Annotated in this window: 51 protein-coding genes and 1 pseudogene; 24 read left to right on the top strand and 28 right to left on the bottom strand. The window is 69.2% G+C overall.

Translation table 11 applies throughout. The features are described from left to right. Positions 1 to 69: 69 nt before the first annotated feature. The 6 genes from ON19_RS22090 to ON19_RS22065 all read left to right on the top strand — a co-directional run bounded on the left by ON19_RS22090 (position 70) and on the right by ON19_RS22065 (position 5054). Complete coding sequence (locus ON19_RS22090) at positions 70 to 1317, top strand: cytochrome P450 (RefSeq protein ID WP_043696082.1); 1248 nt, start codon at positions 70 to 72, stop codon at positions 1315 to 1317. A gap of 98 nt (positions 1318 to 1415) precedes the next feature. Then, positions 1416 to 2360: a metal ABC transporter substrate-binding protein gene (locus tag ON19_RS22085; protein WP_083899544.1), complete on the top strand. Its 945-nt coding sequence runs from the start codon at positions 1416 to 1418 to the stop codon at positions 2358 to 2360. Further along, entirely contained in the window at positions 2357 to 3091 is a 735-nt protein-coding gene (locus tag ON19_RS22080) for a metal ABC transporter ATP-binding protein (RefSeq protein ID WP_043696080.1), read from the top strand. The genes ON19_RS22085 and ON19_RS22080 overlap by 4 nt, the downstream gene beginning before the upstream one ends. Positions 3092 to 3117: 26 nt before the next feature. Beyond that, entirely contained in the window at positions 3118 to 4002 is an 885-nt protein-coding gene (locus tag ON19_RS22075; protein WP_043696077.1) for a metal ABC transporter permease, read from the top strand. Positions 4003 to 4185: 183 nt separating this feature from the next. After that, positions 4186 to 4746 carry an RNA polymerase sigma factor gene (locus tag ON19_RS22070; RefSeq protein WP_043696074.1) on the top strand — a complete coding sequence of 187 codons (561 nt, stop codon included), beginning with the start codon at positions 4186 to 4188 and terminating at the stop codon, positions 4744 to 4746. After that, positions 4743 to 5054: a hypothetical protein gene (locus ON19_RS22065; protein WP_051169165.1), complete on the top strand. Its 312-nt coding sequence runs from the start codon at positions 4743 to 4745 to the stop codon at positions 5052 to 5054. Before ON19_RS22070 ends, ON19_RS22065 begins: the two co-directional genes overlap by 4 nt. Before the next feature lie 75 nt (positions 5055 to 5129). Here the strand turns inward: ON19_RS22065 and ON19_RS22060 are convergent, their stop codons facing one another. Next, the gene (locus tag ON19_RS22060) at positions 5130 to 5780 is read right to left on the bottom strand and encodes a TetR/AcrR family transcriptional regulator (protein WP_043696071.1); all 651 of its coding nucleotides are present in this window, start codon (positions 5778 to 5780) and stop codon (positions 5130 to 5132) included. A 124-nt stretch (positions 5781 to 5904) separates the two neighbouring features. Here ON19_RS22060 and ON19_RS22055 point away from each other — a divergent pair, with 124 nt between their 5' ends. Continuing rightward, entirely contained in the window at positions 5905 to 6972 is a 1068-nt protein-coding gene (locus tag ON19_RS22055) for an ADP-ribosylglycohydrolase family protein (protein ID WP_051169191.1), read from the top strand. 2 nt (positions 6973 to 6974) lie between these two features. Here ON19_RS22055 and ON19_RS22050 read toward each other — a convergent pair whose 3' ends face one another. Then, the gene (locus ON19_RS22050) at positions 6975 to 7874 is read right to left on the bottom strand and encodes a LysR family transcriptional regulator (protein WP_043696383.1); all 900 of its coding nucleotides are present in this window, start codon (positions 7872 to 7874) and stop codon (positions 6975 to 6977) included. 112 nt (positions 7875 to 7986) lie between these two features. Between ON19_RS22050 and ON19_RS22045 the strand changes: the two genes are divergently transcribed. Then, complete coding sequence (locus ON19_RS22045) at positions 7987 to 9483, top strand: MFS transporter (protein ID WP_083899543.1); 1497 nt, start codon at positions 7987 to 7989, stop codon at positions 9481 to 9483. On the opposite strand, the gene ON19_RS22040 is transcribed toward ON19_RS22045, so the two are convergent. Next, positions 9468 to 10088: a TetR/AcrR family transcriptional regulator gene (locus ON19_RS22040; RefSeq protein ID WP_083899542.1), complete on the bottom strand. Its 621-nt coding sequence runs from the start codon at positions 10086 to 10088 to the stop codon at positions 9468 to 9470. The genes ON19_RS22045 and ON19_RS22040 overlap by 16 nt on opposite strands. Before the next feature lie 78 nt (positions 10089 to 10166). On the opposite strand from ON19_RS22040, the gene ON19_RS22035 reads away from it, so the two are divergent. Then, entirely contained in the window at positions 10167 to 11591 is a 1425-nt protein-coding gene (locus tag ON19_RS22035) for an MFS transporter (protein ID WP_051169164.1), read from the top strand. Between the two features lie 14 nt (positions 11592 to 11605). Here the strand turns inward: ON19_RS22035 and ON19_RS22030 are convergent, their stop codons facing one another. The 6 genes from ON19_RS22030 to ON19_RS22005 form a co-directional block, all read right to left on the bottom strand. Further along, on the bottom strand, positions 11606 to 12559 hold the full coding sequence (locus ON19_RS22030; protein WP_227954653.1) for an alpha/beta hydrolase: 954 nt from the start codon (positions 12557 to 12559) through the stop codon (positions 11606 to 11608). Between the two features lie 159 nt (positions 12560 to 12718). Beyond that, on the bottom strand, positions 12719 to 13045 hold the full coding sequence (locus ON19_RS22025) for a DUF6463 family protein (RefSeq protein ID WP_063709477.1): 327 nt from the start codon (positions 13043 to 13045) through the stop codon (positions 12719 to 12721). Continuing rightward, a complete protein-coding gene (locus ON19_RS22020) occupies positions 13045 to 13335 on the bottom strand; it encodes a hypothetical protein (protein ID WP_051169162.1) in 291 nt (96 codons plus the stop codon). The genes ON19_RS22025 and ON19_RS22020 overlap by 1 nt, the downstream gene beginning before the upstream one ends. Before the next feature lie 56 nt (positions 13336 to 13391). After that, positions 13392 to 13934 (bottom strand): DoxX family protein, encoded by a 543-nt coding sequence (locus ON19_RS22015; protein WP_174377718.1) that lies wholly within the window; start codon positions 13932 to 13934, stop codon positions 13392 to 13394. Further along, complete coding sequence (locus tag ON19_RS22010) at positions 13931 to 14377, bottom strand: ABA4-like family protein (protein ID WP_043696063.1); 447 nt, start codon at positions 14375 to 14377, stop codon at positions 13931 to 13933. The genes ON19_RS22015 and ON19_RS22010 overlap by 4 nt, the downstream gene beginning before the upstream one ends. After that, the gene (locus ON19_RS22005) at positions 14374 to 15336 is read right to left on the bottom strand and encodes a hypothetical protein (protein ID WP_083899541.1); all 963 of its coding nucleotides are present in this window, start codon (positions 15334 to 15336) and stop codon (positions 14374 to 14376) included. Before ON19_RS22005 ends, ON19_RS22010 begins: the two co-directional genes overlap by 4 nt. Positions 15337 to 15444: 108 nt before the next feature. On the opposite strand from ON19_RS22005, the gene ON19_RS22000 reads away from it, so the two are divergent. Together ON19_RS22000 and ON19_RS21995 are read left to right on the top strand one after the other, a co-directional pair. Continuing rightward, complete coding sequence (locus ON19_RS22000; protein WP_043696060.1) at positions 15445 to 16104, top strand: MerR family transcriptional regulator; 660 nt, start codon at positions 15445 to 15447, stop codon at positions 16102 to 16104. A gap of 60 nt (positions 16105 to 16164) precedes the next feature. Further along, positions 16165 to 16731 (top strand): type 1 glutamine amidotransferase domain-containing protein, encoded by a 567-nt coding sequence (locus ON19_RS21995; protein ID WP_043696057.1) that lies wholly within the window; start codon positions 16165 to 16167, stop codon positions 16729 to 16731. A 23-nt stretch (positions 16732 to 16754) separates the two neighbouring features. On the opposite strand, the gene ON19_RS21990 is transcribed toward ON19_RS21995, so the two are convergent. Next, the gene (locus ON19_RS21990; RefSeq protein WP_043696364.1) at positions 16755 to 17426 is read right to left on the bottom strand and encodes a TetR/AcrR family transcriptional regulator; all 672 of its coding nucleotides are present in this window, start codon (positions 17424 to 17426) and stop codon (positions 16755 to 16757) included. A gap of 113 nt (positions 17427 to 17539) precedes the next feature. Between ON19_RS21990 and ON19_RS21985 the strand changes: the two genes are divergently transcribed. From ON19_RS21985 to ON19_RS21975, 3 genes are all read left to right on the top strand, one after another. Next, positions 17540 to 18685, top strand: a complete 1146-nt coding sequence (locus ON19_RS21985) for an acyl-CoA dehydrogenase family protein (protein WP_043696053.1) — start codon at positions 17540 to 17542, stop codon at positions 18683 to 18685. Between the two features lie 145 nt (positions 18686 to 18830). Next, a complete protein-coding gene (locus ON19_RS21980) occupies positions 18831 to 19295 on the top strand; it encodes a YiiD C-terminal domain-containing protein (protein WP_043696050.1) in 465 nt (154 codons plus the stop codon). 692 nt (positions 19296 to 19987) lie between these two features. Next, entirely contained in the window at positions 19988 to 20317 is a 330-nt protein-coding gene (locus ON19_RS21975) for a transglycosylase family protein (protein WP_043696047.1), read from the top strand. Between the two features lie 207 nt (positions 20318 to 20524). On the opposite strand, the gene ON19_RS21970 is transcribed toward ON19_RS21975, so the two are convergent. The 8 genes from ON19_RS21970 to ON19_RS39090 form a co-directional block, all read right to left on the bottom strand. Further along, positions 20525 to 21265: an SDR family NAD(P)-dependent oxidoreductase gene (locus ON19_RS21970; RefSeq protein ID WP_043696044.1), complete on the bottom strand. Its 741-nt coding sequence runs from the start codon at positions 21263 to 21265 to the stop codon at positions 20525 to 20527. Further along, the gene (locus tag ON19_RS21965; protein ID WP_043696041.1) at positions 21262 to 22431 is read right to left on the bottom strand and encodes a thiolase family protein; all 1170 of its coding nucleotides are present in this window, start codon (positions 22429 to 22431) and stop codon (positions 21262 to 21264) included. The genes ON19_RS21970 and ON19_RS21965 overlap by 4 nt, the downstream gene beginning before the upstream one ends. A gap of 84 nt (positions 22432 to 22515) precedes the next feature. Further along, entirely contained in the window at positions 22516 to 23565 is a 1050-nt protein-coding gene (locus ON19_RS21960; protein ID WP_043696038.1) for an ABC transporter ATP-binding protein, read from the bottom strand. Beyond that, on the bottom strand, positions 23562 to 24374 hold the full coding sequence (gene modB, locus ON19_RS21955; protein ID WP_083899540.1) for a molybdate ABC transporter permease subunit: 813 nt from the start codon (positions 24372 to 24374) through the stop codon (positions 23562 to 23564). Before modB ends, ON19_RS21960 begins: the two co-directional genes overlap by 4 nt. Beyond that, on the bottom strand, positions 24371 to 25147 hold the full coding sequence (modA, locus tag ON19_RS21950; RefSeq protein WP_043696034.1) for a molybdate ABC transporter substrate-binding protein: 777 nt from the start codon (positions 25145 to 25147) through the stop codon (positions 24371 to 24373). The genes modB and modA overlap by 4 nt, the downstream gene beginning before the upstream one ends. Positions 25148 to 25153: 6 nt before the next feature. Next, positions 25154 to 25552, bottom strand: coding sequence for a TOBE domain-containing protein (locus ON19_RS21945; protein WP_043696031.1), 399 nt, complete (start codon positions 25550 to 25552; stop codon positions 25154 to 25156). 72 nt (positions 25553 to 25624) lie between these two features. Beyond that, positions 25625 to 26323: a class I SAM-dependent methyltransferase gene (locus ON19_RS21940; protein WP_043696028.1), complete on the bottom strand. Its 699-nt coding sequence runs from the start codon at positions 26321 to 26323 to the stop codon at positions 25625 to 25627. A 25-nt stretch (positions 26324 to 26348) separates the two neighbouring features. Further along, positions 26349 to 27611, bottom strand: coding sequence for a PucR family transcriptional regulator (locus ON19_RS39090; RefSeq protein ID WP_051169160.1), 1263 nt, complete (start codon positions 27609 to 27611; stop codon positions 26349 to 26351). A 274-nt stretch (positions 27612 to 27885) separates the two neighbouring features. Between ON19_RS39090 and ON19_RS21930 the strand changes: the two genes are divergently transcribed. The 7 genes from ON19_RS21930 (at position 27886) to ON19_RS21900 (ending at position 36644) form a co-directional block, all read left to right on the top strand. After that, entirely contained in the window at positions 27886 to 29025 is a 1140-nt protein-coding gene (locus ON19_RS21930) for an esterase/lipase family protein (protein ID WP_043696355.1), read from the top strand. Between the two features lie 166 nt (positions 29026 to 29191). After that, positions 29192 to 30574 carry a lipase family protein gene (locus ON19_RS21925; RefSeq protein WP_083899539.1) on the top strand — a complete coding sequence of 461 codons (1383 nt, stop codon included), beginning with the start codon at positions 29192 to 29194 and terminating at the stop codon, positions 30572 to 30574. Positions 30575 to 30703: 129 nt separating this feature from the next. Then, the gene (locus ON19_RS21920) at positions 30704 to 32068 is read left to right on the top strand and encodes a glutamine synthetase family protein (RefSeq protein ID WP_083899538.1); all 1365 of its coding nucleotides are present in this window, start codon (positions 30704 to 30706) and stop codon (positions 32066 to 32068) included. Next, positions 32049 to 32795 carry a gamma-glutamyl-gamma-aminobutyrate hydrolase family protein gene (locus ON19_RS21915; RefSeq protein ID WP_043696021.1) on the top strand — a complete coding sequence of 249 codons (747 nt, stop codon included), beginning with the start codon at positions 32049 to 32051 and terminating at the stop codon, positions 32793 to 32795. Before ON19_RS21920 ends, ON19_RS21915 begins: the two co-directional genes overlap by 20 nt. After that, positions 32792 to 34153 (top strand): aldehyde dehydrogenase family protein, encoded by a 1362-nt coding sequence (locus tag ON19_RS21910; protein ID WP_043696018.1) that lies wholly within the window; start codon positions 32792 to 32794, stop codon positions 34151 to 34153. Before ON19_RS21915 ends, ON19_RS21910 begins: the two co-directional genes overlap by 4 nt. Next, a complete protein-coding gene (locus ON19_RS21905; protein ID WP_372478680.1) occupies positions 34150 to 34944 on the top strand; it encodes a 3-oxoacyl-ACP reductase in 795 nt (264 codons plus the stop codon). Before ON19_RS21910 ends, ON19_RS21905 begins: the two co-directional genes overlap by 4 nt. A gap of 422 nt (positions 34945 to 35366) precedes the next feature. Continuing rightward, positions 35367 to 36644: an MFS transporter gene (locus ON19_RS21900; RefSeq protein WP_051169188.1), complete on the top strand. Its 1278-nt coding sequence runs from the start codon at positions 35367 to 35369 to the stop codon at positions 36642 to 36644. 63 nt (positions 36645 to 36707) lie between these two features. Here the strand turns inward: ON19_RS21900 and ON19_RS21895 are convergent, their stop codons facing one another. The 3 genes from ON19_RS21895 to ON19_RS21885 all read right to left on the bottom strand — a co-directional run bounded on the left by ON19_RS21895 (position 36708) and on the right by ON19_RS21885 (position 40400). Continuing rightward, a complete protein-coding gene (locus tag ON19_RS21895) occupies positions 36708 to 39230 on the bottom strand; it encodes a tetratricopeptide repeat protein (RefSeq protein ID WP_043696009.1) in 2523 nt (840 codons plus the stop codon). 143 nt (positions 39231 to 39373) lie between these two features. Further along, the gene (locus ON19_RS21890) at positions 39374 to 39745 is read right to left on the bottom strand and encodes an SUKH-4 family immunity protein (RefSeq protein WP_043696006.1); all 372 of its coding nucleotides are present in this window, start codon (positions 39743 to 39745) and stop codon (positions 39374 to 39376) included. 85 nt (positions 39746 to 39830) lie between these two features. After that, positions 39831 to 40400: a TetR/AcrR family transcriptional regulator gene (locus ON19_RS21885; RefSeq protein WP_043696003.1), complete on the bottom strand. Its 570-nt coding sequence runs from the start codon at positions 40398 to 40400 to the stop codon at positions 39831 to 39833. Positions 40401 to 40499: 99 nt separating this feature from the next. Here ON19_RS21885 and ON19_RS21880 point away from each other — a divergent pair, with 99 nt between their 5' ends. After that, entirely contained in the window at positions 40500 to 40937 is a 438-nt protein-coding gene (locus ON19_RS21880; RefSeq protein ID WP_043696000.1) for a DoxX family protein, read from the top strand. Positions 40938 to 40998: 61 nt separating this feature from the next. Here the strand turns inward: ON19_RS21880 and ON19_RS21875 are convergent, their stop codons facing one another. The 6 genes from ON19_RS21875 to ON19_RS21850 are packed head-to-tail and all read right to left on the bottom strand — an operon-like array spanning position 40999 to position 53809. After that, positions 40999 to 41802: an SDR family oxidoreductase gene (locus ON19_RS21875; RefSeq protein ID WP_051169159.1), complete on the bottom strand. Its 804-nt coding sequence runs from the start codon at positions 41800 to 41802 to the stop codon at positions 40999 to 41001. A gap of 11 nt (positions 41803 to 41813) precedes the next feature. Then, positions 41814 to 42842, bottom strand: coding sequence for a DUF1702 family protein (locus ON19_RS21870; RefSeq protein WP_051169158.1), 1029 nt, complete (start codon positions 42840 to 42842; stop codon positions 41814 to 41816). Next, the gene (locus tag ON19_RS21865) at positions 42839 to 44056 is read right to left on the bottom strand and encodes an RnfABCDGE type electron transport complex subunit D (protein WP_174377717.1); all 1218 of its coding nucleotides are present in this window, start codon (positions 44054 to 44056) and stop codon (positions 42839 to 42841) included. The genes ON19_RS21870 and ON19_RS21865 overlap by 4 nt, the downstream gene beginning before the upstream one ends. Continuing rightward, the gene (locus ON19_RS21860; RefSeq protein ID WP_218006462.1) at positions 44053 to 46065 is read right to left on the bottom strand and encodes a CRTAC1 family protein; all 2013 of its coding nucleotides are present in this window, start codon (positions 46063 to 46065) and stop codon (positions 44053 to 44055) included. Before ON19_RS21860 ends, ON19_RS21865 begins: the two co-directional genes overlap by 4 nt. After that, positions 46062 to 47489: an aminotransferase class I/II-fold pyridoxal phosphate-dependent enzyme gene (locus tag ON19_RS21855; RefSeq protein ID WP_043695997.1), complete on the bottom strand. Its 1428-nt coding sequence runs from the start codon at positions 47487 to 47489 to the stop codon at positions 46062 to 46064. The genes ON19_RS21860 and ON19_RS21855 overlap by 4 nt, the downstream gene beginning before the upstream one ends. After that, the gene (locus tag ON19_RS21850) at positions 47486 to 53809 is read right to left on the bottom strand and encodes a type I polyketide synthase (protein ID WP_043695994.1); all 6324 of its coding nucleotides are present in this window, start codon (positions 53807 to 53809) and stop codon (positions 47486 to 47488) included. The genes ON19_RS21855 and ON19_RS21850 overlap by 4 nt, the downstream gene beginning before the upstream one ends. Before the next feature lie 452 nt (positions 53810 to 54261). Here ON19_RS21850 and ON19_RS39085 point away from each other — a divergent pair, with 452 nt between their 5' ends. Then, positions 54262 to 54816 (top strand): ester cyclase, encoded by a 555-nt coding sequence (locus ON19_RS39085; protein ID WP_051169157.1) that lies wholly within the window; start codon positions 54262 to 54264, stop codon positions 54814 to 54816. Positions 54817 to 54830: 14 nt separating this feature from the next. On the opposite strand, the gene ON19_RS21840 is transcribed toward ON19_RS39085, so the two are convergent. Continuing rightward, positions 54831 to 55556 (bottom strand): TetR/AcrR family transcriptional regulator, encoded by a 726-nt coding sequence (locus tag ON19_RS21840; RefSeq protein WP_169334203.1) that lies wholly within the window; start codon positions 55554 to 55556, stop codon positions 54831 to 54833. Between the two features lie 645 nt (positions 55557 to 56201). On the opposite strand from ON19_RS21840, the pseudogene ON19_RS21835 reads away from it, so the two are divergent. Beyond that, positions 56202 to 56544: pseudogene (locus ON19_RS21835) on the top strand (hypothetical protein); the annotation flags it as partial.

The following is a 56544-nucleotide window of genomic DNA, read 5'->3' as shown; positions in this document are numbered from 1 at the left end:
TCCGGTACGCGCGGCCGGCAAGCTGCCTAGGCTCACGAAGCTTGTTGCCGACTGCCTGGAGCTCCTCCGATGACGATGTCCCCGTCCTCCGCGCACAGCCGTGCACCGCATGGTTCGCCGATCGACACCGCCGGCCCGCGGATTCCGCTGTACTCAACGGAATTCGCGGCGGATCCGCACAGCGCCTATCGGCGGATGCGGGCCCGGTACGGATCGCTGGCGCCGGTGGAGCTGGCGCCGGGCGTACCGGCCACCCTGGTGATCGGCTACCACAACGCCGTGCGGATCGTGAACGATCCCGACCACTTTCCGGCCGACCCGCGCACATGGCAGCAGAACATCGCCGCCGACTGCCCGGTGCTGCCGATGATGCAGTGGCGGCCGAACGCGTTGCGGAATGCCGGAGCCGAGCATGCCCGCTATCGACAAGCCAACGTCGCGGGTCTGGAGAAGGTCGATCTCTACGGCCTGCGCGACACCGTCGCGCAGCTGGCGGTACCGCTGATCAACTCGTTCTGCGCGGACGGAACCGCGGATGTGGTGCGCCAGTACGCCTTTCCGCTCGCGTTCGCGGTGCTGAACGCCTTGCTGGGTTGTCCGGCCGAGATCGCGCAGCGCGCCGCGACCGGCATGGCCGCGATCTTCGAGGGTGTCGAGGCGGAACGCGGGAACAAGATGCTCATCGATTCGCTCGGGGAGCTGACGCTGCTGAAACGGGCCGAACCCGGCGACGACATCGCGAGTCGGATGCTCGCGCACCCGGCCGGGCTGAGCGACACCGAGATGGTGCATCAGCTCGGCACGCTGTACGGCGCGGGCATCGAGCCGCAGCAGAATCTGATCGTCAACACTCTGCTGCTGATTCTCACCGACGAGCGGTTCGGCGGCAGTGTGCTGGGCGGCAGCCTGTCGACCCGGGACGCGCTGGACGAGGTGCTGTTCAACGATCCGCCGATGGCGAACTTCTGCTTCAGCTTCCCGAAGCAGCCGATCCTGATCGACGACGTCTGGTTGCCCGCCCACCAGCCGGTGGTGATCAGCATCGCCGCGTGCAACACCGATCCCGCGATCAGCACCGACCAGTACGCGGGTAATCGTGCCCATCTCGCCTTCGGCGGCGGGCCGCACGTGTGCCCCGCGAATTCACTGGCCTACCTGATCGCCCAGGACGCCATCGACCAGCTGCTCGACGCGCTGCCGGAGCTGCGCCTCGCGGTACCGGCCGACGAGCTGGCTTGGCGCCCTGGTCCGTTTCACCGGGCGCTGACCGCCCTGCCGGTCGTCTTTCCGGAGTCGCCGCCGCTGCTGCTGCCGTAGTGCGCGGACGGTCGTTCCGGCGGCTGGAAGTAAAGGGCGGAGCCCACTTCAATGACTCGAACTTGAAAGTTCGGGTAGGCGAACATTAACCTCGGTATATGAAGGTTCGGCTCCACCGTTCGCTCGCCCTGTCTCCGCGCCGATGGGCGGCGGCAATCGCCGTGGCCGCGTTGGCATTCACGCTCACCGCCTGCGCAGGCAGCGGGGCCGGACCCAACGAACGGCCGGTGGTGCTCACCACGTTCACGGTGCTGGCGGACATCGCGAGGAACGTGGCCGGGGAGCATCTGACCGTGGAGTCGATCACCAAGGCGGGTGCGGAGATCCACGGCTACGAGCCCACGCCCGGCGACATCAAGAAAGCGTCCAAGGCCGACCTGATCGTGGACAACGGCTTGAACCTGGAGGCGTGGTTCGCCCAGTTCGTCTCCGACGTGCGGGTGCCACACGTCGTGGTCAGCGAGGGCGTGGCCCCGATGCCGATCCGCGAGGACGCCTACCAGGGCAAACCGAACCCGCACGCGTGGATGTCGCCGCAGAACGCGCAGATCTACGTCGACAACATGGTGCGCGCGTTCAGCGATCTCGCACCCGGCCACGCGGCCGACTTCCGTGCCAACGGGGAGCGGTACAAGACCGAACTGCGCCAGGTGCAGGACGAACTGACCCGCACGTTGAACGCGCTGCCGCCGAACGAGCGAGCCTTGGTGACCTGCGAGGGCGCCTTCTCCTACCTGGCACGCGACGCCGGTCTCACCGAGAAGTACATCTGGGCGGTCAATGCCGAGCAGCAGGCCACTCCCCAGCAGATCGCGTCGGCCATCGACTTCGTCCGCCAACAGCGGGTGCCCGCGGTGTTCTGCGAGTCCACGGTGTCGGACGCGCCGATGCGCCGGGTGGTCGAGGCCACCGGCGCGGCGTTCGGGGGCGTGCTGTACGTAGATTCGCTGTCGGAAGCCGACGGGCCGGTACCGACCTACCTGGCCCTGCTCCGGCACGACGCGCAGACCATCGGCACCGCGCTGACGGGTCGCAGGCCGTGAACGCGCCCGCGATCGAGGTGCGGGGGGTCACCGTCCACTACGGCGAGGCGCCCGCGCTCGAGGATGTCGATCTGACCGTGCACTCGGGCCGGGTCTGCGGTCTCATCGGGATGAACGGTTCCGGTAAGTCGACGCTGTTCAAGACGATTATGGGCCTCGTCGCGCCCGACCGGGGCACGGTCCGGATCAACGGCGGCGCACCCGTGGCGGCGCGCCGGGCGGGCATCCTCGGCTATGTCCCGCAGAGCGAGGACGTCGATTGGAGCTTCCCGCTCTCGGTGCGCGACGTGGTGATGACCGGCCGATACGGCCGGCTCGGCTTCACCCGCCGTGCCCGCAAGGCCGATCGCGACGCCGTCGCGCACGCCTTGGAACGCGTGGAACTGACCGACCTGGCCGACCGGCAGATCGGCCAGTTGTCCGGCGGCCAGAAGAAACGCGCTTTCCTCGCGCGCGGACTGGCACAGGGCGCGACCGTCCTGCTGCTCGACGAACCGTTCGCGGGCGTCGACAAACGGTCGGAGGCCACGATCACGGCGCTGCTGCGTGAACTCGCCGCCGACGGCGCCACGATCCTGGTGTCGACGCACGATCTGCAGGCCTTGCCCGGCCTGGCCGACGAGGCGGTGTTGCTGATGCGCACGGTGCTGGCCCACGGCGAACCCGACGTGGTCCTGCGGCCGGAGAACCTGGCCAGGGCGTTCGGCCTGGATGTGATGAACCGGGTGTGAACCCCGGCCGAGTGTGAGACAGGCGTATGAGCTTGACCGAAATCTTCGTCGACCCCCTGCGTTACGAGTTCATGGTGCGGGCGCTGGCCACCACCGTGACCGCGGCGCTGGTGTGCGCGGTGCTGTCGTGCTGGCTGGTGCTGATCGGGTGGTCGCTGATGGGGGACGCCGTCTCGCACGCCGTGCTGCCCGGTGTGGTGCTGGCCTACATCGTCGGGCTGCCGTTCGCGGTGGGCGCCATCGTGTTCGGGTTCCTGGCGGTGGCGCTGATCGGCCTGGTCCGCGACACCAGCCGGATCAAGGAGGACGCCGCCATCGGCATCGTCTTCACGACATTGTTCGCGTTCGGCCTGGTGCTGGTGTCCGTGACGCCCAGCCAGACCGACCTCAACCACATCGTGTTCGGCAACCTGCTCGGTGTCAGCCGTTCCGAATTGGTCCAGGTCGTGATCCTGGCCGCGATCACCCTCGCCGCGCTCGTTCTCAAACGCCGCGACTTCACCCTCTACGCCTTCGACCCCACTCACGCGCACGCGATCGGGCTCAGTCCTCGGCTGCTCGGCACGGCGCTGCTGGGCCTGCTGGCGCTCACCGCCGTGGTCGCTCTGCAAGCGGTCGGCGTCGTCCTCGTGGTGGCCATGTTGATCATCCCGGGTGCGACGGCCTACCTGCTCACCGACCGGTTCGGCCGGATGCTGATCATCGCCCCCGCGGTCTCGGTGACCTGCGCGGTGACGGGCCTGTACCTGAGCTATCACCTCGACACGGCTCCGGGCGGCATGGTCGTCGTCGTCCAAGGGCTGGTCTTCACGGCCGTGTACCTGTTCGCGCCCGGTCAAGGCGTGATCGGGCGGCGGATCGCCGCGGCACGCCGAGCGAAGAAGGCAGGCTCGGTGAGCGTTCGAGGGTGACGGCGCGGGTGTACCGGCAATCGGTGTGAATCCTTCGGGGATATCCGGCCCTCTCATAGTTGTGCCGGCAAACGGGTCGGCACAACTTCGAGGAGGTCGTCGTGATCATTGCCGCCATTGCCGTCGCCGCCGTGCTGGTCGGCTGGTGTAGCTTGACCCTGCTTCGCCGCTGGAGCCGCTCCCGTGACTGACCGAACCTGGCCTGACGAGAAGTTGGTCACCGCCGCCCGAGAAGGCGACGCGGCGGCGATCACCGCGCTGGTATCGGGCTCCTACCCGCATGTGCGCCGGTTCGCCCACACACTGTGCGCCTCCGCCGAAGACGCGGAGGACGCCGCACAGGAAGCGCTGATCGTGCTCTATCGCAAGATCGGGACGTTGCGAGCCTCCGGCGCGCTGGCCTCGTGGATGTTCCGCATCGTCCGCAACGAGTGCCTGCGGCAGTGGCGGACGATGACACGGCGACCCGAACCGAAGCCGGAGTCCGCCGTCGCGTCGGCCGAGGACGAGGCCGTGCAGCGGCTCGAAGCAGGCCGGGTGGCGGCGGTGATCGCCGCGCTGCCCGCCGACCAGCGGCGGGTGCTGATCATGCGCGACGTTCAGGGCTACAGCGGCCGGATGGTCGCGGGCACGCTCGGCCTCAGCGTCGCGGCGATGAAGTCACGGCTGCACCGCGCACGGGCGACGGTCCAGCACGAACTGCGGAACACACCGCACCCCACTCCGGAAAGGAGCGCACAGTGACCGACGATCGGAGCTTCGCCAGCGCTTCGGTGCCCCGGCACCTGGTACGCGGCGTCGTGGGATTCGGCGCGCTGATCGGCGCGATCGCGTTCATGCCGGTATTCGGGGCGTTCAGCTTGCTGCTCGCGCCCGCCGGCCTGCTCGCCCTGCGCGGGTGCCCGACGTGCTGGGCGATCGGACTGATGCAGACCGTCTCGCGGGGCCGGCTGCAGCGTTCGTGTGACGACGGGCAGTGCCGACTGACCGGTGCCGGAGACGTTCGATCCGCACACGGCGCCGGCCGATCGGGCGACCGGCTCGGCCGGTAGCCCGGCGGGGCCAGCCGTCGCGCACGCGTCGGCGGCTGGCCCGACCGGCTGTTTCAGGAGCGAGTGGCGATCGAGTCACACGTCGCCGACCAGGAGCCGGTACCGGCGCTCCAGCCCGTCGAGCAGCGATTCCAGGCCGACTTCGAAGGCATCCCGATCGATCCGTTGCTGCCGCTCGGCCAGCAGGTGCGCCTCGTTCAGGTGGGGATACGCGTCGGCGTACACCGCGACATCGGAGGGGAAGCCCGCGGCGAACGATCCCAGTGATGCTCCGGTGAGGAAATATCGCATGGTCGTGCCGACCGTGGTGGCTTCGCGGCGCGGCCAGCCCGCCGCGACGAGGCCGCCGAAGACCGCGTCGGCCATGCGCAATGCGTTGGGTCGATGACGGGGGCCGCCGGCCAGGGCGGGAACGATGTGCGGGTGCGCGGCCATCGCGGTCCGGTAGGAGCGTGCCCAATCACGCACCGATGAGCGCCAGTCCGGATTCTCGGCCGAGAGTTCGGCGAACATCGAGATGTCCACCTCACCCAGCACGGCGTCGACCACGGCATCGATGAGGTCGTCCTTGGTGCGCACGTGGTTGTACAGCGACGGTCCCTGCACGCCCAGCTCGGTGGCCAGTCGCCGCGTGGAGACGGCGGCCAGGCCCTCGGCGTCGACGAGGGCGAGCGCGGTCTCGATGATGCGGTCGCGGGTCAGTAGCGGCCGCCGCGGTCGGGCCATGGCGTCTCCTTCTCGGTCCCTCGCATTCTCGCAGCCCGCACCGGCCGTTCTCGATGCGCGATGTCGTGCTGCGCCTGTCGAGCATGTGCCGGATGGTCGATGATGTTGTCTCGTGGTGGATTACATGACGGTCTTCGACCGAGTCCGGGGGTCACTACTGGGTGGGGCGGTCGGTGACGCGCTCGGGTGGCCTATCGAATTCCTGCGGCTGGACCAGATTCGCGGGCGATATGGCGCCGACGGGGTGACGGGCTTCCTGCCTTCGCGTGACAAGGATGCGCCGCAGCAGATCACCGATGACACCCAGATGACGCTGTTCACCGCCGAAGCGCTGCTGCGTTCGGCGCCGGGCGCCGACCCGGTGCGGGCGGTGCACCGAGCGTATCTGCGCTGGTTGCACACTCAGCTGCAGGAAGAGCCCGCGGCCGAGGTCGACGGCTGGCTGGCGAGCCTGCCGTTTCTCTACGCGGTGCGTGCACCGGGAAACGCGTGCATGTCCGGACTGAAACGGCAAGCGCGGGAGTACCTCCCGCCGCGCCCGCTCGGGGCAGCCGGTCGGGTGAACCCCGAGTCGAAGGGATGCGGCACGGTCATGCGGTCCGCACCGTTCGGGCTGATCGGCGCGGGACCCGAGCGCGCGTTCACCATGTCCGCGCGGGCAGCGCAGTTGACCCACGGGCATCCCACCGGATACCTCGCCGCCGGTGCGTTCGCGGCGCTGGTCGATCGGGTGATCGGCGGAACCGAACTCTCGATCGCGGTGCGGGAGACGATCGCTCAACTCACCGATTTTGCCGCGAGTGCGGAAACCGTGGCGGCACTGACCCGAGCCGTCGAGCTGTCCGAGCAGGCGGTCTCCGCCGAACAGGTCGAGTCGGTCGGCGAAGGGTGGATCGCCGAGGAATGCCTGGCCATCGCGGTGTACTGCGCCCTGCACGCGGCCCGGACCGGCGACGTGCGCGCGGCGCTGCTGCTGTCGGTGAACCATTCCGGCGACTCGGACTCCACGGGTGCGGTGGCAGGCAATCTGATCGGCGCCGTCCACGGGGTCTCCGGATTGCCGCAGGAGTGGGCGGCCGCGGTCGAGGGGCGCGACGTGCTGGTTCAGGTCGCCGACGATCTGGTCATGAATTTCGGGCTCGGCGACCGTTCCGGGCTCGCCGCCCGCTATCCCGCCGACGAGGGTTTCTGAGGTCACTCCGGCGCTCGTCGGCACACGTCGAGTACACAGTTGCGCAGCCATCGGTGAGCCGGGTCCGCGTGGAGCCGGACGTGCCACAGCAACGACACCGTCACCTCGGGAGCGCGGAAGGGCAGGGCGAACGAGTGCATGCCCTGCCGCAGGCTCGTGGTGTGCCGCTGTGGGACCGTCGCGACCAGGTCCGAGGCCCGTGCCAGCGCTATGGCGGCGCCGAAGCCGTCCACGACCGTCACGACGTCGCGTCGGTGGCCGGTGGGGTGCAGAGCTTCATCGACCAGACCCTCGTCCAGACTCCGCCGTGAGATGTTCACATGCCGTGCGGAGGCATAGCGGGCCGTCGTGACCGCACCGGTGGTGAACGGATGCTCGCCGCGCACCACCCCGATGAACCGGTCGGTGAACAGCGGTGTGCTCGCGATGTCCGGGGGCAGCTCGCGCTCGATGACTCCGGTCTCCAGGTCGACACTGCCATCGCGCAGCGGCCCCGTGTCCTTCTTCGTCTTCTGCACGAACCGCAGTCGCACGCCGGGAGCGGCGCGGCCCACCTCGGCCACCAGTTCCGGGCCGAACCGCTCCACGAACCCGTCGCTGCTGCGCACGGTGAACGCCCGCGCCAGCCCGGCCAGGTCCAGCTTCTCGGCCGGTCGAAGCACCTCCTCGGCCTCTCGGACCAGGCCGCGCACGCGGTCGCGCAGTTCCACCGCGCGCGGTGTGGGCACCAGCCCGCGCCCGGCCCGCACGAGCAGCGGGTCACCGGTGGCCCGGCGCAGCCGCGCGAGTTGGCGGCTCATCGCCGACGGACTGAGCGCGAGCCGTTCGCTCGCCCGGGTCACGCTGCCCTCCTCGAGCAGCACATCCAAGGTGACCAGCAAGTTCAGATCGGGCCGCGCCATGCTCACACCCTCGCACAGAACCGTCGTGGCATGGCGTTCGGTGCACAAACAACTTTCCATTTGTGCGCCTTCCGCCATGTGAGAACCGGACCTACCGTCCACTACGACACCCATGACGGAAGAGGTCATCGTCTTGAAACCAGCGGAATTGCTCGTGCGGACATCACCCGCGCGCCGTCCACCCTCGTCCTGGAGCTTGCTCGCGGCGGCACTGTCGATGCTGCTGCCCTCGCTGAGCATCAGCATCGCCAACGTCGCGCTGCCGACCATGGCGGCGACGTTCGATGCGGCCTTCCACGAGGTCCAGTGGGTCGTGATCGCCTATCTGCTCACCACCACGACACTGATCGTCGGCGCGGGCCGGCTCGGTGACATCGCCGGTAGACGACGCTTACTGCTCGTCGGCATCAGCCTGTTCACGATCGCGACCCTGCTCTGTGGTCTCGCCCCGAATCTCGCCTTTCTCGTCGCCGCCCGCGGCCTGCAAGGAGCGGGCGCCGCGTGCATGATGGCGCTGACCATGGCCTTCGTCGGCGATATCGTCCCGAAGGAGCGCACCGGCAGCGCCATGGGCCTGCTCGGGACGATGTCGGCGGTCGGCACCGCGCTGGGGCCCTCGATCGGCGGAATCCTCATCACGGCCTTCGGCTGGCGGGCGATCTTCCTCGTCGTCGTGCCGCTCGGGCTGCTCACGCTCGCGCTCTCGGCCCGTGCGCTGCCCGCTTCCGCGCCCGAACCGAACGCTGCGCCACCGCGTTTCGATGTTCTCGGCACGTTGCTGCTGGCCGTCACCCTCGGCGCCTACGCGCTGGCCATGACGATCGAGGGGACATCGTTCGGCCCACTCGGCATCGGGTTGCTCGGTATTTCCGCGGCGTGCCTCGCGCTGTTCGTCATCGCGGAGCGTCGCGTCTCGTCCCCGCTGCTCACCCTCGCGATGTTTCGAGATCCCGTCCTGGCCGCGGGCCTGACCACGAGCGCACTGGTCTCGACCGTCGTGATGACCACCCTCGTCGTGGGCCCCTTCCACCTCTCCCGTGCTTTGCATCTCGATCCGGCCCTCGTCGGCCTGGTGATGTCGGCCGGTCCGGTCGTGTCCGCGCTCACCGGTGTGCCCGCGGGGCGCGCCGCCGATCGCTTCGGGGTCGGGACCATGGTCATCGTCGGGCTCGGCGGCGTCATCGGCGGCACCACTGCGCTCGCGGTGCTGCCCACGTCCGCAGGGGTCATCGGATACGTTCTACCGCTGGTGATCACGACTTCCGGCTACGCGCTGTTCCAAGCGGCCAACAACACGGCGGTCATGAAAGATGTCGCCCCGCGGCAACGCGGCTTGGTTTCCGGCATGCTGAACCTGTCGCGCAACTTGGGACTCATCACCGGCGCGTCGGTCATGGGAGCGGTCTTCGCTTTTGCCGCGGGCTCGGGCGATGTCACCACCGCCACACCGGAGCAGGTGGCGCGGGGGACGCACGGAACCTTCGCCGTCGCAGCGCTTCTCGTCGCCCTCGGACTGGCGACCGTCCTGGCGCCGCGGATGCGACGATCCCGCTTCCGGCCGCTTGCGGCGGAAACTCCTGCGGTTCCTCGCGATCACGGCAGTAGCTGACGAACCAGGGCGTCGACGGCCCAGTCCTCCCAATCCCGGCTGCTCCAGCCCCGGTGGTGGACGAGTAGGTGGTAGGTCTCGGGCGCGAGGACAACCAAGGCGATATCGGCGGCGCGGTCGGGGTCGATCCCTTCGCGCAGTGGGGTTTTGGCGGCGAGCGCCGTGCCGAGGCGGTGCTGCACGGTGTGCCGCTGGGCGATATTGGTCTGCCACAGTTCGGCCAGCTCCGCGTCGATCGCCGCGGCCGAGCGGACGGTCTCCAGCAGGGGAGTGACCCGGGCCAGGATCGTCCCCGCCGCTGCCACCTGGAGCCGGATCTGGTCGAGCGGAGGCGCGGCGACGGCCTCGGCGAACCACGGCCGGTCGAGCGTGGCGACGGGCTCGGTGTCGCCGGCGATTTCGACATCGAGCAGCTCCGCCAGGATGGCGCGCTTGGTGGCGAACGTGAAATACAAGGTTTGCACGGCCATCCCGGCTTCTTCGGCGATGGCCTTCATGGTGGTCGCGGTGTAGCCGCGGGTGGTGAACAGTTCCCGCGCCGCACCCAGCATGCGAGCCCGGTTGGCCGAGGTCCGGGCCGCGCGCACTCCGGTGTTCTTCGACATGGAGCACATGCTACTTGACTAAAGCGCAGCTCTAATGAAACCTTTCACTAGGCCAATGCTCTAGTGAAAGGTTGTCTGATGGGCGGTACAGGGCGATTGCGGCTGCTGTTGATCACCGTGGTGGAGTTGGTGATCTTCCTGGACACGACGGTGTTGAACGTCGCGCTCCCGGAGATCGGCAGACACTTCCACCTGGGTGAAGCCGGGCTGGGCTGGGTGACGAACGCCTATCTGCTCGCGTTCGGCGGATTCATGCTGTTGGGCGGGCGCGCGGCGGACCTGTACGGACCGCGCCGCATGTTCGGCGTGGGGTTGGCGGTGTTCACCGTCGCCTCCGCCGTGGCCGGATTCGCGGGCACGGCGTGGCTGCTGATCGCTGCGCGGGCCGTGCAGGGCATCGGTGCGGCCGTGGTGATTCCGGCGCAGCTGGCGCTGCTGACCACGGCGTTCACCGATCCGGCCGCGCGGCGCCGGGCGTTCGGAGTGTGGAGCGCGATGGGCGCCGCGGGTGCGGCGATCGGCACCGCGGTGGGCGGCCCGCTGACCGACGGTTTCGGTTGGCCGTCGATCTTCCTGATCAACCTGCCCGTCGGGCTGCTCGCGCTGGCGTTGCTGCGCGCACTGCCCGCGGACTCCACGAGCACGGGGGCGGCGGGAAGACTCGATGTGCCCGGCGCGCTCACCGGAACCGGCGCGCTGCTGATCATCGGATACTCGATCGGGGCGTGGGGCGATGCGGACACCCGGACGCTCGCCTCCGCGCTACTCGTCCTCGGTGCGGTCCTCTTCGCAGGCTTCCTGGTCATCGAGCTGCGCAGCCCGCACCCACTGATGCCGTTGCGGTTGTTCGCGATTCGTCAGGTGAGCGGTTCGTCGGCGGTGAACGCGCTCGTCGGCGCGGCGCACGTGCCCGCCTTCGCCCTGCTCGCGCTCTATCTGCAGAACACCCAGGGCTACAGTCCGACGGCGTCGGGGTTGGCGGTGCTGCCGGTGGCGGTGGTCAACATCGTCGTCTCTCGCACCTTCATCCCGTTCCTGCTCGCGAAGATCGGCCCCCGCGGTGTCCTGGCCACCGGAATGGCGCTGCAGACAGCGGCATTGACGTGGTTCGCCCGGTTGCCCGAACACACCTTCTACCTCGTCGACGTGCTGCCCGGAGCGATCGTTTTCGGCATCGGGTTACCGGCCGCGTTCGTGGGTGTCACTGTTCCGGCGGTCACGGCGGTGGACGAGGCGGATCGCGGCATCGCCGCAGGCGTCGTCAATACGGCGCAGCGGGTCGGCTCCGGGATCGGCGTCACGGCCGTGCTCCTGCTGGCGCAGACGGTGACCGAAAGGGCAGGCAGCACTTCGGTCGACGGAATCCGAGCGGGCTTCGCCGCCGCGGCCGCCTTGGCACTGCTCGGCTGCCTTCTCACGGTCCTGGTGCTACGCGTTCCGGCTACCGATGCAGGTGCCGAAGCCGAACCGCGCGCCGACGCCTTGGCCGAGGAGGCGAAGTGAGCGCAGACCTTCGATCACGCGCCGAGCGCGGCGGCCAGGTGCGGCCAGGAATCGTGCAGGTCGGTCTCGAATTGCCCCCACGTGTGCGAGCCCTCCGAGCGGTTGACGTGAATCGCCGGTAGTCCGAGCTGCTCGAGGCGATCGGCGAAGGCCGCCGTGCAGGAACTCGCGATCGCCTCGATCGGCGGGAAGGGCAGACCGCCTCGGTCGATCGGGCCCGGAGTGCCGGAAGCGGCCGACAGGTAGATGGTCTTCCCGGCCAGAGCGGCCGCGTTGGCGAAAGCGTCGTGCGCCCGCCAGATCGCGTCACCCGGTGATCCCCACATATTCGCCGGGTTGCCTCCGCCGCGGATGACCTGCGCGGAGACCATCGCCGCACCCGCGGCGTCCGCGGCCCAGGGGCACCCGCTGTAGGCCGCCACCGCGCCGTACACCTCGGGCGCCTGGATGGCGAGGTCGATCGCGGAGGCGGCGCTCATCGACACCCCGGCGATCGCGTTGCGCCCGGTCGTCCCGAGTTCGGTGTCGAGCGTGGCGGGCAGCTCGCGCGTGAGATAGGTCTGCCAGCGATTGCGCCCGACCGCCGGGTCGTCGGCGAGCCAGTCGGTGTACATGCTGTAGGCGCCGCCGACCGGCATCACGACGTTGACGCGTTTGTCGGCGAAGAACTCTCGGACATCGGTGTCGTCCCACCACGAGATCCCGTCGACCCCACCCCCGATCCCGGTGAGCAGATACAGCGTGGGGGCGGGGCCACCGCCCGCCGCCCGGATCACCCGATTGGTGACCACCCGGTCCATGGACGGCGAGTAGACATCGATCTGCGAGACCGAGCCGCCGAGCGGAACCTCCCCGACCACACGCGCACCCGCGGGTTCGGCTCCGGCAGGATGAACGAAAAGGGCGGACACCGCCACAGCGGTCGTCAGCGCGCTGACGAGCGCGCCCAAAAACTTAGAAGCACTCACTATTCCGTTGTACCCACCCCGGAGCGCCGTACGCCGCCCGCCGACGCGAATTCGGTTGCTGCGGGGGAATTCCGGGCGCTGCTCGACCTAGTCGAGCACGCCCGGCTGCACCGGACGGTATGCGGCGGCCAGTGCGACGGCACCGATGGCGAGCATCAATCAACCGCCGGTGATCGGGAAATAGATGAGGGTCAATGGGATTCCGATCGCGATCAAGCACCAGCCCACGTGGGCCGGGACGCGGCCGGTGGCGGCGAGCGCGTTGCGGGTGAGGGCGCCGATGGACAGCATCGCTATGCCGCACATCATGAACCACACGCTGGCATCGCGGGCGAAGTAGCTGGGATCGGTGGTGTCGGACGCGGTCGCCAGGAATCCTCCGGCCGCGATGCCGGACCAGTCGTTGGGCTGGATGAACGCGTACCCGAAATGGATTGCCGCCGCGGCGAAGATCAGGCGGGGGACCCAGGGGCCGAGCGCGGGCATCAGTTCTCCTTCCGGTTCGCCATCCGCAGCACCAAGGCGTAGATATCGGCAATGTCCTCGGCGGGCAGCGGAGGAACGACCTGTTGTGCGCCGACCTGAGCGAGGTAGAGCAGGCGCGCCAGTAGTCGGCTCTCGTCGTCGTTGTCGGCGATGTCGCGCAACAGTGACTCGAGATATTCGACCCGTCTGCGGTCCACGTGCTGCTGGATCCGATTGACCTGCGGGTCTTGCATCGCCCAGGCGCGCATGGCGATTTCCACCGCGTTGTCCGCGTCCTGACCTGCGAGCACAAGTTCGGTCAGCCGGGCCAGCCGGTCGGCCGCGGGGATGTCGCGCTGCTCTTCGGTCAGGCCGCTCGATGGCTCGGAGTGCTGCCCGCGTGACTGCTCAGGTCCCGGCCGCCTCGCCGTGGGAACCGCAGGACTCCGGCCGCCCACAGGGCGACGCCGATGTACAGCGCCTGTTCCGGGATGCGTGCCCACAGCGGTGTCGCGGGCGCGCCGTTGAACGGCACGTCGGAGACGGCCACGTAGATGTTGGCGGGCAGCATCACCACGAACAGGGCGGCGAGCCCGAGCCCTGCGGGCCGGCGCGTCCTAGCGAGGAACAGGCCCACCGCGCCGAGCAGTTCCAGGACGCCGGTCAGGTAGATCATCGGTCCGGGAAACGGGACGAACGGCGGCACCATCGGGAGGAAATCGGCGTGGGTCGGAGCGGGGGATCCGGCGAACGCCTCGGGAAGGAAATGCGTGGTGCCGGTCATGATCAGCATGACGCCGAGGGCGTAGGCGCCGCAGGTGGGCCAGGCATCGAACCGGCGCGCGCCGAGCGCGCCCGCCGTGCGCAGCAGCAACAGGGTGGTCAGCAGAACGACGAGGGTTTCCATCATGCCTCCGTGGCGAGGGTCCGGTCGGGCGCCGGTTTCGTGGTGAGTCGGACGAGCAGGTAGAGCAGGACGCCGATCGGCGCGAACAGGATGGTGAGCACGAGCAGCGGGCTGATCAGCAGAGGTGACCGGCCGCGCGCCCGGCTGTCCTGGAAGATCCAGCGTCCGAGGAACAGGTCGAAGGCCACGAAGTGGGCCCACGCCGCCGCTGCCCCGGACTCCTGGCCGAGCACTTCGCGCAGCCCGGACAGTTCCGGGTCCACGAGCGCCGCGGCGAACGAGCCGAGCTCGGGCGCGACCAGCGCCGCGTAGATGATCAGGGGCGGTAGGCAGATGAGCGGTGACGCGATGATCGCACCGGTCCGCTGCCACCGCGGCGCCAGGATCATCAGTGCCCAGAACGGCGCGGCGAACCAGAAGGTGAGGTCGAACAGCAATTCCGTCATCGGCTCGCCCCGACCGGGAGTCCGTTCATCGCAACGTTTTTCGGGCGCATTGCCGCCGCTGTGGACACGGCTGCGCCGAGCGCGACGGCGGCGAGGACCAGCAGGGTCGCCGCATCGGGGTGGACCACCGACTGGCCGCGCAGCGCCTGCCAGGTCAGCACCGCGAGCAGCGCGGCGTAGGTCGCCGCGGCGATCACGACGAGTCGTCGCCTGGTGGCTGCCGACCGCAGGGCCGGCATCCGTCGCGACCCGTACTCGAGGGCGAGCAGCAGCAGCGGAAGCACCTGCAGCGCATGCATTCCGATGAAATGCGGAATGCGCAGATCGCCTCCGGCGGTACTCCAACCCAGAACGGGCAGCCCGGGCCCGCCGTCGGGAAGCCCGACGGTGTGGGCGCCGCTGATCGGCCCGCCCTCCGCGCGCTGTTCGGGCGTTGCCGGCACCATCAGCATTCCGAGCGCGGCGCCCGCGAGTGACAGCACGGTGCCCAAGCGGATCGCGACATTGCGGGCGGGGTCGGTGACCGGGTCGACGAACAACGCGGCCGACGCGATCAAGGTGGCGACCCAGACCACCACGATCGAGGACCCCATGATCTGCCACAGCGCCGCGTTCAACGGCGTCGTGAAATTGAAGTGACTGGTCGTGCCCCGCGCGATCTGGGTGGTGATGACGACCAGTTCGAGCGCCAGGCCGAGCGCCGCGACCGTGCCCGCCCACCAGGCGATTCGGCGCCAGCGAGTGAGCTGGGCGATCAGCCAGGCCCATGTGACGGCGTAGATCAGGACCGACAGGGCGAACTTGGCCGATTTCGCCCAGATCGGCAACCCGGTCAGGGTGCGGTCGTCGACGATCATGCCGCCGATCGACCAGACGACCAGCAGCGCCATGGCGACGGCGAGCAGCATCAGCGGGCGATGCCAGGACAGTGCGGGGAAGCGCTGGTGAAGGGTGGTCACTGCGTCGGACCTTTCGGAACTGGAAGTATCGATAGTTGTACTATCTACTCAAATTATGGATAGTCGTACTATCCACTGTCAAGGTGCCGTCCGAGCCCGAGGAGTCCGATGCGGATCGCCGAACTCAGCCGCGCCAGCGGCGTCCCCGCCGCGACGATCAAGTACTACGTGCGGGAGGGATTACTGCCTTCCGGCGTGCGAACCCATCGCAACCAGGCCGAATACAGCGATGCCCACGTCAGCAGACTGCGGCTGATCCGGGCGCTGGTGGACATCGGCGGCGTGTCCATCGAAGCGGCCAAGGATCTGCTCGCCGCGCTCGACAGCGGCAGCCTGTCCGCGCGGGATTCGCTCGGTCATGTGCAGTATGCGCTGGGTGGGCGCCGGTCACAGGTGGGCGGCGAACAGCGGGAGGCCGCCGCCGAGGACGTCGCGGCACTGCTGGACCGGCGCGGCTGGCGGATCCACGACGAAAGCCCGGCGCGTGGCACCCTCGTCGACGTCTGCGCCGCGCTGCGCCTGCTCGGCCACGGCGACGTGGTCGGCGCGATGGACGACTACGCGGCCGCCAGCGAAGCCATCGCGGCCACCGATATCGCCTTGGTGCGCACCGAGCCCGGCGTGGAACGGATGACCGAAACCGCCATCGTGGGAACGATTCTGGGCGATACCCTGCTCGCCGCACTGCGCCGTTTGGCGCAGGAGCATCTCTCCAGCACGCTGTTGCCGCCGGACGAGGCCGCGGATCGTCGCCCCGGCGAGGTTTAGTCCGGCCCGCGCGCGGCATGCCGAAAACAGGACCAACCCGAGGCGAAAGGAGAGTCGCTCATGACCGATCAGCTGGATGGGACGCGGGTCCTGATCATCACCTCGAACACCGGGGTGGAGCGGGACGAACTGCTGGTGCCGCGCGACGAACTGCGTAAACGGGGCGCCCGGGTCACCCATGCCGCGCCGAAGCGCGAAGAGGTGCAGACCTTCCGGCACGACACGGACAAAGACGCGGTCGTACAACCGGATACGTCACTGCACGAGGTCTCCGTGGACGACTTCGACGTGCTCGTGGTGCCCGGCGGCACGGTGAACGCCGACAAGTTGCGGGTCACCGACCGGGCGATCGAACTGGCCCGGGAATTCGCGGGCGCGGGCAAGCCGATCGCCGCGATCTGCCACGGCCCCTGGCTGCTGGTGAATGCCGAGCTGGTGTCGGGTAAGACGCTGACCTCGTACTTCTCGCTCCGGATCGACATCGACAATGCCGGCGGCGCGTGGGTCGACGAACCGGCGGTCCGCTCCACCGAGGACGGGTGGACACTGCTCACCTCGCGCAACCCCGGTGATCTTCCCGATTTCGTGCACGCCATCACGCGGGAAGTCGTTCCCGCCGCGCGCTGAGGCGTCGGCGCCGGAGGTGCTGATCAGTTGCCCGGCAATGGTTTTCGTGGGTCGATCGCGATGCCGAGATCGCGCAGCCGGTTGTCGATGATCAGCCAGCACTCGGTGGCGAGGCGATCGACGAGGGCGGCCTCGGTGGTGTCGTGGTGCGCCAGCCACCACCGCACCGAAGCGTCGACCAGGCCCAGGAGCGCGACCACCACGCGATCCGCGGCCAGCGGGTCGGCCCCGAATTCCGGCAGGTAGCCAGCCGCGGCCGCGGAGATCTCGGCGGCGAAGGCGCTCCCGCCGACGCGCGGCTCGTTGCGGCCGCGCCGGTAGTCGCGTCCGACCAGGAAGCGATAGAGATTGGGATGCTCGGCGGCCCAGCGGACGTGCTGGGCCAAGGGCGCTCGAATGATGTCCAGCGGGGTGCCGTGCACGGCCAATTGCGCGCGGATCCGCTCGGTCAGATCGTGGTGTGCGTGGCGGGCCACCGCCAGGTCCAGCTCTTCCTTGCTGGCGAAGTGCCGGTAGACGTGGGTTCTGGCCAATCCGGCGCGGTCGGCGATCCGGCCGGTCAGCGCGTGCGGGCCGTCCTCCTCGATCGCCGCGATCGCGGCTTGCACGATGGCTCGGCGGCGCTCGTCGCGGCCGGGCCTCGTGCTGGTGGAGCGCCGCGCGTCGGCGGTGTCCACCCAGGGTTGTCGTGCCACGGTGCTCAGCGTATCGGTCCGGGGAGTCCAGTGGTACACCTTGTACCCGGCGGGCCGTTGGTACACACTGTACCCGTAACTGTCGGTATCAGACTTTCGCGAGGAAAACCCCGATGACGACCTACCGGTCCGCCTGGCTCGATGACGACCTGGACGCCCTGCGCGAGCTCGCCCGCTCGTTCTTCGCGAAGGAGTTGACGCCGAACATCGACAAGTTCATCGAGCAGCACCACGTCGACCGCGACTTCTGGACGAAGGCCGGCGCGCTCGGCCTGCTGTGCGTGTCGATCCCGGAGGAGTACGGCGGTGGCGGCGGCACCTTCGCGCACGAGGCCGTGCTCATCGAGGAACAGGCCAAGGCGTTCGACACCTCATGGGGCGCCACCCTGCACAGCGGCATCGTCGCGCACTACCTGCTGCACTACGGCACCGAGGAGCAGAAGCGGCAGTGGCTGCCGAAGATGGCCAGCGGTGAGGTCGTCGGCGCGATCGCCATGACCGAGCCCGGCACCGGGTCTGACCTGCAGAACGTCAAGACCAAGGCGATCCGCGACGGCGACGAGTACGTGGTGAACGGCTCGAAGACCTTCATCACCAACGGCAGCCAGGCCGATCTCATCATCGTCGTCGCCAAGACCGACACCAGCGCGGGCGCCGGCGGCATCTCGCTGATCCTGGTCGAAGCCGACCGGCCCGGCTTCCGGCGCGGCCGCGTGCTGGACAAGGTCGGCCAGAAGGGGCAGGACACTTCCGAGCTGTTCTTCGAGGACGTGCGGGTCCCGGTGGCGAACCTGCTCGGCACGCGGGAGGGGCAGGGTTTCATCCAGCTGATGCAGCAGCTCCCGCAGGAGCGGCTGATCATCGCCGTGGGATCGGTGGCCGCGATGGAGGCCGCGCTCGAGGTGACGCTGCGCTACACCAAGGAGCGCCATGCCTTCGGCAAGCCGGTGTTCGCGTTCCAGAACACCAAGTTCAAGCTCGCCGAGGTGGCCACCGAGGCCAGGGTGGCCCGGGTCTTCCTGGACGACTGCATCGTGCGGCATCTGCGCGGCGATCTGGACATCCCGACCGTCGCCATGGCCAAGTGGTGGACCACCGACCGTGCCGCGTCCGTGGCCGACGAATGCCTGCAGCTGCACGGCGGATACGGCTACATGAGCGAATATCCGATCTCGCGGATGTGGACCGACAACCGGGTGCAGAAGATCTACGGCGGCACCAACGAGATCATGAAGGAGATCATCGCCCGAAGCCTCTGAGCGCCCGCGGCCGACGGTGTTGGCAAACTGCCAACACCCTGTCGGTCTGTGAATCCGAGGGCCTACGCTTCGGTGAGGTCCACCGAGGTGGCCGTGGCAGAGACAACGAGGTGCTGGCCACCTCCGGCGTGAAGGGACGATTGCGATGAGCGACGTCGAAACTCCTCCGTTCAAGGACATCGTCAACGGGGCATTGGAATTCACCATCCCGATCGCGCACAAGATGGGTGTTCAGGCGGTGGAGGTCCGGCGCGGTTTCGCGGCGACCTCGGTACCCGCTGAGGGCAACGGCAACCACTTCTGCGTGATGTACGCCGGCGTCCTGTTCACCGTGGCCGAGATCCTCGGTGGCGCGATCGCGGTGGCGACCTTCGACAACTCGGCGTTCTATCCGCTGGTGAAGGACCTGCGGATCTTCTTCCGCAAGCCGGCCAAGACCGACGTGCGGGCGGAGGCGACGCTGTCGGAGGAGGAGATCGCGCGCATCACCGCGGAGGCGGCGGCGAACGGCAAATCCGACTTCACCTTGCGGGCCGTGGTCACCGACACCGCGGGCGTGGTCGTCGCGGAGACCGAGGGGCTCTACCAGCTGCGGGCGCACGGGAAGTAGCCCGAGTCGTTACCTGCGGCAATGGCTGCGGCCGCCGTCTTTCGTCGGCGGCGGCCGTCGGTGCGTTCCTCGCTCGGCGCAGCGGGGCCGAGGGGGATCTCGTTCCCGCGAGCCGGCGGCTGTCGTGCCTGGTCCGCGCCGGTTTCGCCGCGCCGGCGTGCGACCGCCGCCTTCGTCGGCGATCTCGCGGCGGCATGCGCCGAGGTTCGCCCCGAGGTCACGGATCGGTTCCGTGCCGGGCCGTCATCGCGCCCGGCGCAAGACGGCCGGTCCTTCGGTACGAAAGGTAACGAGTCGGTCGCTGGGCCGCGTTCGCGGCGCGCCGGGCCGGTCGTCTGTCTACTACCGCAAGTCGTTCACCTGGGAAAATGCGACTCGTTTCACTATCAAACAGTGATCTCGAACACATAACGGACGCATTACAGCCGTACGGTATGGCCGATTTTCCGCCGATCGACCTGGGGGAATGATCCCGAGTCTCGACCAAGGGTCAAACCTATTCGCACGTTATTCGAACGTGATCTGCCGCGATATCTCCGCTAACGTCGGTCACGGCTCGGGGCAACACCGAGATCGAGCTCGAATCGCAGAACGCCGGAAACCCTGTCCCGCGGTTCGAGTGTCCACAACCTTCCTGGGGACAGGGGCGCGGCGAACAATTGCCGAGCCGGTGGGCGCAGGCGGGAAATCTCATGTCGCATAACCGTAAATTCACCACTCGTGTTCTCGGCTTCACCGCGGCCATCGGCGCCTTCGTCGCCGTGCCGTTCGGTCTCACCACCGCCACCGCATCGGCCCACAACTGGGACGCCGTCGCGCAGTGCGAGAGCAGTGGCAACTGGTCCACCGAAACCGGCAACGGCTTCTCGGGCGGCCTGCAGTTCACCCAGAGCACCTGGGAGGCCAACGGCGGCACCGGCAGCCCCTCCAACGCCAGCCGCGAGGAGCAGATCCGCGTCGCCGAGAACGTGCTCGCGACCCAGGGTCCGGGCGCCTGGCCCGTGTGCGGCGCCTACCTCTGATGCGCAACCGGCGCCTACCGCATTTGCGCGGTAGGCGCCGGGCTATTTTTCAGCTGTAATACCGAACACTTGATGTCGGTGCTCAGCGCGATGAATTAGACAATTCGGAATCGAATTGATCGAACCGAATCGGGATTCACCGGATGACGATTCGGCGCGCTCTGTCGAGACCGAACCGCCACATCGATCGCTGCCCGGTAACGGTGTTCAGGCACGCCACAGCTGGTCGCCTGCTCGCGACAGCACGATGTTCGGCACCACCGCGTTGCGGGACAACCGGGTGATCGCCAGGACCATCCCGGCGACATCGCCGGGGGTGAGCATGGCGGACCGGTCGAGAACGTCGCGTTTCCAGGCGGTCATGTCCGTGTCGACGTAGCCGGGGGACACCGCGGTCGCACTCACACCGTTGCCGGACTCCTCGAGGGAGACGGTCTCGCACAGCGAGATCAGCGCCGCTTTGGTGGCGCCGTAGGCGGCGAGGCCCGCCTCTCCGGCGACGCCGGTGATCGACGCGAGCGCGATGATCTTCGCGCCCCGCTCCCAGTCGGTCTCCGCGCTCTTGCGCAGCAGCGGAAGCGCCGCCTGGATCAGCGTGAGCGGCGCGCGGAAGTTCACGTCCAGCATGCGCTCGTAGGCCTTCGCGGCCAGATCCGCCACATTCCCGGCCGTGCCGGTGCCCGCACTCAGCACCAGCGCGTTCATTCCGCCGAAGCGTTCCTCGTGTGCCCGCACCAAGGCGCGCACCTGGTCGAGGTCGTTCATCTGCGCGACCACCGGATGCACTTCGGCCCCTGTCTCGCCGCGCAGGCGGGCCGCGGTCTCCTCGAGGGTCTCGGCCGTGCGCGCGGCGAGAGTCAGGTGATAGCCCTCGCCTGCCAGGCGGCGCGCCACCTCGGCGCCGATGCCCCGTGACCCGCCGGTGACCAGCGCGGTGCGGGTGCTCATCCGAGACGTTCGATGATCGTCGCGTTGGCCAGACCACCCGCCTCGCACATCGTCTGCAGGCCGTACCGGCCGCCGGTCTGCTCCAGGTGGTTGACCAGCGTCGCCAGGATGCGGGTGCCGGAGGCGCCCAGTGGGTGGCCGAGGGCGATCGCGCCGCCGCGCGGATTCAGCCGGTCCGGATCGGCGTTCACCTCGTGCTGCCAGACCAGCGGCACCGGCGCGAACGCCTCGTTCACCTCGTAGGCGTCGATATCGTCGATGCGCAGCCCCACCCGGTCCAGCGCCTTGCGGGTGGCGGGGATGACGGCCGTGAGCATGAGCAGCGGGTCGTCGCCCACCACCGCGAAGGAGTGGAATCGGGCGCGCGGACGCAAGCCGAGCTTCGCCGCGGCCGCCTCGCTCATGATCAGCGCGGCGGAGGCCCCATCGGTCAGCGGCGAGGAGTTGCCCGGTGTGATCGACCACTCGATCTCGGGGAAACGCGCCGTGTACTGGTCATCGACGAAGGCGGGCCGCAGCTTGGCGAGGCTCTCGCCGGTGGTGGCGGGCCGGATGGTCTCGTCCGCCGTCAGCGTGCCCGCGGGGAGCAGTTCGTTGTCGAAACCGCCGGCCGCCGCGGTCCGGGCGGCGAGGCGATGCGAGCGGGCGGCGAATTCGTCGAGCGCGGTGCGATCGAACTTCCACCGGGCGCTGATCACCTCGGCCGCGATGCCCTGCTGCACCAGGCCGTCCGGGTACCGGTGCGCGAGCGGGCCGCGGTTGGCGTCCTTGCCCTGGCCATTGGAGAACATCGGGGCGCGGCTCATCGATTCGACGCCGCACGCGATCACGACGTCATAGGCGCCCGCGATGACGCCCTGCGCCGCGAAGTGCGCGGCCTGCTGGCTGGACCCGCACTGCCGGTCCACCGTGGTGGCGGGCACCGACTCCGGGAACCCCGCGGCCAGCGCGGCGGTCCTGCTGATGTTGAACGCCTGCTCACCGCTCTGCGTGACGCATCCGCCGATCACGTCGTCCACCACCGCGGGATCGAGGTCGTTGCGGGCGACGAGTTCGGCGAGCACGCCCGCCAGCAAGGTGGCCGGATGCACCTCGGACAGGCCCCCGCCCGCCTTGCCCTTACCGGACGGTGTACGGACGACATCGACGATGACGGCGGACGTCATAGCCATCTCCGATCAGCTAAGTTAATTCCCATTCTCGATTAAGTTAACACGAATTCGCCGCATCTGGCCATTCCGTCGGCTGACTCACGCGGGGTAGGTGTGGATTTCGGTGGCTTTGACCGCGGCCCACAGTCGCGTGCCGGGCCGAAGGCGCAGTTCGGCGACGGTGGCCGGGGTGATGTCGGCGAGCACGGGCGGGCCGCCGTCGAGCCGGACCCGGATGGTGTGGGCGTGCTGCTCGATCGCGGCCACGGTGACCGGCCAGGTGTTGCGCGGGCTGCCCGACGGCGGCTGCGGATGCAAACCGACCGCGGTCGGTGCGAAGGCGACGTGCACCGGCCCCTCGCCCGGCTCGGCGACCGTGAACGACCCTTCGGCGGCGAGGTCGACGGCGGTGCCGCGCGCCGTCCCGCGATAGAGGTTGAGCCCGACCAGATTGGCGACGTAGTCGGAGCGCGGCTGTCGCGCGACCTCGGCGGGCGGGCCCTGCTGCACCACGGCGCCGTGCTCGACGATCACCAGGCGGTCGGCCAGGACCATCGCGTCCAGCGCATCGTGCGTGACGAGCACGGTGTGCCCGGGATAGTCGGCCAGATGGTGGGCCAGATCCGAACGGACCCGAAGACGCGTGCTCGCGTCCAGCGCGGCCAGCGGTTCGTCGAGCAGCAGCAGCGCCGGGTCGGTGGCGAGCGCCCTGGCCAGCGCCACCCGCTGGGCCTGGCCGCCGGACAGGGCGCGCGGCTTGACGCCGGCCTGCGGCGCCAGGCCGACGCGCTCCAGCCAGTGCGCGGCGCGTTCACGAGCCGCCGCCCGGCCGTGCCCGCGAGCGCGCAGTCCGAACGCGACGTTCTCCAGCGCGCTGAGGTGGGCGAACAGCAGGTAGTCCTGGAAGACGACGCCGATCCGCCGACGCTCGGCGGGCACGAACACCTTCGGCGGCGCGTCCCAGGACTCGCCGTCGAGCCGGATCGAGCCCGCGGTGAGCGGCGTGAGCCCGGCCAGCGCTCGCAACGCCGTGGTCTTGCCCGCGCCGTTGGGGCCGAGCAGGGCGACCACCTCACCCGGCGCGACGGTCACGGAGAGGTCGAGCCGGAACGACGCCCGGGTGATCCGCAGGTGCGCGTCCAGGGTCACGGCACACCCCGGATCCAGCGCTCGCGCAGCCCGACCAGCACCGCCACCGAGACGCCCAGCAGCACCAGGCTAAGCACGATCGCGTCGTCCGGATCGATCTCCAGTGCCAGATAGACCGCCAACGGCATCGTGGTGGTCCTGCCGGGGAAGTTGCCCGCGAAGGTGATGGTGGCGCCGAATTCGCCGAGCGCCCGCGCCCAGCACAGCACCGCGCCTGCGACGATGCCCGGCAGCACCGACGGCACCGTGACCCGCCGGAAGGCCAGCCAGCGGGACGCGCCGAGCGTCGCGGCCGCCTCCTCGAATCGCGGATCGGCCGCACGCAGCGCGCCCTCCACCGAGATCACCAGGAACGGCATCGCCACGAACGCTTCCGCGACCACGACTCCCGCGGTGGTGAAAGGCAGCGACACCCCGAACCATTCGTACAGATACCGGCCGACCAGCCCCCGCCTGCCGAGCACCAGCAGCAGGGCGACGCCGCCGACTACCGGCGGCAAGACCAGCGGCACGGTGACCAGCGCCCGGATCACCCCGCTGCCGGGCACCTCACCGCGCGCCAGCAGCCAGGCCAGCGGAATCCCGAACACCAGGCAGATCACCGTCGCCAGGCTCGCGGACAGCAGCGAAAGGCGCAGCGCCTGGCCGACTTCGGCGGCCGCCAGCCGCTCGGGCAGCGTCCGCCACGGTGCGCGCACCAGCAATCCCAGCAGCGGCACGAGCAGGAACGCCAGCGCGGCGACCGCGGGCAGCACCAGGACGAGCGGTCGTCGTCCCGCGGACGTCCGTCGCCGTGCCGAGCGGATCACGGGAGGTCGAATCCCGCCTCCGCGAACACCGCGCGGGCCTGCTCGGAACGCACGAACTCGACGAACGCGGCCGCCGCCGCGGCGTTCGGCGCGTGCGCCAGCGGTGCGACCGGGTAGTCGTTGACCGCCTTGTCGGCTTCCGGGAAGGTGATGCCCTGCACCTGGGCGCCGCCCGCTTTCACGTCGGTGCGATAGACCAGGGCCGCGTCGACCTCGCCGAGTTTCACCTTGGTCAGGACCGCTTTCACGTCGGCCTCCCGGGTGTCCGGCCGCGGATCGACGCCTGCCACCTGGAAGACGGTCTTCGCCGCCGCTCCGCACGGCACCTGCTCGGCGCACAGCGCGATCTTCGGTTCGGTCTTGCCGAAGTCGGCCAGGCCGGTGATACCGGCGGGGTTGCCCTTCGGCACCGCGATCTCCAGCCGGTTGCGCACGAAGGTGACGGGCTCGGCGGAGACCTCACCCTTGTCCACGAGCTGTTGCATGTTCTTCGGTGCGGCCGAGGCGAAGACGTCCGCGGGGGCGCCCTGGACGATCTGTTCGGCGAGCGCGGAACTTGCTGCGAAGCTGTAGACCACCCGCACCCCCGGGTGTGCGGCCTCGAATCGTTTGCCGAGCTCGGTGAACGTCTCGGTCAGCGAGGCCGCGGCGAACACCGTCACGGTGCCGCCGATCCCGTTCGACTGTGCCGGTGCGGGCTCGGCGGAGCCGCATCCGGTCAACGCGACCGCGGTGACTCCGGCAACGGCCACCACGCGCAGCGATCGAATCATCTCTGGTCAACTCTCCGGTATCTCGACTACGACATGTGTCGATTTGACCGACGCCACCGCGACACTGCCCACCTCGAGCCCGAGCTCGTCGACCGACTCCCGGCTCAGCAGCGATACCACGCGGAACGGCCCCGCCTGCATCTCCACTTGGGCCATCACGGTGTCCTTCACCACCCGCGTGACGATGCCGCGCAGGCGATTGCGCGCCGAGGCCGCCACGGTGACGCCGGGCTCCGGCGCGTCGGCGCCGGCGCGGAGGAACTCGGCGAGTTCCCGGCCGCTGACGCCCTTGCGCCCGCTGTCGAGCTGGAGGGCGGTCAGCTTGCCCTGATCGATCCAGCGCCGCACGGTGTCGTCACTGACCCCGAGCAGCGCGGCCGCCTCGCTGATCCGCAAATTCGACATGAGAGGCAGTTTATTTCCGTATCTACGGAGCGCAAGCTCGGCGCGTCCGCCGCGGCTTCCGAACGGTGTGCACTAGGACACGGTCAAGCGCAGCATGGAGCTCGCCCCGCGCTGGAACTCGAAATCGACGCCCGCGATGTCCGATCGGACCCCCTCGTCCCGCAAAGCGCCCCGCAGGCGGTCGAGGAGGTCGTCCAAGCGCCCGCCGGCATGATCGACGAGCGGGAACACCCGAACCTCACCGCGGCTCACGCGCGCCAGCTCGCGCAGCGCCGCCAGGTGGAAGCCGAAATCCAACCGGTCGGCGTAGGTGAACAGCAGATGCGAGCTCAGCACCAGATCGAACGCGCGATCAGGGAAGTCGAGCGCGGGGAGCGCGCCGTAGCGGTAGCGCCGCGGGTTGGCGCGCAGATCCTCGGCGAACCGGCCCGCCGCGGTCTGTCGCAGCTGCCGATGGCCGTCGGGATCGCCGTAGAAGTCCCATACGTAGCGGTCGGCAGCGGCTGTCGTGTGAGCCGCGTTGCGGTCGAGTTCCGCCGACGCGAGTGCGGTCAGCTCCGGTGCGGGCAGCTGGTAGACCGGATCGACCGCGACCACCCGCGCGCCGAGCTCGGCCGTCTCCGCCGCGAAGCTCGCGGCGCCACCGGGGCAGTCGAGAATGTCGCCACGCAGGTCCTCGTCGTCGAGCGCGAACATGGCGCGGTACTCCCGCAGCGATCGACCGGTCAGCAGATAGCGGCTCGCGTCCACCGAATCGTGCTCGTCTTCCATGCGGCGGACGGTAACCAGGACCTGCTCACGGTGCGAGCGAGTTTCCGCCCGGGGCTCGGCCGGAGCGGATCGGATACAGGCGCTGAATCGTCAGCGCGGCCGCCAGCAGCCGGGAGTCGTGCGGATCGGTGGGGTCGACGCCGGTGAGTTCGGCGACGCGGCGCAGGCGATAGCTGAAGGTGTTCGGGTGCACGTGGATCTCGGCGGCCGCGGCCTTGCGATCGGAACCGTGCCGCAGATGCGCGTCGAGCGCCTCGAGTAGGTGCGGGCTGTCCAGGATCGGGGCGATGCGCTCGGCCAGCCGCGCGCGGGCGGTGCCCGGTCTGGTGAGCTGGTACTCCAGCAGCAGGTCGTCGAGTTGGTAGACGCCCGCGGGCCGGCCGAGCAGCCGCGCGAGGTCGGCGAGGTCGGTGGCCTCTTCGGCGGTGTGCGGTATGGCGTCTCTCGGCACGGACGGATATTCGGCCACGTAAACCGGAACTCCGAAGTGCTCGGTCAGTTCCGTGGCCAGCCGGGCGTAACGGGTGTCGTCCAGTTCGGCGTCGGATGCGCTGGGCAGCAACGCGATTCCGGTCCAGCCGTCGAAGGTGGCCAATGCCGTCGTGCCGGCCAGGGCATCCAGCGCGCGGTGCAGGATGCGGATGCGGCGGCGCCCGACGAGCGTCGCGACGGTGCCGGGCTGGTCGTCGTGCCGGATGTGGATCGCGAGCACCGTGTAGTGCTCGGCCAGGGCGGTGTCCGCCCGCGCCGCCAGCTCGGAGGTGGGTAGCCCGTGCAGCAGCGCCGAGCACAGTGCGCGGCGCGCCTCCCGTTCGGCGTTGTAGATGGACTGCTCGACGTCGGCGTAGGTCTCCACCACCGTGATGTTGATCTGCATCAGCAGATCGAGCAGGCGGCTGCCGATCACGACGAGATCGTCGAGCTCCTCGCGGGAGGCCAGTGCGGCCGCCTCCTGCAGCACCGACTGCGCGGAACCGTGGATCGCCTCGATCAGCACGGGCAGCGGAAACCGGTCCTCGGCGTGCCGTTCGGCCACCGGGGCGACGAAAGTCGCCACCTCGGCCTTGGTGAAGCTGCGCTGTTCGCCGATCGCTTGCAGCACCGCGCGGCCGCACGCGTAGATCGCGGGCAGCACCTCGGCCGTGAAATGCCCCTCCGGCAGATCGGCGGCCGGTGGGGTGGTGCCGAGGCCCGCGGCGAGCATGCGCTCGGCGATCTGCGGCCAGCGGGTGAGCAACCGGGTGACGAGCGGGACGTCACCGGCCACCGGGGACAACACGACGGACATGGGCCGATTGTTTCCGACCACAGAACCCGCGGCAAGGTCGCGGGCGCCGTCGCGTGAAATTTGGCTCGTACAACAATATTCCGGCTGGAATGTTCTCCTCCGGGTGCAGTGACATCGCCGGGGCGTGCGTCCTACATTCGGAAAGCGGCTCACCGATATGGCCCGGATCACATCTCTACTTCGAATGTGGCGTGGGAAACATTATTCGGCGGCGTTCGATTCACCGCCGGGCCGCGTTCGTTCGGCGCGAATGGGAGTGAACTGGATGTTGGCAATGATGCACAACGCTCGGCGGGCGATTCTCGGGGCGGCGGTGATCGCGGGCGTGACAATGGCGGCCGCACTCGGCGACGGAGTGGCGCACGCGCGAGAAGAGATCGAACCGACGCAGCAGGCGCTCGCGGACTACATCAGCGCGGGACTGACGCCCGCGCCGGACGGCAGGCAGCCGCGCGCGATCGTGGACACCGGCAGCTCGTCGGGCTGGGCGACCAGCGTCGCCTCCGATGCGTCCGGTGAGGGGCCGGAGATGTCGGCGTACCTGGCCGCGTTCGCCTACGGCCTGACCCATCCCGATTCCGCTCCACCCGGCGCCAATCGCTGGAACTGCACTCCCACTGCCGAACACCCGCGGCCGGTGGTGCTGCTGCACGGCACCTGGTTGAACGCCTACGACACCTTCTCCTACTTGTCGCCGCGCCTCTCGCGCGCCGGATTCTGCGTGTTCGCCTTCAACTTCGGGCGATCCGGCCTGCTGCAAGGCGGCGGGCTGGGTCCGGTCCTGCCCGGGCGTTACGGCGTCGGCCGGATGGAGGATTCCGCAACCCAATTGCGCGACTTCATCGATCGGGTGCTGGACACGACCGGGGCACAGGCCGTCGATATCGTCGGGCATTCCCAGGGCGGCACGGTCGCCAACCATTACCTGAAATTCGAAGGCGGGCAGAGCAAAGTGGGCAGGCTGGTGAGTTTGGGCGCCACCCACCACGGCACCTCGCTGATGGGCATCGCGACGCTGGGCCGGATCATCAACAACCTGGGCGTCGATATTCTGGGTTTCTACGAGCCGCTGGTCGGAATCGCGAATATCCAGCAGGCGGTGGGCTCGCCGTTCTACGCCAGTTTGAACGCCCAGGGCGACACCGTGCCCGGCGTCGCCTACACCTCGATCGGTTCCCGGCACGACGAGGTCACCAACCCTTATCAATGGACGTTCCTGCAAGCGGGTCCGGACGCGACGGTGGACAACGTCACACTGCAAGAAGGGTGCGAGCAGGATATGTCCGATCATCTGACGATGATGTATTCCCCACGGGCGGCATCGATCGTGCTGCACGCGCTCGATCCGGTCGCGCATCCGTCGCTGGAATGCACCTTCAATCCGTGGATGATCGGCGGCAACGGCAGCTTGTGATCCACGCTGTCACTGCATCGGGGCGAGAATTCGTGAGCGTCTGATTGGCTCCCGGGACAATTCTTTTCCCGCCACGACATTGGTTGGGTGGATTACGGGCACCACGCGCCGTCACCGCAGCGGTGGTGCTCGTGATCCCGGCGGTGCCGTCGAAAGGGAGAACCGGATGAGTGTGGAGCTCGAGTGGGACGGCGGCCCGGTGCCGCCTGACCCGGCGGCGTTCTCGCATCGGCCGATGTTGCCGGAAGACGATCCGTTCTACGCCCCGCCGCCCGCGGTCGAGCGTTTGCGCCCTGGCGCGATCGTCCGCACGCGCAAGGTGGAGATCGGTTTCTTCGGTATTGTGACCCAACGCGTTTCGGCCTGGCAGTTGCTGTATCGCACCGGTGATCTGCACGGCGCGCCGGAGGTCGCGGTGACCACCGTGCTGCTGCCGTGGGGCGCGGACCCCGCCGAGCCGCGCCCGCTGGTCTCGTTCCAGTGCGCGATCGACGCGGTGGCGTCGAAATGTTCTCCCTCTTACTCCCTCCGGCGTGGGGCGCGAGCGGCGGGATCGATACCCCAGCTCGAGCTACCGCTGATCGCCAGCGCCCTCGCACGGGGTTGGGCGGTGTCGGTGCCGGATCACGGGGGAACCGCGGGCCGGTTCGGCGTGGCCAGGGAGCCCGGATATCGCGCGCTGGACGCGGTTCGCGCCGCTCTCGCCTTCGTCCCGCTCGGGCTGGACCCCGCCACACCCGTTGCGCTCTGGGGATATTCGGGCGGGGGATTGGCCACCGCGTGGGCCGCGGAGGTGGCCGCGGAGTACGCGCCCGAGCTGAACATCGTCGGCGCGGTCGCCGGGTCGCCGGTCGGTGACCCGGCCGCCGCCTTCCTCCGGCTCAACGGAACCCTGTTCGCGGGGTTCGCGGCCGTCTTCACCGCCGGGCTACGCCGCGGCTACCCGGAACTGGACCGCGTGCTGCGCGCCCACCTGGACGCGCGGTATCTCGGCTGGCTGGCCGAGACCGAGACCACGGCGACGTTCCCCCTGCTGTATCGCTTCGCCCGGCGCGATATCGACAAGCACTGCGGAGAGGGGCTCACCGCCATGATCGCCCAGGACGGATTACAGCGGATCCTCGAAGACATCCACCCCGGTCGCCAGGCGCCCGCGATGCCGATGCTCGTGCTGCAAGGCGTGTACGACGAGGTGATCGCGGTCGCCGACGTGGACGGTCACGTCGCGCGCTACGTCGAGGCCGGCGTGCACGTGCGCTATCTGCGCGACCGGCTCAGCACCCATCTGCTGCTGCAATTCCTCGCGTTGCCGGTCATGGTCGACTGGCTCGCGGGGCGCTTCGCGGGCCGCGAACTGCCCGCGGCCGGTACCCGGACCAGCTGGTCGCTCGCCCTCGCCGGTCCGGCGCTGAGCGGGCACCTGCGTTTCGCGGCCTTGCTCGTCCGCATGTGGCTCGGACGGCCGATCCGCGCACCGCGCCCGCCCGCGCTGTCGCGCCCCCGCCCCCTGTCGGTCCTTTCCGCCGCGCTGCGCAATCCGTTGTCCTGACCTGCGCGCTCACCGCCGGGGCAGTTGATCCCGCACCCTCGCGCGGGCGCCCGGAAGTTCGTGTGTCCCGTCACGAACCTGTCCGTTTTGCTCTAGCGTGAGCACGGTTGGTGCCGAGAGGGGTCGTGGATGCGTAGCGGGATGCTGAGTGTGGCGCAATTGCGGGACCGGGTCGACACGGGTGAGATCGATACGGTGCTGGTCGCCATGACCGACATGCAGGGGCGTCTGCAAGGGAAACGCTGCGCGGCACGATATTTCCTGGACGAGGTGGTCGAGCACGCCACCGAGGCGTGCGGATACCTGCTCGCGGTGGACGTGGACATGACGACCGTCGACGGATACGCCCTGTCCTCCTGGGCGACCGGGTACGGAGACCTCGTGCTGCGGCCGGATCTGCGCACCTTGCGGACGGTGCCGTGGTGGCCGGGCACGGCGCTGGTGCTGTGCGATATCGAGCACGTGGTGCCGGAGGGCCGGGCGGTGCCGGTCTCGCCGCGCCAGGTGCTGCGCAGACAGCTCGACCGGCTGACCGAGCGTGGCCTGCGCGCGTTCGTGGGGACCGAACTCGAGTTCCTGGTGTTCGACGACAGCTACGAGGCGGCCTGGAACGCCGGATATCGGGGGCTGACCCCGGCCAACCAGTACAACGTCGACTACTCGATGCTCGGCACCGGGCGGATCGAGCCGTTGCTGCGCCGCATCCGCAAGGAGATGGACGGCGCGGGGATGTACGTCGAGTCGGCCAAAGGCGAGTGCAACCCCGGTCAGCACGAGATCGCGTTCCGGTACGACGAAGCCCTGGTCACCTGCGACAACCACAGCATCTACAAGACCGGCGCGAAGGAGATCGCGGCCCAGGAGGGGCGCAGCCTCACGTTCATGGCGAAATACAATGAGCGCGAGGGCAATTCGTGCCACATCCACCTGAGTTTGCGTAGCGAGGCGGGCGAGCCGGTCTTCGCGGGCGAGGGGGCGGACGGCATGTCGGCGCTCATGCGGCACTTCATCGCGGGCCAGCTGGACTGCCTGCGCGAGTTCACCTATCTGCTGGCGCCGAACATCAACTCCTACAAGCGGTTCGTCGCGGGCAGCTTCGCGCCGACCGCGATCGCGTGGGGCCGGGACAACCGGACCTGTGCCATCCGCGTGGTCGGCGAGGACCATTCGCTGCGCTTCGAGAACCGAGTGCCCGGCGGTGACGTGAATCCGTACCTCGCCGTGGCCGCGCTGATCGCGGCGGGACTGCACGGGATCGATCGGGCGCTGCCGCTGGAGCCGGAATTCCACGGCAACGCCTACCGCTCCGAGCGTCCTCGGGTGCCGCATACGCTGCGGGAAGCCGCCCAGCTGTTCGCGGGCAGCACGGTGGCCCGCGCGGCCTTCGGTGATGATGTAGTGGAGCACTACCGCAACGCGGCGCGGGTCGAGCTGGACGCCTACGACGCCGCGGTCACCGACTGGGAGCGTATCCGTGGTTTCGAACGACTCTGAGGTCGCGGGAGCCCGTCCCGTGATCGGCCTGCCCACCTATGTGGAGCAGGCCCGCTTCAACGCCTGGGACCTGCCGTGCGCGGTCCTGCCGCACGCCTACGTCGACATGGTGGCGGCCGCGGGCGGCATCCCGGTGTTGCTGCCGCCCGCGGGCGTCGCGCGTCCCGAGCTGGTGCGGCGGCTCGACGGGCTGGTGCTGACCGGCGGCGCGGACATCGATCCCCTGCGTTACGGCGGCCCTTCGGCCGGGGTGCCCGGCTACACCAGGCCGGACCGCGACGAATCGGAATTCGGTCTGTTCGAGCTGGCCAGGGCGGCGGGCCTGCCGATCTTCGCGGTGTGCCGCGGACTTCAGCTGGCGAACGTGGCCCTCGGCGGTACGTTGATCCCGCATCTGCCCGACGTCGTCGGGCACGAGGAGCACTCCGGCGTCGAGGGCGGATTCAGCGCCACCCGGGTGCTGACGATCGCGGGCAGCCGGGTCGCGCGACTGGCCGGTCCGGAGGTGAAGGTGCACTGCCACCATCACCAGGCCATCGATCGGCTCGCCGAGGTCCTGACCGTCACCGCGTACGCCGCCGACGGCACGATCGAGGCCGCGGAGTCCGTCGACGGTTCGTTCCTGGTCGGTGTGCAATGGCATCCGGAGGCCGACGCCGCCGATCGCCGGTTGGTCCGGGCGCTGGTAGAGGCGGCCGACACCTATCGAAGGGAGCGGAACTCGTGACGACAGCGCAGGTGGTCAACCCGGCGACCGAGCAGGTGGTCACGACCGTCGAGCTCGTCGGAGAAGCGGAGACCGACGCGGCCATCGCCCGCGCGCAGCGTGCGTACAACGAGTGGCGCGAGGTGGCGCCGGGTGATCGGGCCCGGTTGCTGCGCCGGTTCGCCGAAGCGGTCGACGCGGATCTGGAGCACCTCGCCCGGCTCGAGGTCGCCAACGCCGGGCACACCATCGGCAACGCACGATGGGAGGCGGGCAACGTCCGCGACGTCCTGCATTACGCGGCCGGCATGCCCGAGCGGCTGCTGGGCAACCAGATCCCGGTCGCGGGCGGGGTCGACATCACCTTCCACGAACCGATCGGCGTGGTCGGGGTGATCGTGCCGTGGAACTTCCCGATGCCGATCGCGGCGTGGGGCTTCGCACCGGCGCTCGCCGCGGGCAACACGGTGGTGCTCAAGCCCGCCGAGGTCACGCCCCTGACCGCGCTGCGGCTCGGTGAGCTCGCGCTCGCTGCGGGCCTGCCCGACGGCGTGTTCCAGGTATTGCCCGGCAAGGGTTCGGTGGTGGGGCAGCGCTTCGTCACCCATCCCGCCGTGCGCAAGGTGGTGTTCACCGGTTCCACCGAGGTGGGCACGCAGATCATGGCGGGCTGCGCGCGCCAGGTGAAGCGGGTGACGCTGGAACTGGGCGGCAAGAGCGCGAACATCGTGTTCGCCGACGCCGACCTGGAACAGGCGGCGGCCACCGCGCCCTACGGCGTCTTCGACAACGCCGGGCAGGACTGCTGTGCCCGATCGCGAATCCTGGTGCAGCGCAGCGTCTTCGACCGATTCCTCGAACTGCTCGAGCCCGCGGTGCACGGCGTGCGAGTCGGCGACCCGTCCGACGAATCCACCGAGATGGGGCCGCTCATCTCCGCCGCGCACCGGGAGCGCGTCGCCGAGTTCGTGCAGCCGTCGACGAAAGTGGCGTTCACCGGCAGCGCGCCCGATGGACCGGGCTTCTGGTACCCGCCGACGGTGGTGCTGCCCGGCGGCCCCACCGAGCGGGTCCTCACCGAGGAGGTGTTCGGTCCGGTGGTCGCGGTGCTGCCGTTCGACGACGAGGCCGACGCGCTGCGCATCGCCAACGACACGAATTACGGTCTGTCCGGCTCGATCTGGACCAGGGACGTCGGCCGGGCGCTGCGCGTGGCCCGCGGCGTGGAGGCGGGCAATCTGTCGGTGAACTCGCATTCTTCGGTGCGGTATTGGACGCCGTTCGGCGGTTTCAAGCAGTCCGGGCTGGGGCGTGAACTCGGACCGGACGCCGCGCTCGCCTTCACCGAGACCAAGAACGTCTTCCTCGCCACCCAGTGACACCACCACATCCGACAGGAGATACGTTGCAGCGCTTACAGGATCGGGTCGCCGTGGTCACCGGCGGCGGGAGCGGTATCGGTCTGGCCACGGTTCGTCGTTTCGCGGCGGAGGGGGCCAAGGTGGTGGTCGCGGACATCGACGCCGAGACCGGCGAGGCGGCCGCCAAGGAGGTCGGCGGGCGCTACGTGCAGGTGGACGTCACCGACGAAGCCCAGGTCGAGGCGCTGTTCCAGACCGCGGTCGACACCTGGGGCGGATTGGACATCGCGTTCAACAATGCGGGCATCTCACCGCCGGAGGATGATTCGATCCTGACCACCGGCATCGATGCCTGGCGGCGCGTGCAGGAGGTCAATCTGACCTCGGTGTACCTGTGCAGCAAATACGCCATCGGGCACATGCTCGAGCGCGGCAAGGGTTCGGTGATCAACACCGCCTCGTTCGTCGCGGTGCTGGGCGCGGCGACCTCGCAGATCTCCTACACCGCCTCCAAGGGCGGCGTGCTGGCGATGAGCCGGGAACTCGGAGTGCAATTCGCCCGCAACGGCATCCGGGTGAACGCGTTGTGCCCCGGCCCGGTGAACACGCCGCTGCTGCGGGAACTGTTCGCCAAGGACCCGGAACGCGCCGCGCGGCGCTTGGTGCACGTGCCGCTCGGCCGCTTCGCCGAACCGGAGGAGATCGCCGCCGCCGTCGCGTTCCTCGCCAGCGACGATTCCTCGTTCATCACCGCGTCGCAGTTCCTGGTCGACGGGGGCATCGCGGGCGCGTACGTGACGCCCCTGTAGGACAGCGGGCCCATTCCGGTGCTCCCCACCGCGCGCCGCCATGTCGCGCACCACGATTCCGGTCCGTGGCCGGTATCGCCGTCATGCGCGCGGGTGCGATCGACCGAGGGCGTCGCGCTACGAATCCCGCCGGTACGCGGCTGTATTCGCTCGCGGAGGCGGTAGTCGTCGCCGAGTAGTGTGACCGGCTTCACAATTGGTCGGTAGGCGCAGGTCAGGGCGGGCGTATCCGCGAGTCCCCGGGACGGTGACTGTTTGCTGCGCGGGAATTCCGGGTATCGGTCTGTTTCGTGCCACACCTGCGGTTGTAGGGATCGCAGGTGGATCGAATCGAGGTCCGTGGACGGGCTGGAGAGGACGTGCACGTGACCGACCGGACTTCGGAGAGTTTCCCGCTGCGGCGTTCCGTGGCGGCCTCCGCCATGGGCAACGCGACCGAATGGTTCGACTACGGCGTCTACGCAGCCACCGCGACGTATCTCACCGACGCCTTCTTCCCCGGGGAACTGGGCACGCTCGGCACCATGCTCGGCTTCGCCATCTCGTTCGTACTCCGGCCGCTCGGCGGCATGGTGTGGGGACCGCTCGGTGACCGCGTCGGCCGTAAAGCCGTGCTGGCCACCACGATTCTGCTCATGGCCGCCGCGACCGGCGCCATCGGCCTGCTGCCCACCCACGCGTCGGTCGGTGTACTCGCCCCGATCCTGCTCATCCTGTTGCGCGTGGTGCAGGGCTTCTCGACCGGCGGCGAATACGGCGGAGCCGCGACGTATCTGGCCGAGTGCGCCACCGACCGTAAGCGCGGTTTCCTCGGCAGCTTCCTGGAATTCGGCACGCTCGCGGGCTTCGTCGGCGGCTCCGCGACCGTGCTGGCCTGCCAGCTCGCACTCGGTTCGGGCACCATGCACGACTGGGGTTGGCGCATCCCGTTCCTGATCGCCATCCCGCTCGGCCTGACCGGTTGGTACCTGCGGGCCAGGCTGGAGGAGAGCCCGGTGTTCACCGAAGTCGCCGAGCACAAGCGTCCGCCCGGCGGCCTGCGCGAGGTGCTGACCACCTACCGGCGCGAGACCCTCACGCTGGCCGGACTGGTGGTCGCGCTCAACGTGGTCAACTACACGCTGCTGACCTACCAGCCCACCTATTTGCAGAACACCATCGGTATGGGCGAGTCGGCCACCACCGCGATGATGCTGGTCGGTCAGCTGGTGATGATGCTGGTGCTGCCGTTCTTCGGCCGGCTGTCCGACAGTGTGGGCCGCCGCCCGATGTGGTTGTTCTCGCTGATCGGCCTCACCGTGCTCGCGGTGCCGATGTATTGGCTGATGGGTCAGGGCACGGCGTGGGCCATTTTCGGCTTCGTCGTGCTCGGACTGCTCTACGTGCCGCAGCTTTCCACCATCAGCTCCACGTTCCCCGCCATCTTCCCGACCCACGTCCGCTACGCGGGCTTCGCGCTGGCCTACAACGTCTCCACCGCGGTCTTCGGCGGTACCGCCCCGCTGATCAACGAGGCCGTCATCGATGCCACCGGCTGGGCACTGTTCCCCGCCCTCTACATGGTCGGCGCGTCCCTGATCGGCCTGGTCGCTTGGAACTACCTGCGCGAAACCGCCGGAACCTCACTGCGCGGCACCGAGGTCCCCGACGCGGGCGACCCCACCCCCGAGCCGGACCTCCCCGCCCAACCCGCGTTCTGAACCGGAAGCGTTCAGTCGGTGGCGGACCAGATGGTCACCGAGGCCGTGTATGCCCCGCTCACTTCATCGGATGCCGCCCGCCAAGTCGGCGAGGCGCTCGTACATCAGGGCCAGATCGCGCTGATAGCCGAGGTCGGCGGGCGCCGATCGGACCAGATGGTCGGCGATGGCCAGGCCGCGGCGAAAGTGCTGGGCAGCGGCAGTGCGATCTCCGGTATCGCGTGCGAGGCTGCCCTGTTTGTCGCAGCAGGAGAGGAGATCGCGGTGATAGCCGAGGTTGCCGGGGTCCGCGGCTGCCAATTCCTCGGCGAGGTCGGCCGAGCGGTGGTACCAATCGCGCGCCGCGTAGTGGTCCCCGTGCGAACGCGCCAGCGTGCCGAGCCGGTCGTAGGTGAGGGAGAGGTCGCGGCGGTAGGAGAGGTTCGAAGGCGCGGCCTCCACCAGCGCGAGATCGATGGCCAGAGCGTTGTGGTAGGCGCGCTCGGCTCCGGCGAGATCGTATCGGGCACGGGCGGTGTCGCCCAGCTTGTGGTAGCAGAACGAGAGATCTCTGCTGAAGGAGCGGTTGTCCGGCGCGGCCTCCACCAGGCTCGTGGCGATCGCCGTGGCGTGCTCGAACAATCGCGTCGCCTCGTCGGAATCTCCCTGGGCGACTGCTATTTTGCCCAGAGCGTTGTAGGCCAAGAGCAGGTCGCGTCGATACCGCAGGTTTGTGGGGTCGGCGGCGGTGAGTTTTTTCGAGAGCACCAGGGAGCGACCGCAGTGCGTCGCTGCCGCATCGTGGTCGCCCTGATCGATCGCCAGCGAACCGAGTGCGTCGTGGACGATCAGAAGGTCGCGGCGGTACTGCAGGTTGCCGGGCGCGGCGGCGGCCAGCTCCTCCGTGCAGTCCAGCGCACGTCGATAGAACCGGGCCGCTTCGTCGAAGTCGCGCCATTCCCTGGCGATGTCACCCAGCACATTGCACGTGACGACGAGGTCGCGGCGGTACTGAGGATTGGTGGGGTCGGCGGCGAGGAGTTCCTCCGTAATGGCCAGGGCGCGGTGATAATGCCGGATCGCCTCGTGCGGGTCGCCGTGCGCGCGGATCACTCCGGCCAGACGGTCCACGCTGACCGAGAGATCCCGCCGGAACCCCGGATCGGACGGTTCGGCCGCGACGAGCGTTTCGGTCAGCTCGACCGAGCGCCGATACAGCCGGATCGCCTCCGCCAGATCGCCGCCGGCTCGGGCTAGTCCGGCGAGTTTGTCGTAGCAGATCGACAGATCGCGACGGTACTGCAAGTTGTCCGGCTCGGCATCGACCAGGTCTCGGGTCACGGCGAGCGCGAGCTGGTGCAGCCGCGCCGCCTCGGCGACGTCACCGGTGTCCGACGCGAGACTGCCCATCTTGTTGTAGGACACCGAAAGGTCCCGTCGGTGGATCGGATCTCCGGGCTCCGCGGCGGCGAGTTCCTCGGTGAGCCGGAGCGTGGCTCGATAATGGTGCGCGGCTCTGTCGGTCTCGCCCGTGGCCTGAGCGAGGTCGCCCACCTTCTCGTTGACGACGGCGAGATCGCGGCGATACGAACGATTCGCGGGCTCGGCCGCCGCGAGTTCCTCGACCAGGGCCAATGCGCAGTGATGCAACCGGGTGGCCGCATCGATGTCTCCCGCTGTTCGTTCGAGACCGGCCAGTTTGCCGTAGGACACCGAAAGATCACGGCGGTACGCCGGGTTGTCCGGTTGCGCGGTGGCGATGCGTTCGCCGATCGCGACCGAGCGACGGTACAGGCGCCTGGCTTCGGCGGGCCCACTCGCACCCGGGGCAGGCTCACCGTCGGGCAACGATTCTTCGGCGGCTCGGCCGTCGAACCCGTCATCGAGGACGAGGAGAAAAGCGCGGCGGTACAGTCGCCCGGCCGTCGCGGCATCTCCCTCGGCGCGAGCGAGGTCGCCTATCGCGAGGAAGGACAGCGATAGTTCGCGCGTGTTCTCCGCTTCGAGCCCTGCTGCCGCGGGTACCGCGCACAGGAGGAAGCGGGCGATCGTGCCGAGAAGCGCGCCACGCTCCGGAGGTTCCGAGCTGTTCGCGGGATTCGCCACGTACTCGACCAACCGGCGGTGATGTGCGGCGAGATAGTTCTCGGCAGTGGACCTGACGTGTTCGTCGTCCGCGCAGAACCGGGTGAGGGCTGCGAAACATCGCTCACGTTGCCGGGGAGAGGCGCTGTGCACGCTGTCGGCCAGCAGTCGCACCCCCTCGTCGTCCTCCGCGCGCAGCGCCTGACCGCCGAGCGGGCCGGGCGGAGGATTGAGATACCGGTCACCCGGACAGTGGGTATGCAGCCACTGAGCGACCGCCGTGCGGTCGGCGGCCGTGTCGAGTCCATTCCCGAGGACCACTGCCATCAGCCGGTCCGCCTCGGCGGCGTCCTCCGCGCCGAGCAGGGTCGCCAGTGCGATGGCGCGGCGCAGGTCGGCTTCGGACACTCCGTCCGGACCGGTTTCGTGCCAGTCGCGAAGCGGATCACTCGGCCCCGAAGCGGTGGGGGGATGCTCGGTCGGGGCCGGTCCGGCGCCTTCGGTGAGCGGATCTTCGAACATGCCATCCCCCAATGGTTTCCGTGAGCGAGCCGACTCCGACGCTAACAGTAGGGTCCGACAAGTGTGGGCCGGCGCCGTGCGGGATCGCACCATCGGCGTGGTCGTCGCGCGTTGCGGCGCGGGATGCCCGATCGGCGGATCGGTCAAGCGGAGCCGGGCTGTTCGTCGTCCTCCGGCCAGCCGTCCTCGATGATCAGGCGTCCGTCCTCGAGTGCGGTCGTGTACTGATCGGCGACCAGGTCGGCCGGGTAGGTCGGCCAGTAGGAGACCGCGCCGGTGGGCTTGTCGATCACGCAGACCGAACCGCCGACGACGACCTGCGGGCTGTCCGGGTCGGCCTGCGGCGGGCGGGGAAAGGCGGCGAGGGCGACGAAGCAGGTGTCGAATTCTCTTATCGAGTAGGTGATTCCGCGTTCGGCGTAATCACCGTTGGTGAGGTGGTGGCCGACGATCCGGTGTGCCTCGGTCAGGTCCACCGGTGTGGTCGCCTCGGTCGGGTAGGCGTGGATGTCCATGTGTCGTGGCAGCCGGGGAATGGCCGCCCGCTCCTTCCGGGTCTCTGGATAGCACGGCGGCGGCTCGGTGCAAGCCGGTTTCCGGTCAGTCGAACCGGATGGTGGACAACATCTTGCGGGCCAAGGCCTCCGGATCGTGATCGTCGGCCAGTGACGAATTATGCAGTGCCCCTTCGCGCCACAGCGAAGCGAAGCCGTGCACCAGCGACCATGCGGCGAGTTGCGTCGCCCGCTGACGGTCGTGGCTGCGGCCCGGTTCGATGTCCGAGACCCCGGAGCGCAGCGCCGCCGCGGAACGATCCCGCGCGGCCCGCAATGTCGCGTCCTCCGCGTGCAACAGGTTGTGCCGGAACATCACGTCGAAGTGTCCGGGATGCTCGCGCGCGAAGCGAATGTACGCCACCGCGACTTCGCGGAAATCCGCGCCCGCCCGCGCGAGCTGCTCGGCCAGCAGGTCGAAGCCCTCGGTGGCAAGCGCGGTGAGCAGACCGGCTCGATCACCGAAGTGATGGGCGGGCGCGGCGTGCGAGACGCCCGCGTGCCGGGCCAGGTTGCGCAGCGAGAGCGCGTCGACGCCGTCGGTGGCGATCCGCTCGGCGGCGGCGGTGAGCAGCGCCGCGCGGAGGTCTCCGTGGTGGTAGCTGTCCTTCGCCATCTCTCGATGGTGGCCGATCATCTAGACATTGACAAGTTCATGCCTCGGTTCTAATCTTTCCACTGTCAAGATTTGCTCGCCGTTCCCCAGGAGATTCCGATGGCACCGCTGGTCGTCCTCGCCGCCGTCACCGCGCTCGCTCGCCTCATCGGCTGGCTGATCGGCAACGACTGGCTCGATTCGTGGGCGCACGCGACCGCACTCGGCCTGGCCGCGATGCTCGTCCTCACCTCGAGCGCGCACTTCCTCCAGCCGCGCCGCGACGCGTTGATCGCCATGGTGCCGCCGCGGCTGCCGAACGCCCCCGCCCTGGTGACGCTGACCGGCGTACTGGAACTGGCGGGCGCCATCGGCCTGTTGATCCCGGCGACGGCCGACCTGGCCGCGGCTTGCCTGATCGCGCTGCTGGTGGTGCTGTTCCCCGCGAACGTCCGCGCGGCTCGCGCCGACTTGGGCATCAAGACCATGCCCCTGCCGCTGCGGGCGCTGGTTCAGGTCCTCTTCATCGCCGCCTGCGTGGCCGTCATCGTCGGCTGAGTACGGCAAAAGGCCCGCTCACGCACCGGAACACGGTGGGTGAGCGGGCCTTTCGCGCTGTTCAGTCGGCGCGCAGCGCCTTGGCGATGGTGCGGCGCATGAACGGCCGCGCCAGATCTTCGGGCAGGTTCGCCCAGGCGAGGAAGAACCGCGTCAGCGGGTCGAGCGCGATGTGGCGGCGGCCGCGTTCCAACCCGCGCACCGCCGCCTCGGCGACCCGCTCGGGCGACATCGGCTCGATCGACCCGGTGATCGCCTTGGTCTCCACCGGCTTTCGCTGGTTCTCCATGGCCAGGCCCGGCGTGTCGGTGTCGGCGGGATAGATCACCGTGACGTCCACGCCTTTGGGCTCGACCTCGTAGCGCAGGCACAACGCCAGCTGCCGGACGCCCGCCTTGGTCGGCCCGTAAGCGGTGTATCCGGTGATCCCGAGAAACGCCGCGGTCGAGCTGACCAGCAGGATCTTCCCGCTGGACCGCTCCACCATGCCGGGCAGTACGCGCCGCACCGTGTGCACCGCGCCGAGATAGTTCGCCGACATCTGCTTCTCGAACTCGCCTGCGTCCAGCTCGAGGAAGCGGCCGGGCAGGGCGAGTCCCGCGCAGCAGGCGATCACCTCGCACGGCCCGTTGCGCTGCTCCAATTCCGTGACGGCCGACTCGAGCTGTTCCGGGTCCGTCACGTCCGCGGCGGCCCAGTCCGCGCCCAGCCGTTTCGCGGTGTCGCGCAGCGGTGGCTCGCGGCGCGCGATGATCGAGACCCGCGCGCCACGCCGCGCGAAGGCGCCCGCCACCGCGGCGCCGATCCCTTCCGATCCACCGGTGACGATGACGTGCTTTCCGACCCAGTCGCTGACCCGTGCCATCCCGGCGATCCTCAGGCCCGGCTCGCGGTGACGATGTCGGCGATCCGATCCCGCCACAGCAGGTAGGTGCCGGAGGTGCCGTCGTCGGGCAGGTCGTCGAGCGAGGTCTCGATCAGCGCGTCGGTTTTCGCCACCGTGGTCCCGCAGAAGACCTGCGCCGCCGCCTCGCTGTGCTCGTTGACGCTGTTGGTCTGCTGCCGGATGCGCGCGACCATGGCCGAACCCAGCGACAGCTGCGGCCGGAACTCGTCGGCCACGTCCCAGAGTTCCTCCATCGCGGCCGTTTCCACGCCGCCCGCGAAGGTGACCGCGATGCCGACGCCGCTCCACAGATCGATGTGGCGCTTCGGGTCGAACTCGTTGATCAGCCGCACGACACCGGCCGGGTTGCCGCCGCCGATGAACCACAGCGCGCGTCCCATGCCCTGGTCGGCGATGCGCTTCAGGTTGTCCCGGTCGCCGAGCCAGCCGGGGTAGCGGGTCTCGACGTGCTTTTCCCGCACGTAGCGCTGCATCTGGAAGAACGCTTTGTAGAAGCCGTAGCCGTCGATGGCGAGCCAACGGAACAGCGGGTGCTGCGGGAACAGTTTCTTCCACCGGAGCTTCGGGATCTTCGCCATGGCGAGGCCCACGCCGACGTACATGGTCAGCGCGTAGTCACCGGCCGGGCCGTCGATCAGGTCGGCGGCGCGACGTCCGGGCGAGAGCGAGTCGATCGCGGTGAGCCCGACCGCGGCGCCTTCGTAGGCGAACCCGCGGTACTTCGGCGGCACTTGGCGCAGCGCGGCGATCAGCTCGTCGTTGTCCGAGCTGCGGACCGCGGAGTCGATGCCGCCGACCAGGTGCATGGTCACCTGCTCGAGTTCGAGCGCGGTGTGCTGGTCGGGCTGCTCGAATCCGCTGAGCACCATGCGGACACTGGCTGGACTGGGGACGAAGAGGGCCGCGCGCAGCGGACCCAACGGCGAGGGCATGGGATTCTCCAATCGTCGGCAGGTGAAAGCGCCGAGCACGCGGTGCGGCTCGGCGCGATCGGTCATGAGCGGGCGGCCTCCGTCGCCGGCTCGGGTTCGCGTGCGATCTCGGCGTCCAGGTCGTCGGCCACCACGGGCTGCTCCGGTGCGCTCGGTGTCGCGCCGCGGTGCTGCCACCATTCGGCGAGGCCGCGTGCCCACCAGTACACGCCGCGAGCGCCACAGACGATGACCAGCGCGATGAACAACCCGTAGGAGATGTGCAGCGCGGTGACCACGCCGTACATGATGCCGACCGAGGCGCCGAACATGATCTGCTGCTTCTTGCCCGACGGCGTGGTGCCCGGGTCGGTGACCATGTAATTCGTGAACAGCACGAAGGCCAGACCGGTCATCATGCTCAGACCGGCCAGGATCGAGACGTTCGGTTCGACGAGCCCGCGCACGATGGCCTGCAGCGCGAACGCGCCCACCCACGCCATGATCAGCGGCATCTTCAGCGTCAGCTTGGCGTTCAACAGGGTGCCCGTCATCAGCAGGCCGAGCACGATGAGCGCGTCCGCCGGTCCGGTGATGTACTCGGTGAAGTGGTACGGCGGCGCGACCGCGATCATCGGGAACACCAGGAAGCACACCACGACACCGAAGTTCGACGGGTTCATGAAGTGGCGCATCTTGCCGTTGATCTTGGCGCGCAGCACCCACTTCGTGCCGACCGCGACCACGATGCCGAAGATCACCGGCCACAGCTTGTCGTGCGCGAAGGTCAGGAAGTTGAACGCGAGACCGGTGATGTGCGCGGGCAGCAGGAATTCGAACAGCCCACGCGGCCCGCGGCCCAGGAACGCGGGCGGGCGCTTGTAGGCCCAGGCCGCCAGGACTTCCAGCCCGATTTCGGTGGAGTACGCGGTCGCCAGTGCGATGAACGGCCAGAGGAACGGCTGCTCGAAGCCGAGCAGCGGGAATCCGATCAGGTTGAAGACCGTGATCGAGATGGCGAAATTGCGCAGCGCGAGATAGCGCGTGTCCTTGGTCGGCGCCGGTGTCTCCACCCATTCTTTGGCGAATTCGGTGCCCGACCGCTGCACAGCCGAGATGCGCTCCGCCGCGGTGAGGCTCGCTCCGTTGCCGTTACCCGCCGCGGCGGCTTTGCTCTGCGCGCCTGCGCCGTCGGTGCTGCCGTTGGCGGTGCTGCCGTTGCCTTCGGTCGCCGAGGTTTCGTGATGCCCGTTCGACGCGGCGGTCGCCTCGCCCGGGTCCTTGTTGTCGTTGTCGCTCATCGCTGCTTGACCTCCTGGGCCTCCGAGGCGAGGTTCACGGTGTGCCAGCCCGGCGCGAGCTGGAGGGTTTGTTCGTGCGGCGTGCCGTTGGTCTCCCGCCAGCGGAGCACGACGTTCAGCGGGGCGGCCGGATCGACGTCGCCGAGGCCGATGTGCACCTCGGTGGCACGCTTTCCGGTGTGGCCGCTGCCGCCGTCGAGGTGGCTGGTGAGCAACCGGCCGTCCGGCGTGCGCACCTCGACCTGGGCGTCCACGGCGGGGACGCCCTGGGCCGGAAGACCTGCGATGGTCGTCGTGGCCGCGTTGCCTTCCCAGCTCGGCTTGAACAGCTTCAGGCCGAGGAACTGGCCGTTGTTCGCCTTGTTGTTGTGGTAGAAGGTCGGATCACCCCACTGGCGGGCGACGGCGAAGCTCAGCGCGCCGTTGCCGGAGGTGTCGCCGACTGCGATGCCGCGCGAGGGGACGGGGGTGTCCATGCCGAGGGCATGGGTGAGGTTGGCGAATTTGCCGTCGTCACCACGGCTGAAGAAGCCGACCGGATCGCTGCCCGCCAGGTCGGCGTCCTCGCCGATGATCGGCCAGGACCACGGGTACTTGGTCAGGTCGTCGTTCATGGTGCCGAGTTCCTGGATCTGCGGCCACCGGTTGGTGTCGCCCTTGATCATGCCGGTGGCCTGGACCACCTCGTTGCGGCCGTCGTTGTCGAAGTCGTCGATCTTGGCGTCCCAGCCCCAGGTCTCCCAGGCCAGTCCGACGTCCGTCGCGCGGTTCTTGAACGGCGCCACGCCCTCGGCCAGTTGACGTGCCGCGTCGGCGGTGTCCTTGGCGGTGTTGTAGAACGCGAAGTGGCCTTCCATCAGCGCGAAGCGCACGGCGATGTTGCTGACGAACAGGTCGGGCATGCCGTCGCCGTTCAGATCGCCGAAGTCCGCGGCCATGCCCTTGTCCGAATCATGGCCCATCACATACGACTTCGGCTCGGTGATGCCGCGCTCGCCCTCGGCGAAACCGAAGCGGATCTGGCCCGGCGTGGACCGGTTGACGAACAGGCGGTCGCGCCCGAAGTCGTTGGCCACGTACAGCTCCGGCAACTGGTCACCGTTCAGGTCGGACGCGGCGGCGGCCAGCGCCCATCCGGTGTCCATGCCGATCGGGAACGGGTTGGCCACCTCGCGGTAGTCGGCGGTCGGTTCGTCGCCCGACTTGGCGGAGGCGAGGGTGAAGATCCGGTCCTTGCCGCCGTTGCGCGCGTTGGACAGCGAGTCGGTCATCCACAGCGCGAGCTGGCCCTCCTTGGAGAGCACGTCCATGTCGTTGAAGTACTGGCCCAAGTAGATGTCCGGCTTGCCGTCACCGTCGAAATCGGAGACCGAGACCGCCGCGGTGATCCAGCGCTCGCCTTCGTAGTGCCCGTCCGCGGTGTTCGGGGAGGGGACGAGGTCGATCGGACGGAACGCCTTGGCCTCCAGCCGGGTCGCGTTGGCGCGCTGCAGGTACAGGATCGGCGTGCGGCCGTAGTACGACACCAGCGCGTCCAGCCTGCCGTCACCGTTGAAGTCGCCGGGGATGCAGCCCGACGGCACCGTGGAGGAGTCGGCGGGCAACGGCTTCGGATCGAGCACGAACGGCTCGTAGCGGCCGGTGTTGCTGTCCGGCGTCGGAGTGATGAAGGCCGCGTCCGAACGGGGATCGACCACGCACAGGTCGTCGGCCAGCCGGTTGCCGTCGAAGTCGTTCATCGCGATCGCCGCGCCGACCGAGGAGATCCAGGCCGACAGGTGCTTGTACGGTTCGCGCAGCTCACGGATCTTGCGATCGGTCGGCAGGCCCTTGGGCAGCGCGATCGGCATCGCGGTGAAGTCGAACTTGCTCGCGATCGGCCCGCCCGCCTCGTCGTAGGTGGGCAGCAGCGTCGAACGCGCGGGAATGAACAGCGAACCCATCAGCGCCAGAGATACCGCGGGCACCACCGCTTTTCGGAGGAGGGATCGGTTGATGGGAATTTTCACGAGTGCTGCTCCTCATGGGCGAGTGTGAATTGCTGTCCCGCGGTGTCCGCGAGTCCGTCGAGCACCTCGCGCAGCGTGGCCAGCGCCTGGTCCATTTGCTGCTCGGTGTGCCTGCAGTTGATGAAGAACCGCAGCCTTGCCTCCCCGGCCGGGACGACCGGGTGGGTGATGGCGTTCACGCTGAAATCGCGCTGCAGCATGGCCAGCGCCGCCAGCACGGCGGGTTCGTCGGCGCCGGTCATGACCGGGATGATCGGCGAGTCCTCGGACGTGCCGATGTCGAAGCCGTATTCCTTGGCCCGGCGGTGGAAGTACGCGCTGTTGTGCCGCAGCCGGGTCACGCGTTCGGGCTCGTCGCGCAGCACCTCGAGTCCGGCCAGCGCCGCGCCGATGGCCGACGGCGCGGGTGCGGCGGTGTACATGCTCAAACCGCCCGCGACGTACTTGAATCCGTCGACCAGCTCCCGGTTTCCGGCGAGATAGCCGCCGACGCTGCCGAGCGCCTTGGACAGGGTGCCCATCCAGACATCGACGGCGTCACCGGGCAGGTCGAACAATTCACGCACGCCGTGCCCGGTCGCTCCGAGCGTGCCGAACGAGTGCGCCTCATCGATCATGATCGAGCAGTCGTAGCGGCGGGCCACCTCGATGATCTCGGGCAGCCGGACCACGTCGCCGTCCATGCTGTAGAGGCCCTCGATGATCACCATGGCCCGGTCGAAACTGCGCCGCGACATCTTCAGGATGGTTTCCAGCGACTCGGGATCGTTGTGCCGGAAGGAGACCCGCTTGCAGCGCGACCACTCGGTGCCGGAGACCACGCTGTGGTGGATCAGCGCGTCGCAGACCGCGAGATCGCGCTTGCCGAGCAGGAATCCGACCGCGGCGGCATTGGTGAGGTAGCCGCTGGCGGTCACCAGCGCGGCTTCGGTGTCGTAGACGCGGGCGAGCTCGGCTTCCAGCTCACGATAGATCGGCAGCTCGCCCGCCACGATGCGCACCGCGGCGGCGGAGGTGCCGTACCGATCGATCGCGTCCTTGGCGGCCTGCCGCACCCGTGGGTCGGCGGCCAGGTCCAGGTAGCCGAAGCTGCTGAAGTTCACCACGTCCCGGTCGGCCATCCTGGTCACCGCACCGCTGATGCCCTCGTGCGGCAAGTAGTACGGGTTGACCAGGCCGACCTGGTTGACCCAGGCGTCGAACCGGCCGAACCGCTGCCCGGCCTCCAGCACGCCGGGGTGGTCACGGAAGGAGGTGTGCGCGACTCCGCGTGGCGCCGTGGCGCCGTTGGGGGCCGCGGTGGCGGTGGCGGGGCCGTTCGCGGCTCGCGCACCGTTGGTCGTCGCCGGGGCGGCGGTGGTGTCACCGCCTGCGTGCCTGGCCAGCAGTGCGCGGGCCAGCTCCCTGGAGTTGTTGTCCGTCATTCGTCCTCGCTCCTCGCCGCGCGCTCTTCTTCCTGGGCAATCTGCTCGGCAATCCGCGCGCCGAGCCCGCGCAACGTCAGTCCGATCACGGCGAGCACCGACAGCTGGGTGCCGAGCACCTGCACCACGCGGGCGCCGAATTCCATGCCCATCAGTGAGTCCATGCCGAGTTCGGGTAGCGGGGTGTTCAGGTCCACCGTCTCGGCGTCGACGCCGAGCACCGCGGCGAGCTGTTCGGCGAGCAGGTAGGCCACCACCTCCCCGCGCTGCTCGAGACCCAGCTGGAGGATCTCGGCCCGCAGCGCACCCGCGCCCGCCGCCCCGCCGCCCGCGGCCGCCACCTGGTCGGCGAAGCGCGGCGTGCGGGTGGACGGGCGGTGCGCCAGCGCCCACTGGCTCCAGTCCACGTCGAACAGCACGATCTGCGGCAGGTCCAGCCGCAGGCACTCGCCGAGCAGATCGGTGGCCACGTCCATGTCCACCGAGCGGTAACCGGTCATCTCCGCGTACCGGCTGACCGCCTCGTAGTCGGCCATACCGCCGCCACCGCTCATGAAACCCCAGTTCACCGCCAGCGCGGCGGCGCCGCGGGCGTGGCGGGCGGCGGCGATCATGTCCAGCACGGAATTGGCCGCCGCGTAGCCGAATTGCGGTGAGATGCCGACGATGCTGCTCGCCGAGGAGAACAGCACGAACATGTCGAGTTCGATGTCGGCGGCCGTGACGGCGGTGTCCAGGTTGACCGCGCCGGCGACCTTGGGCCCGAAGATCTCCGCCAGCGACTCCGCGGTGATCTGCGGGACCTCGAGGTTGTTCACCACACCGGCCGCGTGGAACACCCCGCGCAGCGGATGTCCGCCGGCCTGGATGCGTTCGATCAGCGCGGCGACGGCGTCGTAGTCGGCCATGTCGAGGCGTTCCTCGACGACTTCCGCACCGGCGGCGGTGAATTCGGCGATCGCGGCGCGGGCCGCGTCCGTGGTGGCGCCGCTGCGCCCGGCCAGCACCAGACGCCGCGCGCCGATCCGGACCAGCCAGCGCGCGGTGGCCAGGCCGAACGCGCCGAAGCCGCCGGTGACCAGGTAGCTGGCCGCCGGGTCGATCGGCAGGCCCGGCTGTGCGGCCAGCACCGTCGGTTTCGGTTCGCGCAGGTCGAGCACGACGCGGCCGATCTGCTTGGACCGCACCACGGTCTCGAACGCCTCGGTGGTGGCATCGAGGGTGAACGCGGTGTAGGGGAGGTACTCGTAGGTGCCGTCGTTCAGGGCGTCCATCGCCCGCCGCGCCGCGCGGCGGACCAGTTCGGGGCGCACGGCCAGGGCGCGGTCCATGTCCACGGCGAAGAACGACAGATTCCGGTCGAACGGGCGCAGGTCGATCGCCCCGCCGCCGTAGATGTCGGCCTTGCCGATCTCGATGATCCGGCCGAATTCGGCGGCCGCCCGCAGGTTCTGCTGGAGGATCTCGCCGGGGGAGGAGTTGTAGACCACGTCGACGCCGCGACCGTCGGTCAGCGCGAGCACGTCGTCGACGAAGCTGATCGAACGCGAGTTGACCACCTCGTGCGCACCCGCGGCCGCGGCCACCGCGCGGCGCTCGTCCGAGCCCGCCGTCGCGATGACCCGCGCGCCGAGACGCACCGCCACCTGGACCGCGGCCATGCCCATGCCGCCCGCCGCGCCGTGCACCAGCACCGTCTCACCTGGTTGCAGGTGCGCGAGCTCGCCGAAGGCGAATTCGGCGGTGAGGAAGGGCAGCACCGAGCTGGAATGGCAGGGGTCGAGGACCGAGTCCGGATAGTTCAGGGGCATGGTGGCGCCCTCGTCGGGCCGGAGGGTGACGTGCCTGCGGACCAGATCCTTGGCGCACACCGACATCTCGTCGCCGACCGCGACCTCGGTCACGCCGGGGCCCACCCGCTCGACCACGCCGAATCCGTCCATGCCCAGCGCGGTGCCGAAATACGTGCCGGCCAGCTCTTTCTCGGTGAGCACACCGAGCGCTTTGAGCGCGTCCTTGTAGTTCAGGCCCACCGCGTCCATCCGGATCTCGACCTCGCCGGGACCGGGCGCCACGCGCTCGACCGCGCGCCATGCCAGGTCCGACAGCAACCGCGAGCGCGGAATCTCCAGGCGGAAAGAGCCTTCCGGGTCGGTCAGCGGCGCGGCCTCGTCCCAGGCCGCCAGGTGTTCCCGCAGGGACTTGCGCAGGTGCAGCGCCCAGCACGCGCCCGCGCGCAGCGCGACCTCGTCGGCGCGTCCGTCGCCGAGCACCTGCTCGACGATGTCGGCGGCGCGCGTGGTCGGTTCGGTGTCGACCAGTCGCCACTGCACCGCGGGTTGCTCGTTGCGCAGGGTGCGTCTGGCGCCGGTGAGCGCGGCCTGCGCGGGATGCGCGAACGCGTCGATCGGTAGGCAGAAAGCCTGCTCGGTGACCACCACCGCGCGCACCTCGGCGGCCGCGGCGTCGTCTTCCTCGCCGATCACCAACTCGCCGACCGCCTTGGCGACGAGCGCGAGCCCGTAGGCGTTGGGCACCGCGTCCAGTTCGGCGCCGGACACCACGACGAGGCGGCTGCGCGTCACACCGGGCCGCTCGCGGGCGGCGCGCAGGGTCGCGAGGACGCGATCCGCGGCGCCGGTCTGCTCCGGCGCCAAGGTGAGCAGCTCCGACGCGGCACGGGCACTGGCGATTTCCTTCGCGCGCTGGGAGACGGTGCTGCCCAGACTGACCACGAGCAGGAACTCCTCCCCGCCCGCGGGTTCGTCGGCCGTGGCCGGGTCGTCGACGATGGACCACACCGGCTCGTAGAACAGGCCGTCGAGGTGGTCGTGCAGATCCGGTTCGGCCGCGAGACTGGCGAACCGCACGCCCGAAAGAGCGAGTACGACAGCGCCCTCCGGTGTGGCGACGGTGATGTCGGCGCACAGCGGGTCACCGTCCACCCGGCGCACCAGCACCACCGCCTGCTCCGGCAGCGGCCCGGTCCAGCGGACCCCGGCGACCGAGGACGGCACCACGACGCTCACCCCGTGCGCGGTCTGGGCATACAGGGCGGCGAAGCATTGCAGCGCCGCGTCGACCGCCGCCGGGTGGGCCAGGTGCGGCAGGCTCGGCGCGCTGCCCGCCAGCGGCGCGAGATCGAGGCGGGCCAGCACGGAGTCGGCGCCGACGCGCGCCGCGGTGATCAGCCGGAAGCTGGGCCCGTAGGCCAGGCCGTGCGCGGCGAGGCCGTCGTAGAGCGTCGCCGCGGCCACGTCCACCGCGTCCGCCGCGGGCGTGAGGTCGATCGTGCGCGCGTCCACGTCCGCCTCGATCAGCCTGCCGTGCGCGTTGACCGTCCAGGTCGTCGCGGTGGCGGCGCGCGAGCGCAGGGTGAACCGGTGGGTGGTCTCCTCGACGGTGAGGCGCAATACCGGCACGTCGTGCTGCGCGATCACCAGAGGCGCCACGAACTGGACCGACTCGAGTCCGAAGCTGGTGCGGCCGGTGCGGACGGCGACGGCGCTGAGCGCGGCGTCCAGATAGGCCGCGCCCGGCAGCACGACCGATCCGTCCACGACGTGATCGGGCAGCCACGGCAGCGCGGCCACCGACAGCTCGACCTCCCATTCCGGCGCGGACGCCGCCGTGCGCTGGCCGAGCATGACGTAACCGTCGGTCGCGCCGACGCGGTCGGCCTCGATCGCGGGGTCCTCGGTCCACAGCGTGCGGCGCTGCCATGGGTAGCGGGGCAGATCCAGGTGCGCGGCAGGCGTTTCCGGCAAGCCGGGTGCGTGCGTGGTGTCGAGCCCGCCCACCTGGTACAGCTCGCCCACGGCGCGCAGCAGGTTGTCGTGGTCGTCGGCGTTGCGGGACAGGGTGCTGATCGCCGCGCCGTCGAGGCCGCGGCGCACGAACGCCTCCTTGAGGTTGCCGCTGAGCACCGGGTGCGGTCCCACCTCCAGGAAGACCCGATGACCCGCGTCGAGCAGGCTGTCCACGGCCGCGCCGAACCGCACCGGTTCGCGCACGTTGCGGCACCAGTATTCGGCGTCCCAGTCGGGGCCGGACAGTTCGCCGCCGGTGACGGTGGACCAGATCGGCACCCGCGCCGGCTGCGGCGTGAGGCCGGCCAGCACCGTCGTGAGGTCGCCGAGAATCGGGTCCATCAGGTGGCTGTGATAGGGCACCTCGACGCGCAGCGCCTTGGCGAAGACGCCTTCCTCGGTCAGTTCGGCCCGGATGCGGTCCAACTCGGCGAGGTCGCCGGAAAGCGTCGCCGCCGAGTGACTGTTGATCGCCGCGACGCAGACGCCCGCCACGCCCGCGAGGCGCTCGTGCAACTGCTCTTCCGCCAGGCCGACGGCCAGCATGCCGCCGGTGCCCGCGGTGGTGGCCTGCAACCGGGCGCGGTGATAGCTCACCAGCAGCGCGTCGCGCAGCGACAGCGAGCCCGAGGCGTAGGCCGAGGCCACTTCGCCGACGCTGTGGCCGACCACCGCCGCGGGACGGATGCCGAGTTCGGCGAGTTCGGCCAGGAGCGCGGCCTGGACCAGGAAATTCGCCGGCTGTGCGTAGGCGGTCCTGGTGATCCGCGACTCCTCTTCCGGGCGCAGGAGTTCCTCGACGATCGACCATCCCGCGATCTCGCGGAAGATCTCGTCGATCGAGCGCGCGGCCGCGGCGAAGTGCCCGTCGGCCTCGAGCAGTCCGCGGGCCATGCCCCACCACTGCGGGCCCATGCCGCTGAATACGAACACCGGCTGGGTGGAGCCGTCGGTGAGCGCGCGGGCCGGGGACTTGCCCGCTCCCGCGGCGAAATCGGCGAGCTGGGCACGCAGGTCGTCGGCATCCCGGTATCCGAACGCGGCACGGAGGGGATGGTGCGCGCGCTGCGTCCAGGCGGCTTCGGTCACCGCGTCCACCGGGGCGGTCTCGGTCAGGTCGTGCAGCTGGGTGGCCATGGTGCGCAGCGCGGTCTCGTTGCGAGCCGACAGCGGCAGCACGGTGATCGGCGTCCGCGCGGCGTCCGCGGGCGCGGGAATCTCGGGCCCTCGGGTGAGGATCGCGTGGGCGTTGGTGCCGCCGTAGCCGAAGCTGTTGACCGCCACCGCGGCCCGGCCGTCGTCGTTCGGCAGCGGTTCGGTCGCCAGCGGAATGCGTACCCGCAGTTCGTCGAACCGGATCTCCGGGTTCGGGTTGTCCAGTCGCCGTTGCGGGGCGATGACGCCGTGGTGCAGGGTCAGCGCGGCCTTGATGACGCCCGCGACGCCCGCGGCGGCCTCGGTGTGCCCGATGTTGTTCTTCACCGAGCCGACCGGCAGCGGCTCGTCGCGGCCGTCGACCGCGCCGTACACCGCGCCGAGGGCGGCCAATTCGAGCGGGTCACCGACCGGTGTCCCGGTGCCGTGCGCCTCCACGAAACGGATGTCGTGCGCGTCGATGCCCGCCAGCCGATGCACCCGCCGGGCCAGGGCCTCCTGCGCGACCGGGTTGGGCACCGGGATCGCCAGCGTGCGGCCGTCCTGGTTGACGCCGCTGCCGCGCACCACCGCGTAGATCCGGTCGCGGTCCCGGACCGCCGCGTCCAGCGTCTTCAGCACCACGGCGCCGGCGCCCTCGCCGCGCCCGTAGCCGTCGGCGGCCGCGTCGAAGGACTTGCACCGGCCGTCGACGGCCAGGAACCGGCCTTTGCACATGGAGATGAACGCCTCGGGCCGCAGCATCGCGTTGGCGCCGCCGACGATCGCCGATTCGCACTCGCCCGATTCCAGTGCGAGCACCGCCTGATGCAGCGCGACCAGGGAGGACGAGCAGGCGGTGTCGATGGTCATGGTGGGCCCGAGCAGGTCAAGCAGGAACGCGATGCGGGCCGACAGCAGTGTGTGCGACGAGCTGGTCGGGCTGTGGCTGTTGATCGAGGCGCGGGACATCGAACCGCTGCGCACAAGGGCGTTGTCGTTCATGAAGCCGCCGACGAACACGCCCACCTCGCGGCCGCCGACCCGGCCCGCCATCCCGGCGTCGTCGAGCGCCTCCCAGGCGACTTCGAGCAGCAGCCGCTGCTGCGGGTCCATGATCGACGCCTCGCGCTGGGAGATGCCGAAGAATTCGGCGTCGAACTCCCACAGCGACTGGGTCAGGAAGCCACCGTGCCTGGTGTACATCCGGCCGGGCGCGTCCGGGTCGGGATCGTAGAACTTCGCGAGGTTCCAGCGATCCGCCGGCACCTCCACGATCCCGTCGCCCTTGCGCACGACGAGGTCCCAGAAAGAGTCCGGCCCGTCGATGCCGCCCGGAAAACGGCAGCCGATACCGACAATTGCTACATTGGGCATGCAAAATCCCCTGGTGCTCGGGTATTCGTAAACCGCCGACGCGTTTTCCGTCGGGCGTCTTCGAATCAGCGTGGAGACAACCGGAATCGCGACGCCGGTAAACCTGTTCGGCCGTGAGCGTCGTCCGGAGTGAAGTGGTTCCGCGGTAGGAGGTCAGTGTCCACCCATGGTAGGAGGACCGATTCGCGAAGGTCAATACGGAACTGTGCGGTCGGAGACCGAAAAATATTGCGCGAGAAGTAATGCTGGACGCGTCATCACCGCAGTTCAGCACCGGTATGACGGTATTATTCTGCTGTTATTACACGGTTATTGCCCCCTGAATCCCGAGCAATTACATCGTTATTCCGGTGTTATTCCGAACGTCCCGGCGCCGATCTGACGGAAGCTGTTGAGTGCGCGCTCGATTCGTGGCTACGATGGCTCGTCGAATACGCACTGGGTGAAAGGCGATGGGCGTGGATCCGTACAACACCGGGCAGTTCCGTATCGAGGCGGAGGCCGAGCCCATCGAAAGCCTCGCCTGGTTGCTCGGGTTCACCGAGCAATACATCGCGGGCTGGAACAGCGGGGACGGCGCGGCGGTCGCGAAATGCGTCACCGAGGACACGATCTGGCACGACCCCTCGCTGGACGCGCCCGCGCACGGGCGGGCGGGGGTGGAGAAATTCGTCGCCGACACGGTGCGCTCGTTCCCGGATGTGGCCTACACCAACCCGTTTCCGCCGGTGCTCGCCGCGGACGACCGGATCGCGCTGGTGCCGTGGCGGATGACCGGGACCCACCTCGGGCCGATCGACCCGCCCGGCTTCGGACCGACCGGCAAGCGGATCGACCTGCTGGTCATCGACGCGTGGCAGTTCCGCTCGGGGCTGATCTGGCGTAGCCAGGCCACCTGGGACCTGACGGAGATGTTGCTGCAATTGGGTCTGATGCCGCCGCGCGGAAGCGCCGCCGAGCGCGCGATGGCCCGCGCTCAGCGGTTGCGGTCCCGGCTGCCGTTCTGACCGGTACCCGGGGTTCAGTCGCCGAATCGATCGGCGAAGCGCTCCACCGCGAGCAGGACCGAAGTGCCGACGGTCTCCAGTTCGGCGCCCATGCCGACGAGCAGATTCACGATCGCGGGCACCAGCACTTCGAGCAGGCCATCGTCACCGAGGTGTCCGGCCATCTCCAATTGGACGAAACCGAACAGGCCCATCCAGAGCTGCGCCGCGGCCGAACGGACGTCGGAGGTGTTGATCAGCCCGGCGTCCTGGGCGCGCTGCACCGCGCCGACCACGTGGTCGAAGGTCTCCGCGTAGTGCTCGAACTCCGAATCGTGCCCGGCCACGAGCACGTTGCCGCGGTTGATCTTCATGTCGATGCGCGTGCCGGTGCCGAACATCAGCCCGAACAGCTCCGGCCTGCGCTGGGCCTCGTCCCGGAACACCAGGCCGAGCACGAGCAGATCGGTGATCGGCTCCTCGCTCACTCCGGCCGCGTTCATGCGCTCGGCCAGTTGCGCGAAGCCGGCGGAACCGGCCGCCCGGATCAGGCCGGGCATTCCCCCGAAATTGGAGTACACGGCCATCGTGGAGACTCCGCACATGCGCGACACGCGGCGGACGGTGAGCGCGTGCAAACCCTCGGTGGACACCACCTCGACGGTCGCGTCGATCAGGCGATCGCGCAGCGCGGTATTCATCGAGTCCGTCCCGGCAGGGCGCACGGCTAGTTCGGTTGTTCCGGCAGTCTGCTTGCTCATCGCTTCCGTTTCCCCGAACACGGTCAAGCCGTGACGCATAGGTCCGCTAGTGCGCTGTCTTCGGGAACGCGGTATCGCGGCGCGGCCGAGCGCCCTCCGGTCGCCGCCACCGCGAAGGCCGCCGGTCTCGCGGCCGTCGACCGTGGCCGGAGTGCTCGGCCCTGTCCTGGCAGTGCCAACGGAACGACATCTGTTCCGATCGATGCACCATCGACTCGCTCGGTCCGGAAAGCTGATCGTGGTTCATCGCGCACAGATATCTCCGTTCTTGCCGCACGAACGGGCGGGCAGAGCATGAGGTGGGACCGCGTTCGCGGACTACGAAGAGTAGGCGCACCCAGCGAGAGGTGCGTGTCGGAAGTGAGTGTCGTCACTGAAACTCTATGTGATAGAGCGTAACATCGACGCGCGATCTGCCAAATGTTTTGCGCCCTCTTCGAATTCGCCGTGTGACGAGGTGTTGTGAGATCGGACGACGAAGACGTCGAAGTAATGGGTGCGGTGACAATCGCCGTCCGCGCCGGCATCGGCACGCGCTGACGCGCCTCGGTAATCGGCTGCTGCCGTTTCTCGATCTGCGCGGTCACGAACACGCGGCAACGTTATCGTTCGCAGCGGACAGTTTCGTGGGTGGGAGGTCGGCCGATGTCGTCATCGATTTCGGGATTCGTCGCGTGGCCGGTAATCGGCTTCGTCGCCGCCGTTCTGGCGGGCCGGTGGTTGCTGGTACGCGACATCTCCGTCGATAAACTGCTGAATCAGCTGTTCCTGTGGGGCTTGCTGAGTCTGCTGCTGTATCGCTGCACCATGACACCCGGCATCGCGAGCCTCGGTCATCAGCTCTCGCTCGGCTGCACGGTGATGTCATCGATGTGCCTGCAAGGGATCGTCGGCATCCGGGCCTTCGACGCGGACCCGGCCGCGGTCCGGCGCAGGCACCGCGTCTGCTGTGTGCTCGCGTCCGCGTCCACCGCCGCGATCCTGCTGG

Origin of the sequence: Nocardia abscessus NBRC 100374, from assembly GCF_000308455.1 — a bacterium.
Lineage (GTDB): Bacteria > Actinomycetota > Actinomycetes > Mycobacteriales > Mycobacteriaceae > Nocardia > Nocardia abscessus.
This window is presented reverse-complemented; position numbering and strand designations above follow the sequence as displayed.

What these genes read in the sequence shown, in the direction of transcription:
- ON19_RS21900 (WP_051169188.1), top strand. Translation starts at nt 35,367, where the DNA reads ATGGGCAACGCGACCGAATGGTTCGACTACGGCGTCTACGCAGCCACC.
- modA (WP_043696034.1), bottom strand. Translation starts at nt 25,147, where the DNA reads ATGATTCGATCGCTGCGCGTGGTGGCCGTTGCCGGAGTCACCGCGGTC.
- ON19_RS21855 (WP_043695997.1), bottom strand. Translation starts at nt 47,489, where the DNA reads ATGACGGACAACAACTCCAGGGAGCTGGCCCGCGCACTGCTGGCCAGG.
- ON19_RS21980 (WP_043696050.1), top strand. Translation starts at nt 18,831, where the DNA reads ATGAGCGACGTCGAAACTCCTCCGTTCAAGGACATCGTCAACGGGGCA.
- ON19_RS22000 (WP_043696060.1), top strand. Translation starts at nt 15,445, where the DNA reads ATGCGGATCGCCGAACTCAGCCGCGCCAGCGGCGTCCCCGCCGCGACG.
- ON19_RS22035 (WP_051169164.1), top strand. Translation starts at nt 10,167, where the DNA reads ATGGGCGGTACAGGGCGATTGCGGCTGCTGTTGATCACCGTGGTGGAG.
- ON19_RS21975 (WP_043696047.1), top strand. Translation starts at nt 19,988, where the DNA reads ATGTCGCATAACCGTAAATTCACCACTCGTGTTCTCGGCTTCACCGCG.
- ON19_RS21850 (WP_043695994.1), bottom strand. Translation starts at nt 53,809, where the DNA reads ATGCCCAATGTAGCAATTGTCGGTATCGGCTGCCGTTTTCCGGGCGGC.
- ON19_RS22040 (WP_083899542.1), bottom strand. Translation starts at nt 10,088, where the DNA reads ATGTCGAAGAACACCGGAGTGCGCGCGGCCCGGACCTCGGCCAACCGG.
- ON19_RS22010 (WP_043696063.1), bottom strand. Translation starts at nt 14,377, where the DNA reads ATGACGGAATTGCTGTTCGACCTCACCTTCTGGTTCGCCGCGCCGTTC.
- ON19_RS21895 (WP_043696009.1), bottom strand. Translation starts at nt 39,230, where the DNA reads ATGTTCGAAGATCCGCTCACCGAAGGCGCCGGACCGGCCCCGACCGAG.
- ON19_RS21945 (WP_043696031.1), bottom strand. Translation starts at nt 25,552, where the DNA reads ATGTCGAATTTGCGGATCAGCGAGGCGGCCGCGCTGCTCGGGGTCAGT.
- ON19_RS21840 (WP_169334203.1), bottom strand. Translation starts at nt 55,556, where the DNA reads ATGAGCAAGCAGACTGCCGGAACAACCGAACTAGCCGTGCGCCCTGCC.
- ON19_RS22055 (WP_051169191.1), top strand. Translation starts at nt 5,905, where the DNA reads ATGACGGTCTTCGACCGAGTCCGGGGGTCACTACTGGGTGGGGCGGTC.
- ON19_RS21940 (WP_043696028.1), bottom strand. Translation starts at nt 26,323, where the DNA reads ATGGAAGACGAGCACGATTCGGTGGACGCGAGCCGCTATCTGCTGACC.
- ON19_RS22015 (WP_174377718.1), bottom strand. Translation starts at nt 13,934, where the DNA reads ATGATGGAAACCCTCGTCGTTCTGCTGACCACCCTGTTGCTGCTGCGC.
- ON19_RS21995 (WP_043696057.1), top strand. Translation starts at nt 16,165, where the DNA reads ATGACCGATCAGCTGGATGGGACGCGGGTCCTGATCATCACCTCGAAC.
- ON19_RS21925 (WP_083899539.1), top strand. Translation starts at nt 29,192, where the DNA reads ATGAGTGTGGAGCTCGAGTGGGACGGCGGCCCGGTGCCGCCTGACCCG.
- ON19_RS21865 (WP_174377717.1), bottom strand. Translation starts at nt 44,056, where the DNA reads ATGAGCGACAACGACAACAAGGACCCGGGCGAGGCGACCGCCGCGTCG.
- ON19_RS21880 (WP_043696000.1), top strand. Translation starts at nt 40,500, where the DNA reads ATGGCACCGCTGGTCGTCCTCGCCGCCGTCACCGCGCTCGCTCGCCTC.
- ON19_RS21985 (WP_043696053.1), top strand. Translation starts at nt 17,540, where the DNA reads ATGACGACCTACCGGTCCGCCTGGCTCGATGACGACCTGGACGCCCTG.
- ON19_RS21875 (WP_051169159.1), bottom strand. Translation starts at nt 41,802, where the DNA reads ATGGCACGGGTCAGCGACTGGGTCGGAAAGCACGTCATCGTCACCGGT.
- ON19_RS21870 (WP_051169158.1), bottom strand. Translation starts at nt 42,842, where the DNA reads ATGACCGATCGCGCCGAGCCGCACCGCGTGCTCGGCGCTTTCACCTGC.
- ON19_RS39085 (WP_051169157.1), top strand. Translation starts at nt 54,262, where the DNA reads ATGGGCGTGGATCCGTACAACACCGGGCAGTTCCGTATCGAGGCGGAG.
- ON19_RS21970 (WP_043696044.1), bottom strand. Translation starts at nt 21,265, where the DNA reads ATGAGCACCCGCACCGCGCTGGTCACCGGCGGGTCACGGGGCATCGGC.
- ON19_RS21885 (WP_043696003.1), bottom strand. Translation starts at nt 40,400, where the DNA reads ATGGCGAAGGACAGCTACCACCACGGAGACCTCCGCGCGGCGCTGCTC.
- ON19_RS22050 (WP_043696383.1), bottom strand. Translation starts at nt 7,874, where the DNA reads ATGGCGCGGCCCGATCTGAACTTGCTGGTCACCTTGGATGTGCTGCTC.
- ON19_RS22090 (WP_043696082.1), top strand. Translation starts at nt 70, where the DNA reads ATGACGATGTCCCCGTCCTCCGCGCACAGCCGTGCACCGCATGGTTCG.
- ON19_RS22025 (WP_063709477.1), bottom strand. Translation starts at nt 13,045, where the DNA reads ATGCCCGCGCTCGGCCCCTGGGTCCCCCGCCTGATCTTCGCCGCGGCG.
- ON19_RS39090 (WP_051169160.1), bottom strand. Translation starts at nt 27,611, where the DNA reads ATGTCCGTCGTGTTGTCCCCGGTGGCCGGTGACGTCCCGCTCGTCACC.
- ON19_RS22060 (WP_043696071.1), bottom strand. Translation starts at nt 5,780, where the DNA reads ATGGCCCGACCGCGGCGGCCGCTACTGACCCGCGACCGCATCATCGAG.
- ON19_RS21920 (WP_083899538.1), top strand. Translation starts at nt 30,704, where the DNA reads ATGCGTAGCGGGATGCTGAGTGTGGCGCAATTGCGGGACCGGGTCGAC.
- ON19_RS21890 (WP_043696006.1), bottom strand. Translation starts at nt 39,745, where the DNA reads ATGGACATCCACGCCTACCCGACCGAGGCGACCACACCGGTGGACCTG.
- ON19_RS22075 (WP_043696077.1), top strand. Translation starts at nt 3,118, where the DNA reads ATGAGCTTGACCGAAATCTTCGTCGACCCCCTGCGTTACGAGTTCATG.
- ON19_RS22045 (WP_083899543.1), top strand. Translation starts at nt 7,987, where the DNA reads ATGACGGAAGAGGTCATCGTCTTGAAACCAGCGGAATTGCTCGTGCGG.
- ON19_RS22085 (WP_083899544.1), top strand. Translation starts at nt 1,416, where the DNA reads ATGAAGGTTCGGCTCCACCGTTCGCTCGCCCTGTCTCCGCGCCGATGG.
- ON19_RS21930 (WP_043696355.1), top strand. Translation starts at nt 27,886, where the DNA reads ATGATGCACAACGCTCGGCGGGCGATTCTCGGGGCGGCGGTGATCGCG.
- ON19_RS21965 (WP_043696041.1), bottom strand. Translation starts at nt 22,431, where the DNA reads ATGACGTCCGCCGTCATCGTCGATGTCGTCCGTACACCGTCCGGTAAG.